Origin of the sequence: Ruminococcus champanellensis 18P13 = JCM 17042 (assembly GCF_000210095.1) — a bacterium.
In the GTDB taxonomy this organism is placed as follows: domain Bacteria; phylum Bacillota; class Clostridia; order Oscillospirales; family Ruminococcaceae; genus Ruminococcus_F; species Ruminococcus_F champanellensis.
Genome location: NC_021039.1, coordinates 1,405,532 through 1,462,145, shown reverse-complemented (window position 1 = coordinate 1,462,145; position 56,614 = coordinate 1,405,532). Strand labels below are relative to the sequence as shown.

Sequence of the window (56,614 nt, the reverse complement as noted above, 5' to 3'; positions counted from 1 at the left end):
CATCTGCAAAATCCCGTACCCGCTTCAGCAGCCGGTTGGCAATACGGGGTGTGCCCCGGGCACGCCGGGCAAGCTCCATAGCGCCGTCGTATTCACAGGGAATCCCCAGCAGCATGCTGCTGCGGCGGATGATGTCGCACAATTGCTCCGGCGGGTACAGCTCCAGCCGCTGGATGATGCCGAACCGATCCCGCAGGGGGGAGGTCAACTGTCCCGCACGGGTGGTAGCCCCCACCAGAGTGAATTTCGGCAGATCCACCCGGATGGAATTGGCGGAGGGCCCCTTGCCGATCACAATATCCAGGGCATTGTCCTCCATGGCCGGATACAGCACCTCCTCCACCGCCCGGGAAAGCCGATGGATCTCGTCAATGAACAGCACGTCATTTTCCGACAGATTCGTCAGCAGTGCCGCCAGATCCCCTGCCTTTTCAATGGCAGGGCCGGAGGTGATCCGCAGGTTGACACCCATCTCCTGGGCAATGATGCCTGCAAGGGTGGTCTTGCCCAGACCGGGGGGACCATACAGCAGCACATGATCCAGAGGCTCCCCTCTGCGGCGTGCTGCTTCAATATAAACCGCCAGGTTTTCCTTGACCTTATCCTGACCGATATATTCATTGAGTGTTTTCGGACGGAGGGAGAACTCCAGTTCCACATCCGGAGGAGTAAACTCCGGAGCGGTCATCCGGCTCTCAAACTCCATTTCACCAGTATCTATCACATGAACCTCCAACAGCTATGCCGGGTATGGCAATCAGCGCTCAAAGAACCGCTTTTTGCGGACATAGAAGGGATCGATGCCCTGAACCGCCTTTTTCGCAGCCTCCTGCTCCATGCTCAAAAAGCACAGGCTGTCCCCGGGATGCACCACCTCTGCCAGATATTTGGACAGGGGGTAGAACAGCTTCCGGGTGCTGCCGATCATATCGAATACAAACAGGATCTGGGGCCTTTCACAGCCCCGCACCATTTCCAGAATATATGCAGCGTCCACATTGGGCTGCTTGGACAGGTATTTGGATGCAGCCTTGGTCAGATAGGGTACCTGACGGGACAGCTTCCGATACTGGATGGTTTCCTCCTCTTTCATGGAGATGGCAGGAATGTTCAGGTTGTGTGCGATCATCAGAATGCTCTGGATCTCCTGGGGGGAGAACTCCTTGCCGTAGGAATTGGGGTTCAGTACGGCGGAAGCAGACTGGATCAGATCAAACAGCCGCAGACAATTGAGCTTGTAGCAGTTCACATACCGCTTCGCAAAGACCTGGAGGGAACGGAAGCTGGTGAAAAAGGGAATGAACACATCCCCATCCGGATTGGTGGTGGTAATCAGTTCCATCTGCACGCTGCCGTCCGGATTGGGCTTCACCGGATTTTTGCAGATGACATACACATCGCTTTTGATCAGGGTCTGCAGGAACAGGGATCGCTTTTCCGGGTGAGCAATGGCCTCCCGCAGCAATTCGTCAAGATTCATAGAAAACTTTCCTTCCCTTCATGTAATATCCAAGGCGGCATGCGGTGCCGCTTCAGGCAATACTGCACAATGCACATACACTGCATAAGCGCTATGCGGTATTGCCTTATTTTTTTCTGTTGCCGATGGTGCGCAGGGTTTGCTTGATCAGTTCAGCTGCCGGCAGCTGATCGTCCAGCGTTGCCAGAATGGGCGTCACCTCGCCCTGGGTATACCCCAGCACCAGCAATGCGGACAGGGCTTCTGCAACGCTGCCCTGTGCGGTCCGGGATACCGGCTCATTGCTGCCGTCCGGCTGGGGCAGCGGCTCCTTGCTGATCTTATCCTTCAGCTCCAGCACAATGCGCTGGGCGGTTTTCGCTCCGATGCCCTTGACCTTCGTCAGCACCTTGCTGTCCCCGGCGGCAACCGTCAGCATAAACCGGGTCGGCTCCAGATCCGAGAGAATGGACAACGCCGCCTTGGGTCCCACCCCGGAGATGCTGATGAGCAGCTGAAAGCAGCGCAGCTCCTGCTGATCGGAAAAGCCGAACAACTCGATATTCTCGTCCCGGACATATAAATATGTATACAGGAACACTTCCCTGCCGGTTTCGCCGATTCCGCCGGATGCGGCATAGGTGGTGCGGCAGGCATAGCCAACGCCCCCGCATTCAATCACCACAAGCCCCGGTTCTTTGTGAATCAATTTGCCTCGCAGGCTGTACAGCACCCTTGTGCCACCTCCCTATAAAACGCAACCCCGCACAAGCTTTGTGCAGTGTTGCCCTAGATTCTTCCCGTGCGTTGGGTCAGAGAACGAGCACCCCGGCTGCAATGACCGTGACAGATGGCAAGCGCCAGTGCATCCGCAGCATCATCCGGCTTGGGAATCTGCTCCAGGTGCAGGATCCGCCGGGTCATTTCCATAACCTGCCGCTTTTCTGCCTTACCGTAACCCACCACCGCCTGCTTGACCTGAGAGGGAGTATACTCGGCAATCGGCACTCCATGCTGCACGGCGGCAAGCAGGATCACCCCTCTTGCCTGTGCCACGTCGATGCCGGTGGTCTTGTTGGAGTAGAAAAACAGCTGCTCGATGGCAAGGGCATCCGGCTTGAATCGCTCCAGAATAAAGCACATATCCTCGTAAATATTCCCCAGGCGCTGGGGAAAGTCCGTATGCGCCTCCGTCAGAATCGCCCCGTATTCCAGAGTGGTAAATTCCACGCCCCGGTAGTCCAGCACGCCAAAGCCTACAATGGCATAACCCGGGTCGATGCCGATGATTCGCATAATGCACACCCTTCACACGATAGTACTATTTATTATAGCATACTTCCGCACAGTATTTCAAGGGCTGGACTGACTTTTTCTCATATTGCCGCCTCCCGGCAAGCGCCTCTACCGCCACATGTTCCGATTTCTGGAAGCGTTTCCGTCATATCACACAGATATTTCCGGCAATGTCCTTGCATTCCCCGGCGATTTCTATGCAATCTGACGAAAAAGCGGCTGTCCTGCGGTCATAAAGGCTTTGCAGGCTGCGCCTTGATTTTTTCTCTGAAATCCGGTATAATGGCATAGAATCAGAAAAACACGGGAGGCTCCCTTATGGACTTACAAGCACTGCGTGCCCAGATCAACCAGCTGGATGAAACCATTCTCAGCGCCTTTGCACAGCGCATGACCATTTGCAGACAGGTGGGGGTTTACAAGAAAGAAAACCATATGCCCGTTTTTCAGAAGGATCGGGAGGATCAGGTCATCCAACGGATCCGGGATATGGCGCCGCCGGATATGTCCCAGAGCGCTGCAGCACTGTTTGCCGCCATTATGGACATCAGCAAATGCTACCAGCAGCAGGTACTGGCGGATGCCTCCTGGATGCCTTCTTTTCAGCAGGTCAAGACGCTGTCCTGTGCCCGGGCAGGCTGTCAGGGCACCCGTGGCTCCAATTCCGAGACCGCCCTGCGGATGCTGTTTCCGGGAGCCGAGGCGAAATTCTACGCCACCTTCGGGGATGTATGCAAAGCAGTTGGCTCCGGAGAGATCGACTTTGGCATCCTGCCCATCCAGAACACCACCACCGGCACGGTGATTCCCACCTATGAGCTGCTGCACCAACAGGTGGGCTACATTGCTGCCACGGTAAATCTGGAGATCCGGCACTGTCTGGCGATCCGGAAGGACATGGATCCGGCAAAGCTGACCACCGTCTGCTCCCATCCCCAGGCCTTGCAGCAATGCAGCGGCTTTCTCCGGGAAAGCGGACTGGAGCAGCTGTCCTACAGCAATACCGCAACGGCAGCCCGGTTTGTTGCCCAGTCCCCCCTGCCCTATGCAGCTGTATGCAGCCCCCGGTGCGCGGAGCAGTACGGACTGAGGATCCTGCGCCCGGACATTGCGGACGCCATGGAAAACGTGACAAAGTTCATCTGCTTTTCAAAGGAATGCCTGATCCCGGAACAGGCAGATACCATCTCCATCATTGCGGAGCTGCCAAACCGGGCGGGAAGCCTGTCCCGGATGCTGAATAAATTTGCGGCAAACGGGCTGGATCTGCAAAAACTGGAAAGCCGCCCGGTGGCGGACGGCAGCTTTGATGTACGATTCTATCTGGACTTCAGCGGCAATGTGCTGGACCCCAGGGTAAATGCGCTGCTGGCTGACCTGGCAGGCTCCCTGAGCGAGTTCCGTTTTCTGGGCAATCATCAGACCCTGGGGTGAGTCCCATGCAGCCGGGTGCACAGCAGCAGACATATCGCCGCACCCACTGTATAGCCCCCAAGATCAATCCATACGTCCTTGATCATACCGGATCTTCCGGCAACAAACAGCTGGATGGTTTCGTCCAGCAGCGCCGTCCCCACACCGCACAGGATAAGCCGCTCCCAATGCTGTTTCCATGCTTGATGCAGCAATGCTGCCAGTTCTATGCCCAGTATGCAAAATTCCGTGCCGTGGGCAAGCTTGCGCAGCACCCCGTCGGAGGCGTTCCCTTCCGGGCTTACAGGCAGGGAAATGATATGGGACAGCAGCTCCGCCGCCTTGCCGCTGATGGCACCGGAAACAGAAGCTGGCATCAGGGAATTGCCCCAGATAAAGCATATCGTCAGAACGATCAGTCCATACAGCACCGTTGGTTTTTTTCGTTTCATTTTCATACTCACCACCTGATTCTCATTATAGCATATCCGTCAAAGTGTTGTCAAAAAAAACGACAACATCTTCTACTGACAAACCTGCTTTCTTGATAGGATATAAAAGGGCAGTGTGAATTGTATAATACAAGCAACGTAAGATATCGTACAATATGACGAATTTTCAGAGAGTCATGTTAATTCAAGCGTATTTATTTGACTTTCCCGCCGAAACACGTTATAATAGACACATGACTATTTATGTGGACGCAGCGCATCGTCCGCATTCGCTTTTGAACAACGGACAAGCATTCGGCATATACTGCTTTGGTCTGCATATGTGAATCGAAACAAACAGATATAGACACTGATATATTATATAGAGAGCAGCCCATTTCCAGAAGGGAACTCGATTCAATATTTGGGGGCGAGAGAATGATAACCAACAGTACCGGTCTGGAACAGACCAGTATGACAGAAAATATGATCACCGAAGTTACCATAGAGGCATTGCAAACCAATCAGGAGGGGATCACCCAGTATCCCATCCTGGAGTTTGACGAAAATGCATTGAATCTGCTTTGCACAGGCATTCAGGAAACGCTGAAGCACAGTACGCTGAAGCCAGCAGGATCCGCTGCATACCGGGCAGTCAAGCGGATTCTTGACGTTGTACTTTCCGCGCTGGGCATTCTGCTCCTTTTGATCCCGGGACTGATCGTTGCCGCTATTATCTACATAGAGGATAAAGGAAAACCCATATTTTCCCAGGTTCGACTGACGGAAAACGGAACGCCCTTCCGCATGTATAAATTCCGTTCCATGTGCATGGACGCTGAAAAGCGCTTTGAAGAAGTCCAGAAGAAAAACGAATGTGACGGCATTGCTTTTAAAAGCAAGCACGATCCCCGGATCACCCGGATCGGTGGTTTTATCCGCAAAACCTCCATTGATGAGCTGCCTCAGCTGTTCAATGTGCTTAAGGGAGATATGTCCCTGATCGGTCCCCGTCCGCCCCTTCCCCGGGAAGTGGTGCTGTATACCCCTGCCCAGATGGAGCGTCTGATGGTCAAGGGCGGTCTGTCCTGCATTTGTCAGTGCGAGGGCAGAAGCGATATGGCATTTGACGAATGGGTGGAATCCGACGTGCGATACATCCGTACCAGAAGCCTTGGTCTGGACTGCAAGTTGTTTTTCTCCACCATTGCTGTGGTACTCAAGCGTAAGGGCGCAAGATAATAGAATATACAAACAAACCGCCGCTGTATTATCTGTACAGCGGCGGTTTCCATGTAGTTTTTTATATGACATCATACATTCTGCTGGGCAGCTTTCTTTGCCTTTTGTAGCCGCACATCCGTTCCCACAAAATGCAGCCCCGTATAGGTGGCAAAGAGCCGGGACACGATCCGGTCCTCATACCGGCGCTGCACCTGCTCATGGGTCAGATTGGTGCTGATGATGGTGGGCAGGCCGCAGTTGAGCCGGGTGTTGATGATGTTGTACACAGTGGACACATAAAAGCTGCTGTCAAATTCTGCACCCAGATCGTCCAGGATCAGCAGATCACAGGTCAGCAGAATCTCCAGGGTATCCGCCCCTACCTCGCCTCTGCCGAAATGCTCCCGCTCCACCCGGCGCAGCAGGTTGATGACCGAATCGTACAGCACCCCATACCCCTTCTGCATCACCTCGCTGGCAATGGCAAGGGACAGATGGGTCTTGCCAAGCCCCGTGTTGCCGGACAGCAGCAGACTGGGGGCATGGGAATCAAACTGGGCTGCATACCGCTTGCAGAAGGCAAGGATCCGTCGCATGGTCTCGTAGCATGCCGGATCGTTCCGGTAATACTCCAGAGAAAAGCTGTCGAAGCTGCACAGCTTCACCTGGGCATGCCGGTTCATCTCCTCGATAGCAAGTCTGCCCAGCTCCCGCTTCAGACAGTCACAGTAGCACCCGTTGGCATAGCCCGTGTCATCGCATTTGGGGCAGGTATAGTGCAGCTCCAGATAATCCTCTGGCAAGCCGTTGGCAAGGAGCATCTGCCGGACGATTCGCTGCCCCTCCAGATTCCGGCGGCGGATCTGCTCGATCTGCTCCTGGGTGTCTCCCCCAGCCTGCAGCACATGAAACAGCTCCATTGCCGTATCCGACAGGCGGCTGTTGATCTCCCGGATCTGGGGAAAGCGTTCGTTCACTTCCCTGGTGCGCGCCTCCGCCAGGGCGTTTGCCGCCGTGCGCCGTGCCTGGATGGTACGCATAGCCTCCTGAAACTGTTCGTATTTATTCATGCCGTCCCGGCTCCTTTCCTTGCTTTGCTTTCTTCACCATCTGCCGCACTGCTGAAAAGGCGGCATCCTCCCCTTCCTGTGCAAGGATGGTCAGCAGCCGCTCCAATTGGTCAGAAGTATCCGGATGGATCATTCTGCCAGGCTTTCCCCGGAGAAAATATGCCAGGGGCGCATCGTTGGAATACTGCTCCCCCAGATAGATCTTGCTGGCTGCCACCCGGTCACAGAACATTTCCGCCACATACCGGGCGGGCATGGGCACCGGCTGCATCCTCCGGGTCGGGGGCACATAGTCCGTCCAGTACTCGAAATGATGGCGGTTCCGCCCCTTGTGGTGCATCCAGGCAAGGGAGTAGCCCTTGTCCTGCCGCTCCCCCTCGTTGGGGCTCCGGGTGCCGATATAATACCGGGCGCCGGGAATGAATTCCGTGGGAGTATACTTGGACAGGTCATGCCGCAGCCCCTGCCAGAGAATACCCGCTTTCCGGCAATGCCGGATTACCTGATGCCGGTGCCGGGTAATGGTACAAAAGTGCTTCCAGGGATGCATGAATCCCCCTCCGTTTCCGTTCTCGAACTTGTTCTGTTTCTATTATATCGGATGGAGCGGAAAAATGCAAGGCATCCCCCACAAAGCATGTGTTGCATTTTCCGCCGGGAAATGCTATAATAAGTGTATCTGCTGCAATGCAGCAAATACAGAGAGTGGAGGCGTGTACATATGCTGACGGATATTGAGATTGCACAGCAGGCGGAGCTGCTGCCCATTCGCAACATCGCAGAGAAGATAGAAATCCAGGAGGATGACCTGGAGTATTACGGAAAATACAAGGCAAAGCTTTCTGAAGCCCTGTTCAAAAAGCTGGAACGGAAGCCAAACGGGAAGCTGATTCTGGTGACGGCAGTCAACCCCACCCCTGCCGGAGAGGGCAAGACCACGGTCAGCGTAGGTCTGGCACAAGCTATGACCCGGTTGGGGAAGAAAACCATGCTGGCACTGCGAGAGCCTTCCCTGGGTCCTGTATTCGGCATCAAGGGCGGCGCAGCCGGCGGCGGCTACTCCCAGGTACTGCCCATGGAGGACATCAACCTGCACTTCACCGGTGACATGCACGCCATCACGGCGGCAAACAACCTGCTGTGCGCCATGATCGACAACCACATGCAGCAGGGCAACCAACTGCAGATCGACCAGCGGCGGATTCTGTTCAAGCGCTGTATGGATATGAATGACCGGGCACTCCGGTATACGGTGGTCGGCATGGGGGGCAAGACAAACGGCGTACCCCGGGAGGATAGTTTCCAGATTACGGTTGCATCCGAGATCATGGCGATTCTTTGCCTGGCATCCGACCTGGCGGATCTCAAGGAGCGCATCGGCAATATTCTGGTGGCATACAACACCAGAAACGAGCCGGTCTTTGCCCGGGATCTGGGTGCCCAGGGAGCCATGACCGCCCTGCTGAAGGATGCCCTGAAGCCCAATCTGGTACAGACCCTGGAGCAGACCCCCGCATTCATTCACGGCGGTCCCTTTGCCAACATCGCCCACGGCTGCAACTCCCTGCGTGCCACCAAGCTGGCGCTGAAGCTGGGGGATTACTGCGTGACAGAGGCAGGCTTTGGCTCCGATCTGGGTGCGGAGAAATTCTTTGACATCAAGTGCCGGTTCGGCAAGCTGAAGCCTGCCTGCGTGGTACTGGTTGCCACCATTCGTGCCATGAAGTACAACGGAGGCGTCAAGAAGGAGGATCTCACCAAGGAGAACCTGTGGGCACTGGAAAAGGGTATGGTCAATTTACAGACCCACATTGAGAACATGCATAAGTTCCACCTGCCGGTGGTGGTTGCCATCAACCGGTTCTACTCCGACACGGAGGAGGAGATCGCTCTGATGCAGAATTTCTGCAAGAAGATGGGCGTAGACTGCGCTCTGTGTGAGGTCTTTGCCAAGGGCGGCAAAGGCGGACTGGAGCTTGCAAAGCGGGTCTGCGAGACCATCGACATGTGCAGCGAGGCGGAGAGCGAATTCCGTCCCCTGTACGATGAAATGCTGCCCATCAAGGAAAAGATCCGTATCATTGCCACCGAGATCTACCGGGCGGATGATGTGGTGTATACGGCACAGGCAGAAAAGGCCATCAAGGAGATCGAAGGGCTGGGCTTTGGAAATATTCCGGTCTGCATCGCCAAGACCCAGTACTCCCTGTCCGACAATCCCGCACTGCTGGGCAAGCCCAAACATTTCAGCATTACCGTCCGGGATCTGCGGCTGTCCTCCGGCGCCGGGTTCGTGGTTGCCCTCACCGGAGATATTATGACCATGCCGGGTCTGCCCAAGGAGCCTGCCGCTCTGCGCATTGACTGCGACAACAACGGCTGCATCACCGGTCTGTTCTGATGATGCGGCAGATTATCACCCACAGCCCGGAGGAAACCATCGCCCTTGCGGAAGCCATCGGCAGGCTGCTGCGTAAGGGGGACGTGATCGCCTATACCGGAGAGCTGGGTGCCGGAAAAACCACCTTTACCCGGGGCATCGCCCGGGGCATGGGACTGCCGGACGAGGTGCATTCCCCCACCTTTGCCCTGGTGAACGAATACCTGGGAAAGCCAGGCACCACACCCCTGTACCACTTTGACATGTACCGGATCACCCTGCCGGAGGCACTGGAATCCACCGGCTTTTATGATTACCCCCTGTCTGACTCGGTATTTGCCATCGAGTGGTCGGAAAACATCCCCTACGCCCTGCCGGAGCAGTGTCTGCGGATCGGCATTGCCTACGGAGCGGGGGACACCCGTATCATTACCATAGAAGGAGATGACCGCTTTGCTGATCCTGGCGATTGACACATCGGGACATACCGCCTCCGCAGCCCTGCTGGAGGACAGCACCCTGCGGGCACAGGTGTCCCTGTACACCCTGCGCACCCATTCCCAGGTCATGCTGCCCCTTTGCCGGCAGCTGCTGGACAATGCAGGGGTGACCCTGGAGGAGATCGACTTGTTTGCGGTTGCGGACGGCCCCGGCTCCTACACAGGTCTGCGAATCGGCATCTCCGCCGTCAAGGGCATGGCGTTTGCCCTGGGCAAGCCCTGCGCCGGCATCTCCACCCTGGAGGGCATGGCGTACAATCTGCTTGGCACCCGGGGCACCCTCTGCTGCGCCATTCACGCCCGGCAGCAGCTTCACTACTGCGGCATTTTTTCCTCGGACGGCAGGGAGATCACCCGGCTGACGGAGGATGCCATCCTACCCCAGGAACATCTGCTGGAACAGCTTCGCACCCTGCCCCAGCCGGTAACTGTATGCGGGGACGGTGCAGCCATGCTGCTGGAAGCAGAGCCTGGGCTGATCCAGGCTCCTCCCCATCTGCTGCTCCAGTCCGCAGCCGGAATCGCCCTTGCCGCCCGACATGCCCAGCCGGTGGATGCAGACGCCCTGTGTGCCCGGTACCTACAGGCTACCCAGGCGGAAAAGCTCAAACACGAATAGGAGCCTATCATGGATTTTCAGCTTCACTGCGGCGCATGGAACCAGATGTTCCCGGTTCCCAATGCGGTTGCAGATCACTTTTTAAAGCTTGCATCTCCGGACGCCCTCCGGGTACTGCTGTACCTGCTGCGGCACGGCAACGAAACCCTGACCGATGAAGCCATCGGGGAGGCACTCTCCATCTCCAGGGAACAGGTGGAGGATGCTTTTTTGTTCTGGGAGCAAGCCAATATTCTGGAGCGATCCGGCACGGCACAGCCCCAGGAGCCAGTCCGGCAAAATGCTCCGGCACCGGCAGCCCCCACACCCCAGCCTGCTACGGAGGTGCCCAAGCCCTTTGCCCAGCGCTCCAGCGCCGGCTTCCTGCCCACCCCCTCAGAGCTTGCTGCCCGGATCCAGGAATCCAGGGAGATCAAGAGCCTGTTCGACATGGCGGAGCAGCAGTTTCACCGGATGCTGACTCCCACGGAGCAGCGCTCCCTGCTGTGGATGCGAGACTATCTGGGACTTGGGCCGGATGTGATCCTGATGCTGATCGGGTACTGCATTTCCATCGAGAAGCCCCATGTACGCTACATTGAAACCGTTGCAGTCAGCTGGCAGGAGCGGGATATTCTCACCTTCCAGCGTGCCCAGCAGGAGGTACAGGCACTGACGGCGCAGCGCACCTTTACTGCGGATATCATACGGGCGTTTGAAATGCAGCGCCGCCCCACCACCAAGCAGCAGGCATTCATCGACCAGTGGCAGAGTAAGGGCTACAAGCTGGAGATGATCACCTACGCCTACGAGCTCTGCGTGGAATCCATTGACAAGCTGAATTTCTCCTACATCGACAAAATTCTTGCCACCTGGGAGAACGAGGGGCTGACCAGCCGGGAGGCGGTGGATGCCGCCCGTGCAAAGCGGAGCAGCAGCCCGGACACCGATACGCACTCCTATTCCCTGGAGGATTACAAACAGTTGATGAATAACTTTTGACAAGGATGCAGGCTTTTTCCCCTGTTTTCCTGTGAAAAGTGATAAAAACACAAAAAGCTCTTGACAAATCCGGCGCATGCTCGTATAATAAAAACATGCTCATAATTTTACAGGAGGAGGAACCACCATGGCACAGTTTTTCGTCGTGAACCTAGCAGTCGTGCGTCTGAAGAATACTGTGCGCCCTCTGTTATGTGCATGATCGGAGCTGCGCTGTTCCGCTGGAATTGCGTCCTGTTCTGATAGAATGGTCAATAACGGTTAAAGGCGTATGCTTTTAACCGTTTTTTTATTTGCCCGCATAAGGGACATCAAAAAGGAGGAACTACTATGCAAAGCGAAATCAGTGAAATCGCAAACCGCATCCGGGAGCTACGGGAGGTGTGCGACTATTCCACCGCACAGCTGGCAAAGGAGCTGGGCATTTCTGAAGAAACCTACATCGGCTACGAAACAGAAGGCAATTTCCCCATCAGCACCATTTACGAAATTTCCAAAATGTTTAAGGTCGATTTTACAGAGCTGGTCACAGGTTCTCCTGCAAGACTGGATACATATCACGTCGTCCGCCGGGGGCATGGCATGAGCTTCAGCCGGTACGAAGGCTACCGCTACAAGGATCTGGCGTTCCGTTATACCGACAAGATCATGCAGCCCCTGCTGGTTACACTGAATCCGACCGATGCGCCTGCTTCCCTGGTAACCCATGCGGGTCAAGAGTTCAATCTGGTGCTCAAGGGCAGTGTTGCCGTTGTGTTTGAAGACAAGGAGATCATCCTGAACGAGGGCGACTCCATCTACTTTAACCCCACCTACCCCCACGGTCAGCGTTGCGTGGGCGACTCCAAGGCAAGATTTTTGACCGTGATCGCTGAATAACCCACATATAAGAGAGGAAGTAATATAATATGTTGCTAGACCGATACCTACCGCGGATCGACTTCGATTCCTATGAGGATTTTAAGGAAAATTTCAAGATCAACGTTCCGGAGGACTTCAACTTCGGCTTTGACATCGTAGATGAATGGGCAAAGCAGGAGCCGGACAAGCTGGCACTGGTTTGGTGCAATGACCACGATGAGGAACGCCGCTTCACCTTTACCGATATCAAGAAGCTGTCCAACCAGGCGGCAAACTACTTTGTAAGCCTGGGCATCCAAAAGGGCGATGTGGTGATGATGATCCTGCGCCGCCGCTGGGAGTACTGGATCTGTGCGGTTGCCCTGCACAAGATCGGCGCAACGCTGATCCCGGGCACCCTGCAGCTGACCACCAAGGACATTGTATACCGGGGCAATGCTGCCGGCGTCAAGGCAATCATCTGCGTCAACGATGACTTTGTAATGAACCAGGTCAATGCAGCATTTCCCCAGATCGACACCCTCCAGTATAAGATCATGGTAGCAGAAAAGCGGGAAGGCTGGGCATACCTGGAGGAGGAAATCGCCAAGTTCCCGGATACCTTTGAGCGCCCCACCGGGGAGGCTGCCACCCGCTGGGATGATATCATGCTGGTATACTTCACCTCCGGCACCACCGGCATGCCCAAGATGGTTCGCCACAACTTTGCGCACCCCCTGGGACACATCATCACCGCGAAGTACTGGCAGCAGGTGCAGGAAAACAAGCTGCATATGAGCGTATCCGACTCCGGCTGGGCAAAGTTCGGCTGGGGCAAGATCTACGGTCAGTGGATCTGCGGTGCAGTCATCTTCTGCTACGATATGGACAAGTTTATCCCCCTGAAGCTGCTGGAGAAGATCAGCAAGTACCGGATCACCACCTTCTGCGCACCGCCCACCATGTACCGATTCATGCTACAGGAGGATATGTCCAAGTTTGACCTGTCCAGCATTGAAAACTTCTGCAATGCTGGAGAGCCTCTGAATCCGGAGGTATTCCGCAAGATCTACGATCTGACCGGTCTGAAGATGCGGGAAGGCTTCGGGCAGACAGAAGGCCCGGTTCTGATTGCAAACTTCAAGTGGATCGACCCCAAGCCCGGCTCCACCGGCAAGCCCTCCCCCCTGTTCAACATTCAGCTGCTGGACAGTGAAGGTAACCTGTGTGACGACGGCGAGGAAGGCACCATTTCCATCTGTGATATCGACAAATCCTTCCCGGTAGGCCTGTTCACCGGCTATTACAAGAACCCGGAGCTGACAGAAAAGGTTCTGGGCGGCAAGAATTACAACACCGGCGACATGGCTTGGCGTGATTCCAACGGCTACTACTGGTTCGTCGGCAGAAACGATGATGTCATCAAGTGCTCCGGCTACCGGATCGGACCCTTTGAGGTTGAAAGTGCGCTGATCGAGCATCCGGCTGTTGTAGAATGCGCCATCACTGCCGCACCGGACCCCATCCGTGGACAGGTAGTAAAGGCAACCATCGTCCTGGCAAAGGGCTATACTGCCAGCCAGGAGCTGACCAAGGAACTGCAGAATCATGTAAAGCATGTAACAGCCCCCTACAAATACCCCCGTATCATTGAATATGTAGATGAACTCCCCAAGACCCTGGGCGGCAAGATCAAGCGTGCCCAGATCCGTCAGAAGGATCATCAAAAATAAGGAGAGACTTTCGTTATGAAGATCAGTTTTTCAACAATCGCCTGTCCGGATTATTCCTGGGTGGATATTTACTCCATGGCAAAGGATCTTGGCTTTGACGGCATCGAGATCCGGGGCATGGGCGATGACTTTGCCGCTTACAAGGCAATGCCCTTTACTGAGGCAAACCGTCCCAAAACCATGGCAAAGCTGAAGGCACTGAACATTGAGATCCCCTGCCTTTCCTCCGGCTGCTGCCTGAAGTTCAAGGAAAAGGAAGCAGAAACCATTGCGGAACTGACCGAATACTGCAAGCTGGCGCAGCAGATCAACGCCCCCTATATCCGGGTTCTGGCGGATCTGGAGGCTGCACCCAACGGAGAAGTGGATGACGCCTATGTAGCAGAGCAGCTCAAGAAGCTGGCGCCCATTGCAGCGCAGTATGATGTGACCCTGTTGGTGGAAACCAACGGTGTTTACAGCGATACCCACCGACTCAGAGCACTGCTGGACAGCGTAAACAGCCACAAGATCGCTGCTTTGTGGGATATGCATCACCCCTATCGGTTTGCCGGTGAATCCCCGGAGCAGACAGTTGCAAACCTTGGAGAACTGATCAAGTACGTCCACATCAAGGACAGTGTGATGGAAAACGGCAAGGTGGTCTACAAGATGATGGGCGAAGGCGATCTGCCCATCCAGAAGATGATCGAAGCCCTCCAGTCCATCCAGTACACCGGCTATGTATCCCTGGAATGGGTCAAGCTGTGGATGCCCAATCTGCTGGATGCCGGCGTGGTATTCCCCCAGTATGCAGAATTTATGCGTCCCTTCCGCAGAAAGCATAAGCACCCGCTCCAGGACAACAACCGGAAAACCGGCAAGTATATCTGGCCCAAGGAGCGGCTCATTGACTACACCTTCCCGGATGTGCTGGATCGTGTGTGCGAGGAATTCCCCACCCAGTATGCGTTCCGCTACACGGAGCTGGATTACACCAGAACCTATCCGGAATTCCGCAGCGATGTGGACACCTTTGCCCGGGCTTTGATCGCCATGGGTGTACGCAAGGGGGATCACGTCGCCATCTGGGCAACCAATGTACCTGCATGGTACATTACCTTCTGGGCAACCACCAAGATCGGCGCCGTACTGGTTACCGTTAATACCGCATATAAGATCCACGAGGCAGAATATCTGCTGCGGCAGTCCGATACCCACACCCTGGTCATGATCGACGGCTACAAGGATTCTGACTACGTGGGCATCATGAAGGAGCTTTGTCCGGAGCTTGCAACCTGTGAGCCAGGCAAGCTGGAATCCAAGAAGTTCCCCTTCCTGAAGAATATCATCACCACCGACTCCAGGCAGCCGGGCTGCTACACCTGGGATGAGGCAATCAAGCTGGCAGAGCAGGTTCCCTATAGCGAGGTGGAGGCACGCCGCCGCACCATCGACAAAAACGATGTGTGCAACATGCAGTATACCTCCGGTACCACCGGCTTCCCCAAGGGCGTTATGCTGACCCACTACAACGTGGTCAACAACGGCAAGGCCATCGGCGACTGCATGGATCTGTCCACCGCAGACCGGATGATGATCCAGGTGCCCATGTTCCACTGCTTCGGCATGGTTCTGGCAATGACCGCATCCGTCACCCACGGCACCACCATGTCTCCCATCACTGCATTCTCACCCAGAAAGGGACTTGCCTGCATCAACAAGGAGAAGATCACCGCATTCCACGGAGTGCCCACCATGTTCATCGCTATGCTGGGGCATCCGGACTTTGAAAAGACCGACTTCTCCCACATGCGTACCGGCATTATGGCAGGTTCCCCCTGCCCCATCAAGACCATGCAGGATGTGATCGAGAAGATGCACATGGACGAGATCTGCATTACCTACGGGCAGACCGAGGCTTCCCCGGCAACTACCATGAGTAAGACCACCGACTCCATTGAGGATCGTGTCAACACCGTGGGCGGCCCCATCTTCGGCGTAGAGTGCAAGATCGTGGATCCGGAAACCAACGAGGATCTTCCGGACGAGGTGGACGGCGAATTCGTTGCCCGGGGCTACAATATCATGAAGGGCTACTACAAGATGCCGGAGGCAACTGCTGCCGCCATCGATGAAAACGGCTGGCTCCACACCGGCGACCTGGCACGGCGCACCAAGAAGGGCTACTACAAGATCACCGGCAGAATCAAGGATATGATCATCCGGGGCGGCGAGAATATCTACCCCAAGGAGATCGAGGACTTTCTCTACACCCATCCGAAGGTAAAGGATGTACAGGTAATCGGCGTACCGGACAAGCAGTACGGCGAGGAAATCATGGCATGCATCATCCTCAATGACGGGGAAACCAGCAGCGAGGAAGAGATCAAGCAGTATGTACTGGATCACATGGCAAAGCACAAGGTACCCCGGTATGTGGACTTCGTTACCGAGTTCCCTATGAATGCAGCCGGCAAGATCCTCAAGTACAAAATGCGTGAAGCAGCGGTAGAAAAGCTGAATTTGCAGCAGGCAAGCAAGATTGTCACTGCGTAAAGAAAATAAGGGGGAAATATGATCAAATCACATCTAAAAAAGCTGGCGGCTCTGTGCCTGACCGGCGTCATGGGCATGAGTCTGCTGGCAGGCTGCGGCAAGAAGGAAGAAGAAAATAAGATCAAGGAAATGCGGGATCTGACCGGCACCCAGTTGGTACAGGAGCTGAAGATCGGCTGGAGTCTGGGCAACACCCTGGATGCCACCGGCGGTACCAAGGATGACCCCCTCAGCGCAGAGACCAGTTGGGGCAATCCCAAGACCACCGAGGATATGATCAAGGCGGTAAAGGAAAAGGGCTTTAATGTGATCCGGGTTCCCGTAACCTGGACAGGGCATCTGGGAGACGCACCGGATTACAAGATCAACGAGGAGTGGCTCAACCGGGTGCAGGAGGTTGTGAATTACGTCATCAACAACGACCTGTACTGTATCATCAACCTGCACCATGAGGACTGGCACTTCCCCTCCTATGACAATCTGGAGCCTGCCAAGGCGGAGCTGGTTGCCATCTGGAAGCAGATTGCTGCCCGGTTTGAGGGCTATGACGAGCATCTGATCTTTGAGGGTATGAACGAACCTCGCATGGTGGATACCCCCAGCGAATGGAGCGGCGGCAACCCGGAGGCACGGGATGTGATCAACCAGCTAAACGCTGCCTTTGTGGATACCATCCGGAACAGCGGCGGCAACAATCCCAAGCGCTGCGTCATGATCCCCACTTATGCGGCTGCAACCACAACGGATGTACTCAGCGAATTTGTGATTCCGGAGGACGATAAGGTCATCGTTTCCATCCACGCATATACCCCCTATAATTTCGCCCTGAACGCCAAGGGCACCTTTGATTACGACCCGGTCGGGGACGCTGCTCAGATCGAAACCCTGATGCAGACGCTGAACCAATACTTCCTGCAAAAGGGACACGCCGTCATCATCGGCGAGTTCGGTGCCCGGAACAAGTACAATACAGAGGATCGCTGTGAGTGGGCAACCGCCTACACCTCCGCAGCATCCAAGGTGGGCATCCCCTGCATCTGGTGGGACAACAACGCCTTCAATTCCGGTGAGGCATTCGGCTTGTATAACCGTACCGCTATGAAGTGGGAGTATCCCGAGATCGTAGACGCTTTGATGAAGGGTCTGGAAAACAAATAAAACAGGCAAAGCAGACGATATTGCATCGTCTGCTTTTTTTATGCCCGGCAATCTTTCAGCTCCGTGCCCGGATAGTAATGGGCAAGGATGTCCGCATAGCTGCTGCCCTCCGCCGCCATGGCGTTGGCGCCGTACTGACTCATCCCTACGCAGTGCCCGTAGCCCTTGGTCACAAAGGTAAAGCTGTCCCCCTCCAGGAACAGGGTAAATGCCGCCGAGCGCAGACCGAATGCCCCACGAAGGGTCTGCCCTCCCAGGGACTGATCCCCCACCTGCATGGTGCAGACTGTGCCGAAATCCGTCCGTTTCGCTTCGCCGAACCAATCCCCGGGCTGGTCGGACAATTTCAGCTCCGGCACCGCCGTCAGCAGCTTTTCCTTTACCACATCCGCCGTCAGCGTCACCTCCTCCCGGTACTTGGGCGCATCACAATCCGCCGGACTGTCCACCGGCACCAGATAGGGTATGGCGCTGCCCCAGACCTGGGCGGCATCCTCCGTGACCCCGGTGGAAAGGGAGTGGAACGCCGCAATGATGGGGGCATCCTGATAACAGAGGATCTCCTCCAGTACCGCATCCACCGCCGCCTCCACCTTGGGGTAGTACACATCAAAGCTGTCTCCGTAAAAACCCTTGATCTGATCCAGGGTATAGAACGCCTGGTAGTGGCGGCTGTCGTTGGAGAAATCCGCCCCGGATAGTTCTGCCGTTGGGGACTGCGCCTCACTCCTGCGCTGCCGTTCCGCATAGGTATGGGCGGCAACCGCCTGGGCCTTCAGCGCCTCCGGCTCAAAGGTGGCAGGCATTTCAGCGCATACAGCGCCGATCACATAGTCCCGGACGGACACGGCTTCCACGGAGCCGGTGGTAATATCCAGCACCCTATAATCCTCCAGAGATGCTGTGGGCTGTATGGGCTCGGTGCCGGATGCTTCAGAGGAATCCGGCTGCCTGGGGGTGGATTCCGCCGACGCTTCCCTGCCCGTCAGCAGCACAGCGGCAGGCAGCAGCGTGAAGCAGGCTGCAAAGGCAGCAACGATCGTAAGAATACGCATGAATGACCCTTCCTTTCTACTTGACAGATGTCGAATCCTGTGCTATAATGAATTTATACCCTTATCAAGAGAGGCTGAGGAACTGGTCCTGTGACGCCCGGCAACCGCTCGTTTTCGAGAAAGGTGCTAATTCCTGCGGATGCACAGCATCCGAGAGATGAGGTTTGTGAATACAGAACTCACAAGCGCTCATGTTGAGCGCTCTTTTTATTGTATGGAGGAATGCAAACATGAAAAAATTTTTTACGTCCGAATCTGTCACTGAGGGACATCCGGACAAGATCTGTGACCAGATCTCCGATGCCATTCTGGATGCGATCCTGGAACAGGATCCGGAGGGCAGAGTGGCTTGTGAAACCTGCTGCACCACCGGTATGGTCTTGTGCATGGGCGAGATCAGCACCAAGGCGGACATTGACATCCCCCGGATCGCCCGGGAGGTGATCGTAGACATTGGCTACGATCGGGCAAAGTACGGCTTTGACGGTCATACCTGCTCCATTCTCACATCCATGGACGAGCAGTCCTGCGACATTGCCATGGGTGTCAACGAGGCGCTGGAGTCCAAGGAGGGTGAGGATGCAGACGCGGGAAACGGTGCCGGCGACCAGGGAATTATGTTTGGCTACGCCTGCAACGAAACCAAGGAGCTGATGCCCATGCCCATTTCCCTGGCCCATCGGCTTGCCATGCAACTGACCGCTGTCCGGAAGGACGGCACCCTCCGGTATCTGCGGCCGGACGGCAAGACCCAGGTGACCGTGGAATACGATGACGGCAAACCGGCTCGGCTGGACGCCATTGTGGTTTCTTCCCAGCATGCCCCGGAGATCCCCCTGGAACAGATCCGGGAGGATATTCTGGAATATGTAATCAAGCCGGTAATCCCGGCGGAACTGATGGACGCTGACACCAAGTTCTACATCAACCCCACTGGTCGGTTCGTCATCGGCGGCCCCCAGGGGGACAGCGGTCTGACCGGCAGAAAAATCATCGTGGACACCTACGGGGGCTATTCCCGGCACGGGGGCGGCGCTTTCAGCGGCAAGGATCCCACAAAGGTTGACCGCTCCGCCGCATACGCAGCACGGTACATTGCCAAGAACATTGTCGCTGCCGGACTGGCAGACAAGTGCGAGGTGCAGCTGGCTTACGCCATCGGCGTGGCAAAGCCGGTTTCCATTCTGGTGGACACCTTCGGCACCGGCAAGGCGGACGAAAGCGCCATTGCAAAGGCTGTGGACAAGGTGTTTGACCTGCGACCCGCTGCTATCATCCGCAAGCTGAAGCTGAAGAAGCCCCAGTACCGTCAACTGGCTGCATATGGCCATATGGGTCGTGAGGACTTACAGGTTGCCTGGGAGCGCACTGACATGGTGGACGCCCTCAAGGCGGCACTTGCGTAAACCTGCATAGCTGTTGTTTCAGCGCCTCCATCTCCGGAGCATCCAGTTCCCGGGTGGAGGCGCTGCTGTATACTGCCACCCCGTTCAGCCCTGCCTCCAGCACTGCAGCAGCCTGCCGTGCCGGGATCTCCTGCTCTGTGACCCATTCCATTCTGCCGGTGCCTGCCCAATCGTCTGCCTGTCCCACCTTATAGGTACAGATGCCGGGGATCAGCCGCACCCCATCGGTTTGCACCATCCCCTGCCAAAGGGCAAGCATCTCCGCAAAACCGCAGGTCTCATTGTCAAAGCCATAGTATAGCTGCGGCAGGATCCAGTCACAGTAGCCCGACAGGCTGCACCAGGTCTCCGGGTCTGCATACAGTAGCTGTGCACTGGCTGCGGGATCTCCCCGGGGGCTGATGCTGAAGATCCTGTCTGCTGCATGGGCTTGGGCATACAGAGCGGCTACAAGCGTGTTTACCTGCTCTGTACGCCATGCTGTCAGATCCTCCGACCGGGATGCAGCAAAGGCAGCGGCGTCCATCTCCGGCTCCGTGGTGGGGTAAAAGTAGTCGTCAATGTGCAGCCCGGCAATGTCATACCCGTCCAGAAGCTCCTGTGCCCCCGTACAGATCAGTGCCTGAGCATGCGCATCTGCCGGGTTCAGATACCATCTGCCGGACACCTGTACAATGGGTTCTGCCTGTTCCTGTGCCCACATACGGGTGGGATATGTATCCGGAATCTTCAGCATCTGCCCGGCGGTCTGACACCGGTAGGGATTGATCCAGGCATGCACCTGCAAGCCCACCTGCCGATTTTCCTCCAGGAACACCTGCAACGGGTCAAAATCCTGGCTCCAGGATGCAGCCCTGGGATACACCCGGGATCGGTAATAGGCGTCTCCATTGCTGCGCACCTGCACGAACACATCCGTAAAACCATTCTCACATAGCCAGGTCAGCTCCTGGTGTACAGCGGCACGATATGCCGCTTCCGTAGCCCCCTTGAGCATGTCCGACAGAGAAACCGCCGTCAGCCATGCCGCAACCACCGGAGATCCGGACTGCTGCACAGGAAGATGCAGCTGCTCTGCCGTCTGCTCCTGAAGCTCCAGACGCATGCCCATGCCGGGAGTGATTCTGCCGGTTCCGGGGGTGCATCCCATCAAAAATACTGCCAACAGGCAAATATACTGTTTCATAAAAAGAACCCCTCCGCCATCAATATATGCGGAGGGGTTCTGGTTTATGTGGTTCAGACAATACCGTGCGAAGCCATCAGTCAAACTATGTGCAACGTTGCCTTAGTGTACAACAATGAATGCCACACAGGTGATCAGCAGGAAGGCTGCCACCAGAATGGAAAATACGCTCACCCGGCGGGAACCAGTGGGCTGTACGCTGGGTTCAGCGAAGTGCAGCATCCGCAGCATGGTCACAAAGGGTTTATACAGCAGCAGGGTCAGCGCACCGTTCAGCCCTGCCTTCGCCAGATTAAAGGGCAGGAACACAGGCAGAAGCATGGACGCCACCACATCTCTGGGTGTGCCCATATACAGGGGGGTCACCAGATAGTTCCATAGGAGCATAACTCCCGTCATCAGCACCGTGCCGCTGAACAGACTCAGGAGCGCCATAGACATGGTGCGATGCCGCCGGTAAATGACAGCAGCGGGGGCAGCAAAAGCTACCGTAGAAATGATGTTCATCAGAAGCCCGATGGGACCGGTGGTGCTTATGGTGACAAATTCCAAAAAGGAAATTACCACGGACATAAACACGGTTGCCATAGGGCCGTAGAGGAAGCCTCCCAGGGTGATGAAAATATCCTTGGGCTCATAGGACAAAAATCCGTATACCGGAATATCCACCAAAAACAGAGAGATAAACGCCATGGCAGAAAGCAGTGCCAATACCACCAACTGCTTGACGTCCAATTTTGCCCTTGTGCGTGTGCTGTGGGTTGTGTGTTCCATATTCAAAACTCCTTTACCAATGAAAAACGCCCATACCATTGCAGTATGGGCGAAAAAACGCATTTTTGCGTTTTGTTTCTCTCATCCGGACTATAACCGTCGGTATCGGATTTGCACCGATTCAGCCTTTCGGCTCGTGGACTTTGCAGCATGCCGCATCACCACCGGTGAGGAATTGCACCTCGCCCTGAAACGTTCTTCTATTCAGTTTTCGGAGCGTTTACTCGTCTGTGTCCTCAGGATCCTCTGCGTCCTCGATCACCAGATCGTCGTAGTCAAACTCCAGTGTTTCGCCGCAGTTGGGACATTCCATGGAGCCTTCCTCCAGAATGCTGTCGTTGAGCAGGATGGTGTCTCCGCAGCTGGGACAGCAAACCTCATACATTTCGTCCTCATCGTCGAAATCGCAGTCGTCATCCTCGCAGCAGCAATCGTCATCCAGATCAAACACTTCTTCTTCCACATCGCCCAGGTCTGCATCCAGAATATCGCACAGCTCAGTGAGTTCATCCACCTGTGCCTGCAGATCCTCTACATACATTACCATTTCCTGCATCACATCGGACATCTGCACCAGTGCCTTGCCCTCCTTGGTGGAAGTGTCCACTTCCAGACCGTCCAACAGGCCCTGCAAATAAGACATTTTCTCGGTCAGCTTCATGTTTAAGACTCCTTTCCCTCGTCAGCGTGAATCGTCGGGTGGATTTATGCGCGCTCCATGTACTCGCCGGTACGGGTATCTACACGGATCATATCGCCTTCGTTGATAAACAGCGGAACCTTGATCTCTGCACCGGTTTCCAGTGTTGCAGGCTTCAGTGCGTTGGTGGCAGTATTGCCCTTGAAGCCCGGATCAGTCTGGGTAACCTGCAACTCTACAAAGTTGGGGGGCTCAATGCCGAATACGTTGCCCTTGTAGGACAGAACCTTTACAGGCATGTTCTCCTTGACAAACTTAAAGGACGCACCCAGCATATCCTTGTTGATGGGCAGCATCTCGTAGGTCTCTGTGTCCATAAAATAATACAAATCCCCATCGCTGTAGCTGAATTCCATATCCTTTCTTTCAATGAACGCAGTGGGATACTTATCGGAAGGGTTGAAGGAACGCTCAACCACACTGCCGGTAATGACATTCTTATACTTGGTACGAACAAAAGCAGCGCCCTTACCAGGCTTTACATGCTGAAATTCGATAACCTGAACCACCTGGCCGTCCAGCTCAAAGGTGATACCGTTTCTAAAATCGCCAGCTGAAATCATACATTAAACCTCCAAAAAAGATGTTACACAAATATAGCCTTATTATACAACATTTCTTCCCGTTTGACAAGGGGTTTTCACAAAGTTTTTTGTCCGGCGCAATGCCGCACCAGCCCCTCCAGCGCCAGCAGGTAGCTGTCGCCCCCAAAGCCGCATACCACACCCAGGCATGCAGGAGCGATCACGGAGGTGTGCCGGAATTCCTCCCGGGCGTGAACGTTGCTGATGTGTACCTCTACACAGGGAATCCGGATGGCAGCAATGGCGTCCCGGATTGCATAGCTGTAGTGGGTATACGCCCCGGCGTTCAGCACCACCCCGTCAAAGGCATGCCGTGCTTCGTGGAGACGAACCAGAATCTCTCCCTCATGGTTGGACTGGAACACTTCGCATTCCACCCCCAGCTCCTTCGCCCGGGTCAAGATGGCGCCGTTCACATGGGCAAGGTCGTTCTTGCCGTAGATGCCCGGCTCCCGCTCCCCAAGCAGGTTCAGATTCGGCCCGTGGATCACCAGAATACGCATATGCTCCTCCTTATACCTTTGGCAAGAACGGCCGTTCCAGCCAGCGCTTCACCCGCAAAAAGCCCTTGTTTTCATACTGAATGGGGCGCACATAAATGGACTTGACTCCGCACAGGTTTGCGCCCAGAATGTCCGTAAAGATCTGATCGCCTACCACTGCCAGTTGGGAAAAAGGCAACTGCATGCGCTTCTGCGCCAGCCGGAAGCCTCTGGGCAGGGGCTTTGCCCCCTCCGCCACAAAGGGCAATCCCAGTGCCGTAGCGAAGGGCTGCACCCGATGGGGCCGGTTGTTGGAGACGATCATCATGGCGATCCCCGCCTGCCGCATCAAACCGATCCAGCTCAATACGCCCTCTGCCGGTGCAGGATTGTCGTGGGTAGTCAGTGTATTGTCCAGATCCAGCATCAGGCCCCGGATCCCATATTGCCGCAGCAGACCCGGTTGGATCTGCAACACGCTGCGCAATGCGACTGTAGCATGAAACATTGATACTCCTCCTGTGGGGTTGGTCATGGTCTTGGAGCAGCACGACACAAGCTCCGTGGGGTGCTGCCTGGAAAAAGAAAGGCGGACTTTGTCAAAAAGTCCGCCTTTACTGATCGCTGTAATTAGAACTTGCGCTTACGAGCTGCTTCGGACTTCTTCTTACGCTTTACCGAAGGCTTTTCGTAGTGTTCTCTTTTACGAACCTCTGCAATCACGCCATCCTTTGCACAGGATCTCTTAAATCTTTTCAGTGCAGTGTCCAAGGATTCATTCTTGCCGACACGAATTTCTGCCACTATACTCCCTCCCTTTGTCCCAAAGACAGAGGCTATCTATCCCAGCTGCCCGGATGGGCGGCTAAGTCAGCATCCCAAGCCATTTATAATACGTATTATATTTTATCACAATCTTTCCTGCTTGTCAAGCAGAAATCTGACCAAAATGCAAATTTGTTATTTTGCTACAAAATTCACGAGCTTATTTTGTACATATATCTCCTTGACGATTTGCTTGCCCTGCAAAGCGTCCTGGATCTTCGGCTCCGCCTTGGCTTTTTCCAGCACATCCGCCTGCGCACTGTCCACCGGAACCTGCAATTTGGAGCGTACCTTCCCGTTGATCTGTACCACCAGCTCTACCATTTCATCCACGCACAGTGCCGGATCAAAGGTGGGCCACTTCTGCTCATTCAGCACACCGCCCAGATTCTGAACCTCATACATTTCCTCAGTCATATGGGGTGCAAAGGGATTCAGCAGCAGCAGCAATGTCCGCAGCTCTGCCCGGTTGATGGAGCCAAGTGCGTAGATCTCGTTGATGAGCGCCATCATGGAGGCAATCGCCGTATTGAACTTCAGATTTTCGATATCCTCAGAAACCTTCTTGATGGTCTTGTGCATCAGGGCACGGGTCTCCGGACGGTATTCCTCTCCGTCGGTGAGCATATCCTGCAATGCCCATACACGATCCAGGAACCGCTTGCAGCCACGAATGCTGGAAGGACTCCAGGGAGCGGTCTTTTCAAAGTCCCCGATGAACATCTCGTACAGGCGCAGGGTATCGGCGCCATACTGTGCAACTACCTCATCCGGGTTGATGACATTGCCCCGGGACTTGGACATCTTCTGTCCGTCCTCCCCCAGGATCATACCGTGGGAGGTGCGGCGCATGTAGGGCTCCTTCTGGCTCACTGCGCCGATATCGTACAGGAACTTGTGCCAGAACCGGGAGTACAGCAGATGCAGGGTGGTATGCTCCATACCGCCGTTGTACCAATCCACCGGCATCCAGTAGTCCAACGCCTCCTTGGATGCCAGGCACTCCTTATTCTTGGGATCGCAGTAACGCAGATAGTACCAGGAGGAACCAGCCCACTGGGGCATGGTGTCCGTTTCCCGCTTTGCTGGGCCGCCGCAGTGGGGGCAGGTCGTGTTGATGAAGCTGTCCAGGGTGGACAGCGGGCTTTCCCCGTTGTCAGTGGGCATATAGCTATCCACCTCCGGCAGAGTCAGCGGCAGCTCAGACTCCGGCAGGGGCACATAACCGCACTTTTCACAGTATACAATCGGGATGGGCTCACCCCAGTATCTCTGCCGGGAGAATACCCAGTCACGGAGCTTGTAGTTGACCTTTTCGTGACCCTTGCCGTTTTCCTTCAGCCATTCCTTGATCTTGACCTTGGCCTCCTCCACAGAAAGCCCATCCAGGAAGCCGCTGTTCACCATTTTGCCGGTGGCACAGTCGGTGAACGCCTCCTTTTCGATATCGCCCCCTGCAACCACTTCAATGATGGGAAGGTGGAACACCTTTGCAAAGTCATAGTCACGGGTATCGTGCGCCGGAACCGCCATAATGGCACCGGTACCATAGGTCATCAGTACATAATCGGAGATAAAGATGGGAATCTCTCTGCCGTTTACCGGATTGATGGCACGGATGCCCTTCAGCTCTACGCCGGTCTTATCCTTTGCCATTTCCGTCCGCTCAAAATCGGACTTTCTTGCCGCCTTTTCCTGGTACGCCCGGATTTCCTCCATATTGGACAGCTTATCCGCCCACTTTTCAATGTAGGGATGCTCCGGAGAAATAACCATATAGGTTGCGCCGAACAGCGTGTCCGGCCGGGTGGTATACACTGTCAGTGTCTCCCCGGTGGTGGTGGTGAAATCCACCTCTGCGCCGGTGGAGCGACCAATCCAGTTGATCTGGGTGGCCTTGATCTTATCCAGGTAGTTGACCTCTGCCAGGTCATCCAGCAGGCGCTGTGCATACTCGGTAATCTTCAGCATCCACTGGGACTTGACCTTGTGAATGACCTCACCGCCGCAGCGCTCACATACACCGCCGACCACTTCCTCGTTGGCCAGCACCACCTTGCAGGAGGTGCACCAGTTTACAGACATTTCCTTCTTGTATGCAAGACCCTTCTTGAACATCTGCAAAAAAATCCACTGGGTCCACTTGAAATACTCCGGATCCGTGGTATTGATCTCCCGATCCCAATCAAAGGACAAACCCAGGGACTGGAGCTGCGCCTTGAAGTGGGCAATGTTGTTCTTGGTGACAATGGCAGGGTGGATCTTGTTCTTGATGGCATAGTTCTCGGTGGGCAAACCGAATGCATCCCAACCCATAGGGAACAGCACGTTGTAGCCCTCCAGCCGCCGCTTTCTGGATACGATATCCATTGCCGTATAGGGACGGGGATGCCCGATGTGCAGACCCTGTCCGGAGGGATACGGGAACTCTACCAGTGCGTAGAACTTGGGCTTGGAATAGTCCGTGCCGGCTGCAAAGGTATGATGCTCCTCCCAGTATTTCTGCCACTTCTTTTCAATCGCCGTAAAATCGTATTTACTCATACTTGCTCCACTCTTTCTGAAAATGATTCTATCATCAGACAGACCTGTTCAGCCGTGCCTGCTATCATATTTTGCTCAATGCCGCATAGTAAACCGCTGCCGCACGCCTCTGTGCCACAGCAGCAGAAACGCAAAGAACAAATCCACCACGCCCTCCAGCAGATACAAAAGCGTTCCGTTGGACAGCCCCTTCAGATTGCCCGGCAGGTAGTAGATTGCCACCGCCGCCAGCCATACGCCAGTCACATAGTTCATATACCGTACCCCGTACAACAGGCACACGGCAAATGCCACCGTCACCACCAGCATGCCTACGTCAAAGCCGCCCAGCAGCCCGTTCAGCACCTGTTTTGCGATCATATAGCAGGCGGCAACAAGGCTAATGGCCTTTCCACTGGTTTGCATAGGAACCCCTCCCGTTGCCTTATTCCTTGGTCAGATAGGATGTGATATCCACTGCTGTACCGTCCGCCCATAGGTTCTCCAGCTGATACAGACTGCGGGCATCCTTCATAAATACATGCACTACAATGTCCCCATAGTCCAGAATGATCCAGGAGGCACTCTGGTAGCCCTCCGTCCGGAGCGGCTCCACGCCTTTTTCGCTGAGCTTGAACTCCGCTTCATCCGCCAGGGTCTTTACATGGGTATTGCTGGTTCCGTTGACGATCACAAAATAATCCGCCAGAATGGTCAGATCCGAGATCTCCAGAACCTGTATATTTTCACCACGCTTCATATCCAGTGCACGCACGATCACTTCCAGCTTTTCTTTTGCTGTCATAGACATCCTCCCTTGTTATTTACCTCCGAAGGTATCCCCGTTGTGAACATCCTCCAGATTGGTATTGTTGTTATCATAAGCCGAGGTCTTGTAGCTGCCTTCCTTGACAAGCTCCGTGATCGGCAGATCGTATTCCTTCTTCAGATAGGGGCGGAAATGCTCATTGAGCAGTTCTTCAGTCACCGACTTGTGGATGGTATAAACGGAATAGGGCTTTTTGTACCCTGGGGGGGTATAGTTGTAGCCCTCTCCCGGCAGCATATACATGCTGATGTTTTCCATGCCCACCGCAATGGCAAAATCGGACAGCTTGCTCATTTCATCGATGCTCAGATCCGTACCGATCCACTGGTTGTCATAGATCTTCTTCATATAGCCCATCATGGTCAGAGTACCGGTCTCGCATACCTTGTTCATCATGGCAGCCATAAAGATCCGCTGCGCCTGCATACGACCGATATCCCCTTCGTTGTAGCCATGCCGATACCGCACCAGCCACTCCGCCTTCTGTCCGCTAAGCACCTGGGGGCCTGCATTGATGATCTTGTCCGCTTCATACTGAATGGTATAGGGCATATCCACTTCCACGCCCCCCATCAGATCCACAATGTCTACAATATCCGAACAGCCGGTGGTCACATAACGATCCACCGGGATCCCGAAGGTTTCCTCCACGCAGTCCACTGTCCGCTGGATCTTGGACTTGGAGCTGTCCCCCATGGAGTACACGCTGTTGAATTTCCCAGCCTTAAAGGAGGTATAATCCGGCACATAGCTGTCCCGGGGAATCTGCAAAATGTTGATGGTATTGGCGGCGATGTCGCACACTGCCAGCATATTCACGTCCGTATTGGATCTGCCCTCGTCAAAGCCGCAGAACAAAATGGTGAACTGTCCTTCTACCAGCTGATCCAGATCCAAGCCGTCGTCCAGGGTGCTGTCCACCTCACTGCGCACTTCATAAGAGGAAGTCTTGGAAGAAAGCTCCCCCTCCATACTCTCCAGAGGCTTGGAATCCTTGAACATCTGCATCAGGGAAATCTGTTCCCCATCTACCTTGATAAAGGGAATATACAGCACCATACAGATGATGATCACCAGAGCGCCGATCACTGCACCCACGGCTCCCAGCTTTTCTCCGATGGTCATTCTTTTGCGTCGGCGGCTTCTGTATTCCATCTTGCCCCCACCGGAGCGCTTCTGTGTCCTTTTTGCCATGTTTCTATTTCAGATCCGCTGCGCAGATCTGCTCTCCTTTCCCTTGCTTTGCAACTGCCCGTCACGTCTTCGTCTTGTGATGCTTCTCCTGCTTCTCACAGAAAATATACTGATTGTAAGCCTCCACTGTAACCGGAGGCAGATATCCGCCCTTTTTCAGTGTGGTTTCAATGGAGAACCGTATCCCCTCCAGCATGGCGGCGTTGATGCTGGTCAGACAAAGTTGCCGCATCTGCTCCACGCCATCATAGGTACGATCCTCGGAGATCAGATCCGCCAGGTACACGATCTCCTCCAGCCGGGTCATGCCGGCTCTGCCCACTGTGTGATACCGGACAGCATTCAGCACATCCGGATCCGTCACTCCCATGCGCACCTGAAGAAAGTACGCACCGGCAATGCCATGCCACACGGGCTTGGTGACAAGCTCCTCCTTGGAAACTGCGAAGCTGCTTGCCCGAACCAGTTCCTCCTGTTCCTCCGCAGGCAGTTCCTTACACACATCATGCATCAGCCCGGCAAAATAGGCTTTTTCCGGATCCTCTCCGTAAAGCTCTGCCAGGCGCTGTGCCTCATGGGCAACGTTCAGCGAATGAGTATACCGTTTTTTAGAAAGGCGTGCCTTCAGGAACGCCCTGTTTTCATCAAAATGATACAAGCGATCACCTCAAACAATGCTCTCACCGTTGCACACACCGTACAGTCCGTGCAACATTATATATTGTACTACGTTTTCCGGCAAATAGCAAGAAAATTTTCGGCAAAGCTCAATTTTGTGACGGATTTGTGACGAAGACATGGGAAGCGGCTTGGCATGCACCACTGTGACCTGTCCATAGGAGGAAAGCTCCGCCGCCTTCTGGCGCAGTACATCCTCCGGTTCCGTGCCCCGGGATACGCAGAGCAATCCTGCAAGGGTCAGGATCTCCTGCCAACAGTACCAGCTGTCGAAGCTCAGCAGCATATCGCTGCCGGTCAGCAGGAACAGGGCATCCTCCGGGAAACGGCTGTGCAAATACCGCAAGGTCTCCACCGTATAGCTTTTGCCCGGTTTGGTCAGCTCATAATCGCTGACCTCCAGCCAGGGATAAGGCTCCGCTGCCAGCCGGCACATGGCAAGCCGGTCGGCAGCAGGGGCATAGGCATCAGAGGATTTATGAGGCGCCGTGCCGGAAGGCATCAGCAGCATCCGATCCAGTCCGCACTGCTGGTGAACCGTCTGTGCCAGATGCAGGTGTCCGTTGTGGATGGGATTGAAGCTGCCGCCAAACAGGGCAATGCGGCTCATTTCAGATCAATGACCGGCTTTTTCGGATTGCGCCGGTACAGCACGAACCGGCTGCCGATGACCTGTACCACATCAGAACCGGTCTGCTCTGCCAGCTGCTCCGCAGCCTCCCGGGCGGTGTAGCCGGAATTTTCCAGCACCCGTAGCTTAATCAGCTCCCGGGCACGAAGGGCATCGTCAGTCTGTGCCACCAGGGTGTCGCTGATGCCCCCCTTGCCCACCTGAAAAATCGTGTCCATACTGTTTGCCATTCCCCGCAGAACGGCACGCTGTTTGCTTGTCAGCATACTGTACCCCTTTCCTGTTCCAAATACCCATACACCTGCCGGAGGGCATCCGCCCGGTGACTGACTGCATTCTTCTCCTCCGCCGTCAGTACCGCAAAGCTCTTGCCCTGGTACCGGAATACCGGGTCATAGCCAAAGCCATTCTCCCCCTCCGGCACCATGCCGATGATACCCTCTACCTTGCCAAGAAAGCTGTGGGCATCGCCCGTTGCGTCAATATAGCACATGGCGCACAGAAACCGGGCAGTGCGCTGCTGCTCCGGCACACCGGAAAGCTCCTGCAACAGCTTTGCACAGCGGTCTGCGTCCGTGGCATGCTCCCCGGCGTACCGATGGGAATACACCCCCGGCGCCCCGTTCAGTGCATCCACCGCCAGACCGCTGTCATCCGCCAGCACCGGCTTCCCGGTCTTTTCATAAAATGCCCGTGCCTTCAGCTCCGCATTCTCTGCAAAGGTGGTGCCGGTCTCCTCCACATCCAGCTGTACTCCTGCCTGGGACTGGGACAGTACCTCAATGCCCAGGGGACGCAGCATCTGGGAGATCTCCCGCAGCTTGTTCTGATTATTCGTCGCCAGTATGATCTGCTTCATTTGCCTGCTCCTCTCCCTTGTCCGTCCGTTCAAACAATGCAGTTACAAAGCTGCGGCTGTCAAAGGGCTGCAAATCGTCGATCTGCTCTCCCACACCGATGAGCTTCACCGGAATGCCCAGCTCATTCTTGATGGAAATCACAATACCACCCTTTGCGGTGCCGTCCAGCTTGGTCAGCACGATGCCGGTAATGTCCGCCACCTCGTTAAACAGCCGTGCCTGGTTGACCGCATTCTGCCCGGTGGTGGCATCCAGCACCAGCAGGGTTTCCACGGCGCAGCCCTCCGCCTGCTGACTGATGATCCGGTTGATCTTCCGCAGCTCCTCCATCAGATTCTTTTTATTGTGCAGCCGACCTGCGGTATCGCAGATCAGTACATCCGTTTTTCTCGCCTTTGCAGCAGTCACAGCGTCAAACACCACTGCCGCCGGGTCGGAGCCCTCCGCATGCTTCACCAGATCCACCCCGGCACGCTGGGTCCAGACCTCCAGCTGATCAATGGCAGCCGCCCGGAAGGTATCCGCTGCTGCCACCAGCACCTTTTTGCCCTGCTGTTTGTACTGATGGCACAGCTTGCCGATGGTGGTGGTTTTGCCGGCGCCATTGACCCCGATCACCAGAATGATGGAGGGCGTGGTAGACAGATCCAGTGCCACATCCTCTCCCATCATTTCGGAAATGATCTCCTGGATCAGCTCCATGATCTTTCCCGGATCCGTCACGCCCCGCTCCTTGACCCGCTTGCGCAGCTTTTCACAAATCTCCACAGAGGTTTCCACCCCCATGTCGCTCATGATCATGGTTTCCTCCAGCTGTTCAAACAGATCCTCATCGATCTTGGTAAAGGAATTGACCACCCGCTGCATGCCGCTGATCATGGATTCCTTGGTTTTCCGCAGTCCCTCTTTGATTTTACTGAATAATCCCATATGTGTACCTCCTTACGCCTGTGTCGTGGTGTCCAGATCCGGCTGTTCCAGCTTCAAGAGCCTGGAAACGCCGTCTGCCTGCATAGTCACGCCGTACAGCACATTGGCTTCCTCCATGGCACTGCGGCGGTGCGTGACCAGAACAAACTGGGTATGCTCCGTGAACCGGTGCAGATACTGCGCATACTTGCGCACATTTGCTTCATCCAGCGCTGCATCAATCTCATCCAGAATACAGAAGGGCGCCGGACGCAGCTTCAAAATCGCAAAATAAATACAGATTGCCACAAAGGACTGCTCGCCGCCGGACAGGGAAATCAGATTCTTGATGACCTTGCCGGGAGGCGCCACGCTGATCTCGATGCCGGATTCCAGTACATGCTCCGGGTCTGTCAGAATCAGCTCCGCATGGCCGCCTCCGAACAGCTCCTTGAAAATAGCCTTGAAATTGTCGTTGATCCGCACAAAGCTTTCCGCAAAGATCCGGCACATGTCCTCCGTCAGGGATTCGATCAGCTTTTCCAGTTCCCGCTTGGAGCCGGTCACATCCGCCACCTGTGCGGACAGGAAGGTGTACCGTTCGGATACCTCCCGGTACTCCTCAATGGCGCCCACGTTCACATTGCCCAGTGCCTTGATCCTTCCCTTGATCTGTGCCAGGGTCTGCTGCGCCTTTTGCAGATCCTCCAAAGGCTCCGCCAGTTGCTCCGCCTCCGAACGGGTCAGCTCATAGGTTTCCAGCAGCTGCATGATGAGACTGTCGTAATCCTTCTGGGCTGTGATCTTCCGCTCATCAATCCGCATCGCCTCTCCGGCACGCTTTTCCTTGGCTTCGTTGATGGCACGCATTCCCTCCCGCAGCTGATTGATGTACTGCTGCTGGCTGTCATGCTGCCCCTGGAGCCGGGTGATCTCCTGTCTGCATGCTTCCGTTTCTGCCTGCATCCGGGACAGGGTTTCCCGGCTGTGGGCAATCGCCTGCTCCTTCTGGACAATCAACTGCTCCGCTTCTTTCAGCATTGCATGCAACTGAGCTGCCCGGCTCTCGGACTGCTCCGCCGACTGCTGCATATTCTCCAGCTCCCGGCGGGCGGACTCCTGATCCTTCACGCATTCCATCTGCCCCAGCTTCAGCTTGGCAAGCTGTGCGGAAAGTGCCTCCCTTGCCTGCTGCAAGCCGCTGCGCAGATCCTGTTGGGCAGAAAGTGCCTGTTCCTGCCGGGCAATGCTCTGATCCACCTGCTCCAATGCCCGGGTGGCTTCCGCCAGCAGCTGTTCCTGTCGAGCAAGACTCTGCTTTGCCTGCTCCACCCGTTCCTGCTGGGTGGCAGCCTGCTGTCGGGCGGATTCCGCCAGTGCCTGCTTGGCAGTACGATCCGCCGTCAGCCGGATAACCTCCGTCTGTGCCTGGGACAGCGCATCCCGGGTGCTGTCCAGATCGAACCGCAGCTTATCGGTTTCCGCCTTCAACCGCTCCCCGGCAGCCCTCTGACCCTCCTGCTCTGCGGTCAGGGCTTCGATCTCCGTCCCCAGGGTATCCAGCTCATTTTTCCGGGTGATCACCCCGCTGGAATGGGCGGCGGAGCCACCGGTAAAGGAGCCTCCTGCATTGATGACCTGTCCGTCCAGGGTCACGATCCGGAACTTATAGCCAAACCGTTTGGCGATGACCGTGGCACAGTCAATGTCTTCCGCAATGGCGATCCGTCCCAGCAGGGAACGGAATATTCCCTCGTATTTTGCGTCACAGGCAGCCAATTCCGCCGCCAGTGCCACAAATCCCTCCATACTGGATAGATTCGGCTCGTGCAGCAGATTTCCCCGGACGGAGGTCAAGGGCAGGAAGGTGGCTCTGCCGGCACGCTGCTCCTTCAGATAGCGGATGCAACGCTTGGCAATGTCCTCGTTTTCCACAATGATATTCTGCATGGCAGCACCCAGTGCGGTTTCGATGGCCACCCCGTATTCCGGCTTCACGCTGACCAGCTGTGCCACACTGCCGTGAATGCCGCTGATCCTGCCGCTTTTCCCGGCACGAAGAATCTCCTTGATGCTCCGTCCAAAGCCCTCCATGCTGTTTTCCAGATCCTGCAACAGCCGTCTGCGCTGCTGCTTTTCCCGCAGCCGCAGGGTAGCAGCCTCCCAATCCTTCCGCTGCTGGGCGAGCTTCTGCATCTTGCTGTCGTACAGCCGCTGATAGCCCCCCAACCGGTTTTCCTGTTCCCGGATCCGGTTCTGCGCCTGCTCCAGTTGCCTGGAAAGCTGCTCCAGGGCGGTTTCATAGGCTGCGGACTGCTCTGCCTGCCGGGCGGCGGTATCCTCGCCCCCCTCCAGAGTCTGCTTCAGCTGGGTGATCTGCTCCCGGGCGGCCTGCTGGGTAAAGCGATGCTGGCTCTGCTCCAGATACAGGGCATTCACCGCACTGCCTGCTTCGTCATATGCCTTGCCGGCGGCAGCTGCCTCCTGCTCCTGGGCTGCAAATGCCTGCTGTGCCTCCTGGATCTGTGCCGCAAAGTCCTTTGCGTCCTGCTCCAGCTGTGCGATCCGCTGCTGCTGTGCCTGGATGCGCTCTGTCAGCTCTGTTCGGGAAAGCTGCTCTGCCGCATGGCTTTCCTCCGCCTGGGCAATCTGCGCCCGGCTGTGCTGAATATCATTTTCGCTGACTGCAATATCCGCCTTTACAGCGGCGCTGTTCTGTTCGATCTCCAGGATCTGTCCCCGGAGCCGTTCCACCCCCATGGCGCTTTCCTGCATCCGGGTGTAGCCCTCTGCAATCTTGGCTTCCTCCCGGTCAATATCGTTTTGCAGATTTTCATATTCCGCCGCTGCCACCAGGGCCTCCTCTGACAAGGCGTCCAGCTTCTCCCGGAGGGTATCCAGCCGGTTCACCCATACGGAGATCTCCAGGCTCTTGCGCTGCTGGGCAAGCTCCAGGAATTTTTCCGCCTTGCCGGACTGGATCCGCAAAGGCTCCACTCTGCCCTCCAGCTCCGACACAATATCCGTCAGCCGCACCAGATTTTCCTGGGCTGCATGAAGCCGCCGCTCCGCCTCCTGCTTTTTATAGCGAAATTTGGAAATACCGGCAGCCTCCTCGAAGATATCCCGGCGCTCATTGCTCTTGGCGCCTACGATCTCCGCAATGCGGCCCTGTCCGATGATGGAGTAACCGTCCCTGCCCAGACCCGTATCCATGAACAGCTCGTTGATGTCCTTGAGCCGTACATTCTTGCCGTTGATCTGGTATTCGCTTTCCCCGCTGCGAAACAGCCGCCGGGTCACGCTGACTTCCCGATCCTCCGACGCCAGCTCCCCCTGTTCATTGTCAATGGTCAGGGTCACCGCCGCAAAACCGACAGGCTTTCGAGCCTCAGTACCGGAAAAAATAACGTCCTCCATCTTGTTGCCCCGGAGGGTCTTGGTGGATTGCTCCCCCAGCACCCAGCGCACGGCGTCGCCGATGTTACTTTTTCCGCTGCCGTTCGGTCCCACTACAGCAGTCAATCCTTTGTCAAAGCTCAGCTTGATTTTATCAGGGAAGGATTTAAACCCCTGAAGCTCAAGTGATTTCAAGTACATGCAAGTGTTTCCTTTCTATGGACAGATGCGCCCGGTTCCCATATGCATTCCTCCATGCCGCATGCCGGATCCTGTATCAGCCGCAGCACTGCCCCCTGCTGTGCAAACCACGCCCGGTTACAGCCCTTATGGCCGATGCTCCGGCTCAGTGCCGCAGGATGCACCCGAAACGCATAAATGCGCCCCGGCTCCGGCGTGCCGATCTGTGCCTGCATCCGGCGCAGCAGTCTGCGGCTTTCGCAAAGCTCCCGGAAGGCTGGGTGGTAATACCCGGCGATCCGGTTTTCCGATACCCCGTCCTGGGCATGGAGCCCACAGCGGATCACCCGGATCCCGGCGGCGGCGCATTCCTCCAGCAGCCTGGCGCACAGGTCGATCATGTCCGAAAGGGGCAGCATGGGATATGCCCCATCCGCATACAACCGGGCAAGTCTGGTGCCGGGCAGCACCACTGTGGGGTAGATCCGCATGGTGTCCGGTTTCATGGCAATGCACCCTCTGCCGGTGGCAAGATCCGTTTCCGGGGTACTGCCATACAGCCCGGTCATCATCTGTAAGCCCAGTTCCATGTCCTGTGCCCGGACGCATGCGGCAGCCCGGTACACATCCCGGGCGGTATGCCCCCGTTCGTTCACTTCCAGTACCGGATCCCACAGGCTCTGTGCTCCAAGCTCCACAGCTGTCACCCCGTAGGACGCCAGCAGCGCCGCCGTTTCCCTGTCCATGTAATCCGGCCGAGTGGAGAGCCGGATACCCCCTGCAAGCCCATCCCGTAAAAAGGGCTGTACCGCTTCCAGCAGTCCCAGCATGTAATCTCTGGGCAAAGCGGTAAAGCTGCCGCCGAAAAAGGCGATTTGGGTATGCGCCGGATCCCCCATGGAAGGCAAGGTATCCCGGCAAAGGGCGGTCACCTCCTCCGGGGAAGGAGCATGGACGCTGCCGCTGATGCAGTGCTGGTCGCAGAAGCTGCACCGATGGGGGCAGCCCAGGTGGGGAATGAAAATCGCCAGGTTTTTATGCTTCATAGCCCATCAGAGCCAGCGCTTCCTTTGCCGCCATCTGTTCGGCTTCCTTTTTGCTCCTGCCGGTGCCGGAGCCGATCACGTTGGAGTTCAGGCATACATTCACCACGAATGCCTTGTTGTGATCCGGGCCGGTCTGCTTGACCAGCATATACTCCACCTTCTCCTCCGGATTCTGCTGGACGATTTCCTGCAGCACTGTCTTGTAATCTGAAAAGGCTGCTGTCCGGCGGCTGTCGATATCCTCCGGGATAAAGCCCAGCACATAGGGAGTTGCCGCCTCCAGTCCGCCATCCAGGAAAATGGCGGCGATGACCGCCTCAAAGGCATCCGCCAGAATGGAGGGACGGGTTCTGCCCCCGGTGTTTTCCTCCCCCTTGCCCAGCAGGATCGCATCCCCCAGCCGGATCTTCTGTGCGAACACATGCAGGGATTTTTCACAAACCAGGCTTGCCCGGATCTTGGTCAGTTCCCCCTCCGGCAGATGGGTAAAATGCTTGAACAGGTACTGGGATACCACAATGGACAGCACACTGTCCCCCAGAAACTCCAGCCGCTCATTGCTGTGGCGCAGCTTCTTCTTTTCGTTGGCGTAGGAAGAATGGGACAGCGCCTCCTGCAGCAGCTGCTTATCGTGGAAGGTGTAGCCGATGATCTGTTCAAATTCTTCCAAACTCAGGGTATTCCCTGCCTCATGCTCTTTCAATTTTCTTCTCCTCCATAGCCTGCAGCGCCGCAACCGATGCGGTAAGTGTCACTATCATTTTCTCATCCACACAAGCCTTTGCCTGCCGGATGGCATTGTAAAACGCCCGGGCATCCGAACTGCCATGGGCTTTGATCACGGGCTTTGCGATCCCCATCAGCACAGCGCCGCCCACCTCGCTGTAATCCATCTGTTTTTTGAACGCCTTGATCCGGGGCAGCACCAATGCTGCGGACAGCTTGCCACTGACTCCGCTGAACACGTCCTTGAGCTTATGTGCAAAAAAGGAACCCATGCCCTCATACAGCTTCAGGATCACGTTTCCCGTAAAGCCGTCGGTAACGATCACATCATACTCGCCTCCGGGGATCTCCCGTGCCTCCAGGTTGCCCCGGAAGTTGACCGGTGCCTCCTGCAGCCGGTGATAGGTCTCGATCTCCAGCTCTCTGCCCTTGGTATCCTCCGAACCGATATTCACAAGACCCACCGCCGGATTCTCCACGCCCATGACGTTCTTCATATAGGCACTGCCCATCAGAGCAAACTGCACCAGCATCTCCGGTCGGCAGTCCGCATTGGCACCGCAGTCGATGAGCATGCTGACTCCCTTTGCAGTGGGGAGCAAAGGTGCCAGTGCCGCACGCTTGATGCCGGGGCTGCGCTTTGCAAGGAAGGTAGCACCTACCACCAGAGCACCGGTACTGCCGGCGGATACGAAAGCATCCCCCTGGTCATCCCGCAATGCCCGCAGTCCCACCGCCATAGAGCAGTTCTTGTGGGCCTTCAGGATGGAGGTAGGCTCCTCGTGCATCTCGAATACCTCGTCGGTGTGCAGGATCCGGATCTGTTCCAGAGATGTGCCCTGCTCCTCAGCCGTTTTCCGGATGATCTGCTCATCCCCCACCAGAGTGATCTCCACCCCCAGCTGCTGCACCGCCATGGCAGCGCCCTGGATCACTGCCTGGGGAGCATGATCTCCGCCGAATGCGTCTACAATGATATTCATCTGGTCAAACACCCCATTCCGTTCCAGTCTGCGCCGCATCCTCCGTCAGCAATGCCTCCAGTGCCTGCATGCCCCGCTGTGCCAGCGCCATGTATTTTGCTTTCTTGTCCCGGATCCGCTCCGGCAGCTCCGGCAGGATCCCCATATTCGCCCCCATGGGCTGGTATTTTTCGTTGTAGCTGTCGCTGACATGTGCCGCCAGCGCCCCCAGCATAGTCTCCCGGGGCAGATGCAGCGGCGGTTTCCCCTGTACAGCCCGAACCATGTTCAGTCCGGCAACCAGTCCGCTGCCGGCAGATTCCATATATCCCTCCACGCCGGTGATCTGTCCGGCAAAGTACAGATCCGGGTTTGTCCGCATGCAATACGTATCCGTCAGCAGCCTGGGACTGTTCAGAAAGGAATTCCGGTGCATGACTCCATAGCGCATAAACTCCGCATGGGCAAGCCCGGGAATCATGGAAAATACCCGTTTCTGCTCTCCGAATTTCAGATTGGTCTGAAATCCCACCAGATTATACAGAGTGCCCTCCCGGTTTTCCTTGCGCAGCTGCACCACTGCATAGGGTCGCCGCCCGGTATGGGGATCCGTCAGTCCCACCGGCTTCAGCGGGCCGAACCGCATCGTATCCGCCCCACGCTTTGCCAGCACTTCAATGGGCATACAGCCCTCGTACACCCGGAATGCCGCCTTGTCGAATTCCTTCAGGGGAGCAGACTCCGCCCCGATCAAGGCTTCATAAAACGCCTCATACTCCGGCTTTTCCATGGGGCAGTTGATGTAATCCGCATCTCCTCTCCCGTACCGGGAGGCGTAAAATATGCGGCTTTCGTCCAGGCTTTCCCGGGTGACAATGGGGGCGGCAGCGTCATAAAAGCTCAGCTGCTCCCCACAAATCAAAGCGATCTCCCTTGCCAGGGTATCCGCCGTCAGAGGGCCGGTGGCAAGAATGACCTTCCCCTCCGGGATCCGCTCCACCTCTTCCTCACAAATCATGATATTCGGGTGTGAGCGGATTTTCTCCGTTACCATTCGGGAAAACGCATGCCGCTCCACCGCAAGAGCGCCCCCTGCCTCCACTGCGGTTGCCTTTGCACAGGGCACCAGCAGGGAGCCCAGCCGTTCCATTTCCGCTTTCAACATGCCAGGGGCAGAATCCAGCCGGGACGCCTTCAGAGAATTAGAGCACACCAGCTCTGCAAAGGTGTCCGCATGGTGGGCAGGAGTATGCTTCTTTGGCTTCATGTCATACAGAGCCACCGACAGACCCGCCTGGGCGATCTGCCAGGCAGCCTCGCAGCCGGCAAGCCCGGCACCGATGACCCGGATCATTCCTTCAGGCTCCGCTCAAAGCCGCAGCCGGGCTTTTCGCATACCAGCTTACCGGAACGCCCACCCTTCTTGAACAGGGTACAGCCACACTTGGGGCAGGTATCCTCCACCGGGGTGCTCCAGGTCATGAAATTGCAGTTGGGGTAGTTGTCGCAGCCGTAAAAGCTTCTGCCCTTCTTGGATTTTTTCAGCACGATCTTCTTGCCGCACAAAGGGCAGGTACCCTTGGTTTCCTGAACGATCTTCTTGGTGTTCCGGCACTCCGGGAATCCGGGGCATGCCAGGAACTTGCCGAATCTGCCGATCTTGATGACCATCTTCTTGCCGCACAGCTCGCATACCACATCGGTCTCCTCGTCCGGCACCTTTACCCGCTTGCCCTCCATGGCAACCTCCGCCTTGGACAGGGTTTTTTCAAAGTCATCGTAGAATCCATGCAGCATGGATACCCAGTCGCAGTCCCCATGCTCCACCCGGTCCAGATCCGTTTCCATCTTCGCCGTGAACTTGGCATCTACAATATGCTTGAAATGCTCCTTCATCAGCTCGGTGATGACCTCACCCAGTGCGGTGGGTCGCAGCTGCTTGCCGTCCCGCTCCACATACAGCCGGGACAGGATGGTAGTGATGGTGGGGGCATAGGTACTCGGTCTGCCGATTCCGTTTTCCTCCAGTGCCTTGATGAGGGTGGCTTCGGAGTATCTTGCCGGAGGCTGGGTAAAATGCTGGTTCCCATCCAGGCTCTTGACCTTCAGCAGATCTCCCTGCTCCAGAGGAGGCAGCACCTTGTTGTCCTCTGCGTCCGCATCCTTGGATTCCTCATACAACACCGTAAAGCCCTCAAACTTCACAGAGTAGCCGGATGCCTTAAAGCCGCAGTTTCCGGCAGTAATATCCGCAGAAACCGTATTCAGCTGGGCGTTTGCCATCTGGCTGGCGATGAACCGCTCCCAGATCAGCTTATACAGCTTGAACTGATCCGTCGTCAGACTGTTCTTCACCCGCTCCGGCGTCAGATCCGGCATGGAGGGACGAATGGCTTCGTGAGCGTCCTGAGCATTCTTCTTGGACTTGAACACCCGGGGCGTGGGGGGCAGATACTGCTTGCCGTAGGTCTGCTCAATGTATGCAGCCGCAGCAGCCTTTGCCTCGTCGGAAATACGCAGGCTGTCCGTTCTCATGTAGGTGATCAGACCCACTGCACCCATGCCCTCGATCTCCACGCCTTCGTACAGCTCCTGGGCAGCCTTCATGGTGCGCTTAGCCTGGAAACCCAGCCGCCGGGAGGCGTCCTGCTGGAGGGTAGAGGTAATGAAGGGGGGCGCAGGCTGCTTGTTGGTGACCCGCTTCTTGACCCCGGCAACCGTAAACTGCGCCTGCTCCAGGGTCTGGAGGATGCCGTCGGTCTGCTCCTTGGTGGCAAGCTCTGCCTTCTGCCCGTCGATGGTTGCAAGCTTTGCCGCAAACACCTTCCGGCTGGAGGGAGCGGTGAGCTTTGCGTCAATGGACCAGTATTCCTGGGTCTTGAATGCCCGGATTTCATTTTCCCGATCCACCACAAGCCGCACGGCTACGGACTGTACCCGACCGGCGGACAATCCCCGCTTCACCTTTTTCCACAGGAAGGGACTCAGCTGATAGCCCACGATCCGATCCAGAATCCGCCGTGCCTGCTGGGCATTCACCAGATCCACATCGATCTTGTGGGGGTGGCTCATACCGTTCCGGACGCCAGCCTGGGTGATTTCGTTGAATGCCACCCGGTTGTTGTCCTCCATATTCAGGTTCAGCATCTGCGCCAGATGCCAGGAAATCGCTTCTCCCTCACGGTCCGGGTCCGTTGCCAGATAGATCTTGTCCGCCTTTTTGGCGTGCTTCTTCAGATCCTTGATCACGTCCTCCTTGCCCTTCATGTCCATGTACTGGGGGGCAAAGTCATGCTCCACATCCACACCAAATTTGGACTTGGGCAAATCCCGTACATGTCCCATAGAGGCAATCACATCATAATCCCCGCCCAGGTATTTCTGAATGGTCTTTGCCTTGGCAGGAGACTCCACAATTACTAAGTTAGACATATATCTGCATTTTCCGCCCCACCGGGCAGAAAACTCCTTTCTAATTTAATTCATACACCTTGCCGAACAGAGAGGTCACGACCCCCATCAACTCCAGCTCCGTCAGGGACATCATCAGATCCTCCATGCTCAGCTCCAGCCGGGTAGCAAGCACATCCGCATGCATCTTGCCCTCCTGTTCCAGGCAATTCACAATGGCTGTCTGCAACAGATCCAGACTGCTTCGATCTCCCTTGGGCTTTGCCGTTGTTTCCGGCTGCTCCGGTTCTGCGGACTGCTCTGGCTGCTTTTTGGGCTTCACCACAGGCGGCGGCAATTCCTCCTCCTGGGACAGCACCGCCGACTGGCTGCGCTTTGCCTCATAGGGGGGATCCACAGGCGTCGATAGTTTATGCGGATAGGTGGTGTAATATTCGTTCAAGATATCGTTCAGTGTGAACACCGGGATCGCCCCGTCCCGCAAGTAGCGGAACACCCCTGCATACCGGCGATCCAGAATATCTGCCGGAGGCACGCAGAACACATCCCTACCCTGATCCGCCGCATGCTCTGCGGTAATCAGGGAACCGCTGCCAATGGCAGCCTCCACCACAACAGTACCCAGGGACAGACCGCTGAGCACCCGGTTCCGCTTGGGGAAATTGCTGCCCATAGGCTGGGTACCCGGCAGGAATTCCGTCAGGATCAGTCCGCTTTCGGTCATCTGCTCCTTCAGCTCCGCATTTTCCTTGGGATAATTCACGTTGATACCGCAACCCAGTACTGCAACTGTAGGCAGATTCCGCCGCAGGGCAGCCCGATGGGCGGCAGAATCCACACCCAGGGCAAAGCCGCTGACGATGGTCATGCCGCATTCCGCAAGCCCTCCTGCCAACGCCTCTGTAACCCGCAGGCTGTAAGGGCTGGGGCGCCGGGTGCCCACCACGGTCATACCGATGTAATCCCGCAGAAGCTCCAGATGCCCCAGGGAAAACAGCACCAGAGGCGGATTGTAAATGCTCCGGAGAATGGCAGGATACTCCGCCTGGTCAAAGGCAGTAATGGTGATCCCATTGCGCTGACAGTATTCGATCACCGCATCCACCTGTTCCAGATGGGCTGTCCGGGCAGCACGCTCCTCCGCAGGCGTCAGCCCGGTGACCTCTCCCTCCCGCAGGGCGAAAAAGGCGTCATGGGCGCTGTCGAAATGATCCAGTAGCTGCCATACCCGGGGATTTCCTGCGCCGAACACCAGGCTCAGCCACAACCAGTACCTTGTCTCGTTCATACCTGTCCCCCCTGTAATTCCCAAAGAATGATTCCCGCTGCCATTGCCGCATTCAGAGAGTTAATATGCCCCTGCATCCGGATGGTCAGCCGGGTATCACAGGCATCCGCCAACTGTGCCGGGATGCCGTTGCCTTCGTTGCCGATCATCACAGCAGCGCTGCCATTGAAGTCACAGCTACGCAGCTCCCGTGCGTCCGGATCGATCACTGCCGCATAGGTATGTACCCCAGCCGCTTGCATTCGGCAAAGGAGCCTGTCCGTATCCGGTTCCTGCCATAATGGCACCCGGAACACAGAACCCATGGTGGCACGGATGACCTTGGGGCTGTACACGTCGCAGCAGCCGCACAGAAACACCCCGTCAATGCCCAGGGCGTCCGCCGTCCGCAGGATCATGCCCAGATTGCCCGGATCCTGTAACTGGTGGAGCATCAGAAAATGTCCGCCCCGGTACAGCACCGGCTGGTAATCCTCCTGCCGGGGCATCCGGCAAAGGGCAAACACGCCCTGGGGCTGCTCAGTCTGGGCGATTTTTGCGCCAAGCTCATTTGAAATAACCAGCAAACGTACTTCCCTCAAATCAGCCTGCGCAAGGAATGCAGGATACTTTTCCAAAGCCGATTCCGTCACCATCAGACACTCCAGCTGTGCCTGCTCCAGCAATGCATCCTGGACGAGCCGTACCCCCTCCAACACAAATAGACCATCGGCGTACCGCTCCTTTTTCGAGGCAGCAAGCTTCTGGTAGCGTTTGATATTCACATTGTCCTTTGAGGACAAAACAGTGTTGTGTTGCAATCGTACACCTCCGTTTCTGAACTGTACCGGACGGAGCCGCATATATAAGGATGCCTTTCCGCACAAACGCACGGAAAGGCACTTGGTTCATGTACTTACTGAAGCGCAGCCTTTGCCTGCTCAGTAATCTTTGTGAAACCGGCAGCGTCGTTGATTGCGATCTCAGACAGCATCTTTCTGTTGAGTGTGATCCCAGCCTTCTTGCAGCCGTTCATGAATGTGGAATAATTCATGCCGTTGAGCTTGCATGCTGCGGAAATTCTGGTGATCCACAGTGCCCGGAAATCTCTCTTCTTCTGCTTACGGCCGATGTAAGCGTAGTTGCCGGACTTCATAACGGCCTGCTTGGCCATCTTGAAGTGCTTGCTCTTATTGCCCCAGTAGCCCTTAGCCAGCTTTAATGTTTTATTTCTTCTCTTGCGAGTTGCCATTGCACCCTTCACTCGTGCCATTGTCTTATACCTCCAAAATATATTTACTCAGAAAATCTGAAACTGCATTCCGCAGACCCGGCAGCCGGATCTTAGAGATAGGGAACGAGCTTCTTGATGGTCGGTGCGTTTGTGCAGTCGCAGATGCCGGCGCCCCGTGCGATTCTCTTCCGCTTGGTGTCCTTCTGGGTCAGTCTGTGTCTCTTGTTGGTGTGCTGATACTTCACCTTACCGGAACCGGTTACCTTGAAGCGCTTCTTTGCTCCGGAATGCGTTTTAACCTTAACCTTTGCCATTGTATAGTCCTCCTTCAATTACTTGGATGCCTTCGGTGACATGAACATCACGATGCTGCGACCCTCCATCTTTGCCGGCTTATCCACGACAGCAATGTCGCCGCATGCTTCACGGAAACGAGCCAGCAGCTCCTCACCCAGGTGGGGATGCGCAATCGCACGCTTGCGGAACCGGACGGAAACCTTCAGCTTGTCGCCGGACTGCAGGAATTTGATAGCCTGGTTGACCTTTGTGTTGAAATCGTGGGTATCAATCGCAGAAAACATACGGATTTCCTTGATCTCCACAACCTTCTGGTTCTTGCGGGCTTCCTTTTCCCGCTTTGCCTGCTCAAAGCAGAACTTGCCGTAGTCCATGATCCGGCACACAGGCGGAGTCGCCTGGGGCGCGATCTTGACCAGATCCAGATTCTTGTCATAGGCGATCTTCTGCGCTTCCTTTGCGGAAAGCACACCCAGCTTTGTTCCCTGATCGTCGATTACCAGCACCTCACGGTCCCGGATCTCTTCGTTGATCTGATGTTCCTGTTTGCTAATTTCCAGCACCTCCAAGTCAGTTTTCAAAACAAAAATGAGTGCAGAAAGCATCCTGCACTCATACGAATTCCATGTAAAATGGGTTCATATTGACCGAACCATGCATGCACGGGCGGTGAGAACAGAAAGTCCTGCTTTGTTTTTACTGTAATAGTATATACCCTTTTGCATCGTTTGTCAAGTACTTTTTTCAAATTCGTCCGCACTTTCTCTGATCCTGTCCCAGAGCCGGGAAAACACCTCTGCGCACTTAAGTCTTGCCCGGTACCGCCGGGGATTGGTCAGCAGATCATACTCCCCCTGGTCGAAATACGCTTCCGCCTGGTCTGCATCGCTCCGCACCGACTCTGCCGCCGGGATGCACAGGGGCGGATACATCACGCACCACCAGTTGTGACCCTCCGCCTCCCCGATGGTGATCCGCAGCGCCTCATACTCCCCGGCCGGCATGGTCAGATCCTCATACACCCGCTCATCAAAGGGCATCTCCACCAGCTCCGCCTCCACGTCATAAGTAAAGCCCTGCTCCTGCACTACCTGCCGGGCAATCTCCCGGATCCGGTCCAGCTTGCTCTGGGCGGCATCATAGGCCTCCTCCAGGGTCTGCGCATCCCCGAACAGCTCCTCCGAACAGGACAGAAGTCTGTCCCGGACTGCCAGCTTCAGCGCCTGATCTTCCTCACTGTCGGAGTTTGCAAGGATGTGCAGCCGCAGCACCTGTGCCTGCAGCTTGTCCACCGTGCGGGATACACTGCTTACATTTGCATAAAGGATCGCACCCAAAAGTCCAGCCAGTAAAATCAGTTCCAGTCGTTTCATGTTACATCGCCTCCGACTGGAATATGCCCAGCCGGCAGCAAAATATACATGCAAAGAAAAAAGGGAGATTCCTCTCCCCTTCTAGCCTTAAGGCAACACCGCACAAAGCCCACCTGTCGGCTATGCGCAGCATCTGCTGACGTATTTTCCGTCATATCACACAGAAACTCCTTGCAATACGCCAGTATTCCTGCGTCGTTTCTATGCAATCTGACGAAAAATCTGTTGGCACATCTACCACACATTCTTTGTGCGGTATTACCTTAAGAAATCGTAATGGGGCGGTTGGTACCGATCAGACCAATGTAGCTTTTGCCTGCATTCACGGACAGTTCCTTACCGCTCTGGTCAAAAAGCCGGATGGGCTGATCTTCTGCGTCCTTTGTCCACTTGATCTCCTGGGCTTCCCCCAAGGAAATGTAGTAGCCCGTGCCCCCCTTCAGTGCCACATCCATCAGATAGCCGTCCGGCCGGGTGTGAATATCCGTCTGCAGCAGGATCACGTTGGTAAAAGCAAGCTGCTTGTCAGCCTTCTGATCCATGTGGGGCTTGCCGGAATGCTGCTTGAGATAGGTCTCGCTGGACGCATCGTAGGTAAAGGTGCTGAAATACTGGTCAGAGAATGCAGCATTCACCGTTTCACAGCTTTCCCCGTCCGGCTTTTCCGGCTTTTCCGGATCCAGGAACCGGAATGCATCTTCGGCGGTGGTATCCGTCCGGAAGCCGAACTGGTCAATGGCATCCGGCACCGCATCCCCCTTCAGATACCCTGTATGCTCCGTGTTGTACTTGCCCACCCGGTCAGGATCCCGGAAGAAGATCACCTTATTGGCAATGCCGCCGCCATCCATCCGGTCAATGCCCAGACGCTCCAGCGTATCCTTGGCGATGGTCTGGTCACAGCCCCAGTGGCAGTAAATGGCATCCATGCCGTATGCCAGGATCGGGTAGTAATACCGGCAACTGCGCACAGAGCAGATATCCGGCAGGTTCGTGTAGTCCGCATACACCGCCATGAGCCGGGTAATCCCCCCCTCCACCGGAATTTCGTAAATGATGTCCGCCGCCGCAATGCCGTACTGAGGCAGGGAGGGTTTTACATTGTTCACCATTACCGCAATGGGTCGTTTCCCCACTGCGTCCTGGTTATAGCCGGTCTCCCCGGTCAGGGGATTGTGCACTGCGGAAACCGCCTCTGTTGCCGGTTCCGCAGGCTCGGTTTCAGCCGCCGTCTGCTGTGTCCCGGCAGTGGTAGCCGGTGTCGATGCCATGCCAGAGGACTCCTCCTGCTTGTTTCCGCATCCTGCTGCGGTCAGCAGTGTGCATGCCAACAGAATTGCCGCAATTCTTCTGATCTTCATTTGAAAGACTCCCTTTCAGCCGAGCGCCCTCAGCGCTCATTCGCAACCTTTGCGATATTCTCATCGTTCTTGGTAACCGGATGTGCCTTTACCAATTCATCGTATGCAGCCTTATAGCCTTCATTGTCCAGCTTGCCGCTGATATCCGCCTCCCACTTGGGCAGACTGTGCTTTACAAAGTACATCACATGGGCGCCGTACTGGGTTTCCACAATGTCCGTGTCCCCATCCTTCCGGCTCTCGTCAAAGCACCACTGATCGAACTCCTCTACCATTTCTCCGGGATATACCATCTCGTACAGACCGCCGCTGCTGGCAGAACCGTCCGCCGAATACTGCTTTGCAAGCTCCGCAAAGCTTGCCTCATTGGCAGCGCCGTTCTTCCATTCCTCCAGCACAGCCTTTGCCCGCTCCAGAGCAGCCTCCGCAGAGCCGCATTTCTCCGTGGACAGGAGAATATGCCGGATGTCCACCGTAAGCTGTTCATCCCGTGCCGGCTTGCTCAGCAGCAGGTACACCTTGCATGCAGTGTCGCTCTGGGCAATGTAGGTGTCCCCCGGCTTTGTAGTATCCGCTTTTGCCCATGCGGTCACCTCATCCCCAAAGCTGGACAGAGCACCGGTGGTCTTGCATTTTTCCACAGTCTGGGCGGCAACATCCTCTGCAACCCCGGTGCCGGTCAGATACTGCTTCACCCAGGTCTCAAAGGCTTCCTTGCTGGTAGTCTGATCCAGAAGCTTCGCCTGCTCCATGGCTTCCTCTGCGGTCATGCCCTCCTCGCTGATGGTAAAGGCGTAGGACATGGCATCCAACTGCAAGTAGTCATCCGCATGCTCTGCGTAATACGCTTCCCAGTCCGACTCCTTGGTCTTGGTATCCGCCAGAATCTTGTTGCTGTACTTGGTGGCGATCAGGGAATACTCCACCGCCTTGCGCACATCCTCCATCCGCACCCCGGTGGCATAATCCTTCAGATTGATCTGGGACAGCTTCTGCTCCAGATCCGCCTTTTCCGTGTCATCCAGGGTCATGCCCTGGGCAGTGGCTTCCTCCAGCAGCACCAGCATCTGCTCGTTGTTGGAGGTAACGGTCTGCATCAGATAATCAAACCAGGTGGTATCCCCCTGGTACTTCTGCTCCTTCAGGGATTTGTTCGGATCCACCCCGATGCGCTTGAGATAATCCGTACCGCTGGCAAAGAAGGATTTCTCCAGCTCGACATAATAATAGTCCATCATGGCGTTGTTGACTTCAAAGTGCTCACTGGACATTGCCACCCGGTTATGTAGCAGAATGCCGCTGCGCTGCACCGCAAAAATAGTCCCCCAGGCAATGCCTCCCACCAGCAGCACCGCCCCTGCGGCAATGCCGATCCGCTTCCAGATCCGGCTCCGCTTTGCCTTTTTGGCAGCCGCACGCTCCTGTTCCCGTTTTTTCTCCACATGGGCAGGCAGTTGCTTGGGCTTGCTTTGTTTTTTCAGCTTTTTTGAATTCGCCATATCTTTTGTTCCTTTCTATCCGCCGCTAATCCAGCAGGGTTTTCCAATGCTCTGCATGCTGCGCCGCAAAGCACATTGCAATCTGTTCCCGGTTGTTCTTCTCCTCTGCCAGAGGCGGCAGAGCATCCAGCGAAAAGTAGTCGCTGGCAACGGTTTCGGTATTTTCCCGGAATGCGCCCCCGATGACGGTGCACCGGACAAAGATCTTACATATTTTATATGCATAAACCGGCTGGTTATGCTTTTCCCGGTCCTGCACGGCGATCACCAGATCCGCCGTCACATCCAGTCCGGCTTCCTCCCGGACTTCCTTGACCACATTTTCCAGCACGGACAGATCCACATCCACCCAACCGCCCGGCAGGGACCAGGTGCCGTTCTTCTCCTGTACCAGCAGGATCCGGTCATCCCGGAAGATGGCTGCCCGGGTATCCAGCTTCGGAGTCTGGTAGCCGGTTTCACAGCAGAACAGACCCTGTACCTTTTCAAAGGGCATCTCCCCCTGGTGGGCAATCATCTGGGCGGCAATGCTGCGAATCTCCGCATACCGTTCCCGGTCAAAGGGATCCTTTCCGTAATAAAGCCCTGCCTGTGCCAGCGCCTGCAGGCGCACAGCCCAGTCAAGCCAGATCAGATTCTGCGCCATACCATCCCTCATTTCGACCAGTTTCGCATATAGCATGTATCATTTTATCACAATTCATCTCATTTGTAAAGCCCCTTTTCGGCATTTAGCACAAAGAGCCTCATATAGGCACAAAAAAAGATCTTCCGAAGCGATTCGGAAGATCCTTTGGAGGCGCCACCCAGATTTGAACTGGGGATGAGGGTGTTGCAGACCCTTGCCTTACCACTTGGCTATAGCGCCGTTTTTGTGCCTGATATATTCTACGCACAAAGACCCGTTTTGATACCAACGGAAGAAAAAATTTGGAGCGGATTACGAGGCTCGAACTCGCTACCTCCACCTTGGCAAGGTGGCGCTCTACCAGATGAGCTAAATCCGCAGTGGCGACCTGGATGAGACTCGAACTCACGACCTCCGCCGTGACAGGGCGGCGTTCTAACCAACTGAACTACCAGGCCAAAGTGGTGGGAGCTATAGGGCTCGAACCTATGACCCTCTGCTTGTAAGGCAGATGCTCTCCCAGCTGAGCTAAGCTCCCACACTCGCTGAAGCGAATCGTTCAGCGACAATAAATATTATACACGCATTACATCCGTTTGTCAAGCGTTTTTAGAAAGTTTTTTATTTTTCTAATTCCCGTACTTCCTGGGGCGTGAAGGAGTACACCTTGTTGCAGAAATGACAGCAAACCTGGATCTCCTCCTGCTTGGACGCAATATCCTCCAAATCCTGCTTCCCCAGGCTTGCCAGCACCCCCTTGGTGCGCTCCCGGCTGCAATCGCACCGGTATGCAACCTCCGCCTCGTCCAACAGATTCGGGTTCAGTCCCTCCAGCAATGCCATAGCAATCTGCTCCGCCATCATGCCACTGGTGAGCATCTGGGTCACGGAAGGCAGCCGGTTCACGTTGTCCTCCAGGGTTTGGATGCATGCTTCATCCGCAAAGGGCAAAAGCTGCACCAGATATCCCCCCGCCGCCTGCACGGTCAGATCCGGGTTCACCAGTACCCCCAGACCGCACACGGTAGGAATCTGCTCGCTGACTGCGTAATAGCTGGTGATGTCCTCTGCGATCTCTCCGGACACCAGGGGCACCATGCCAACATAAGGCTCCTTCAGATTCAGATCCTTCACCACGGACAGGGTGCCGTTTCTGCCCACTGCGCCCCCTACATCCAGCTTACCCTTGGCATTCAGAGGCAGCTCCACCACCGGATGGGAAGCGTAACATTTCACGTTGCCTCCGGCATCTGCCACAGCCACCAGTTGACCGGCAGGACCATCCCCATCCACCCGGATGGTCACGGACTCCTTGTCCCCCTTCAGACTGTAGCCCATCATGGAGGCAGCCACCGAAAGCCTGCCCAATGCCGCAGTGACCACTGCGGATGTTTGATGAAGCTGTTCAATCTGCGCCACCAGATCCGTTGCATCCACTGCTGCCGCTACCACGGATCCATCCGCAGAGATCACTCGTTTCAGCTGTCCCATGTTACTTCCTCATTTCTTTCTGGCTGCAAAAATCAGCCGATCCGTATTCTCTGTGGGGGGATCCAGACTGTCCGCCCCGTATACCGCTTCCACTGCAAAGCCCGCATCCTCCAGCGCCTGTTCCAGTACCTGCCGGGGGTATGCCCGCTCCCGGAACTGCTCCGTCGTGCGGGTATAATGCTCCCCGTCCCCGGATTCAAAAAAGTCCAGGGTGATGGTCACCGTAGCATCCCCGTCAAACCGGTTTTCCCACACACAGTAGACCTCGTCCAGGTCAAACAGGAACACCTGATCCCCCAGAGTCACCCGATGCTTGTGCAGGGTGTTCACGTCAAACAGGAACAGCCCTCCCGGTTCCGTATATTGACTCACCCGGCGGAACACATTCTGAATATCCGGAAGCCCCGGCAGGTGGTTCAGACTGTCCAGCATGCAGATGGTCACGTCCACTGTACCGTACAGTTCCAGACGGCGCATGTCCTGGCACACATACTGAATGGGCAGACCACTTTCGCACTTCTTCTCCACTGCCTCGTTGAGCATGTCTCCGGAGCCGTCCACCCCGATCACGTCATAGCCCCGGCGTGCCATAGCCTCCGACAGAGTGCCGGTGCCGCAGGCAAGATCCAGCAGCACACAGTCCTCCACCGGATGCAGTTGGCGGATCAGCTCGTCCAGATATGCCGCCCGGGCTTCGTAATCTACGTTCTCCGTCAGCAGATCGTAGTACCGGGCAAAGACGCTGTAGCTCCGGTCACTGTTCATGTTCGTGATCCTTCATGCGGCTGAACACAATGCTGTAGCCATCACAACCGTTGATGAGCGAACGGTTCACCCGGCTGATGGTGGCAGTGCTGGCGCCGGTTGCCGCCACGATATCCGTATACACATGATGCTCGTTCAGCATTTTCGCCACCTGCAGCCGCTGGGAAATGGCCTTCAGTTCCTGTACGGTACAGAGATCCTCAAAGAACTTGTAGCATTCCTCCATGGTTTCCAGGGTCAGAACCGCTTCAAACAAAGCATCTACGCCGAATTCCTTTAATTTATTGTTCATAGTCAATCCTCCGTGAACATCTTTCCTTTCCAATTATTTTAGCACACTAAAATGGAAAAGTAAAGAGGGAATTTCAATGGACAATGGGATGCAAGCTCGGATTATGGTAATATTGCACAGAGCCGCCGGACGGGCTTTGGGCATGCTGCCTTATAACCCGAACCACTCCTTGAATGTTCCACTGAGCATCCTCTGGTTGTCCGCAAAGCCGAACCCCAGATTCATAAATCGTGCAAACTCCTCCGTTGGCTCCCACATGGGAAAATCCGTACCAAACATGCAGTTTTCCACGCCGTAGTGCTCTATGAGCTTCCGGGCATATGCAGGATCCAGCATCGGCAGGGAGCTGCTGGTGTCAAAGCGGATATTGGCATTGCCCCGCAGACACTCCCGTGCCTCCTCCCAGCAGCGGTATCCGCCAAGATGGGACGCCATGACCCGCAAAGTGGGAAAATCCTGCATCACCCGTGCCAGCCGCTCCGGCTTGGAATAAGCATACCGGTCATCCCCCATATGGATCAGCACCGGCAGCCTGCCTGCGATCTGCTCATAGATTTTGTATGCGCCGGGACTGTCTATGTCAAAGCGCTGAAAATCCGGGTGCAGCTTGATGCCGTGCAGCCCCAGACGGATAATCCGGTTGGTTTCCCCCTCCAGGTCAGCGTAATCCGGGTGCAGGGTGCCAAAGCCGTAAAATTCCGGATGCTTGCCGCATTCCTCTGCAATAAAATCGTTGATGCTTTCCACCTGATGACTGGTGGTGGCGGTGGAGCAGACCAGGTACCGCTTGGTGCCGATCTTGGCACCGCACTGGAGCAGCCGCTCTGCATTGCCCTCCTCCGCCATGGGAATATCATAAAAATGTCCGATATTCACCGTTGCCTTTTCTGCAATTTTTGGCGGAAAAATATGTGTGTGGGCGTCCATAATCTCAAATTCTTCGCATTGAAACTTTTGCAAGGTGCATTCCTCTTTTCCGGTAATCCGGACGGCAAACCGCCGTCCCGCCGCCCTTTGCGGCTGCTTCTATTGTAACATGCAGCAGCAGATTGCGCAAGTCCGTCTTTAGAATTTGTCACCAACTTGTAAAGGAATTCTTATTGAAATTCACGAAAAAATACGGTATAATCATGGGTGCAGGAATTCGCTGCATACAGAGAGACAAGAAAGGACATGATCACAACAAATGTACTACTGCTGCGGCATTACAAGTCAGGGCGTCATGCCCCACAACGAGGATGCGTTTCTGATCCATAAGACCGTGATCACCGACGGGGCATTGGAAGCAAAGCTGGCGCCCCCTTTTCTGCTTGGGGTCTCCGATGGGGTATCCGGAGAGGCATCCGGTGAAGTCGCCTCCCGGCAATGTCTGAATCTCATCAGCAGCATCCGCTTTTCCAGAAAGACCAATATGGAACGCAAGCTGGAGGATGTGCACAATCTGCTTGCCCAGTACGGCGCCGGCAACAGCGAGACCCGGAACATGCAGGCAACCTTCTGCGGCATCGGTGTAGACGAAAACAATCTGCTGCATTTTTTCAACGTGGGTGATTCCCGGCTATACCGGTACCGGAACGCAAAAATGCGGCAGCTTTCCACGGATCAGTCCCTGGTGCAAATGCTCTACAAGGAAGGCACCATTACCAAAGAGGAGCAGAAAACCCACGCCTACCGGCACATTATTTCCCCGGTGATGGGCAACCTGTCCCACACCCCCACCCCGGATATCCAGCATGCAGGAGAGCGGATGGCATACGGAGATGTGCTGCTGCTGTGCACGGACGGTCTGTCCGATGTGGTATCCCCTTCAGAAATGGAGGAGATCCTGGCACTGCCCCTGCCTCTGCCCCGGCGGCTGGAGCGGCTCATTGCCCTGGCGCTGAAAAAGGGCGGCAAGGACAATGTGACCATTGTGGCAATGGTATTCTTTGAAGCATAGGCTGTACTGAGGTGATGCCCTTGGATGCCTGTACCCTGACCGCTGCAGTCACAGCTGCTGCCAACAGCCTGGCATGCAGGATGGACGATGATGAGCTTGCCGTTATGGCAGCCATGTTCACCCAGTTGGGAGATACCCTGGCGCTGATCGCCGTGCAGCGTGGACTCTGCAATGCAAGGCGGCAGAAGGATTCATCTGAACAAACGAATGCGCAGGCATAACCGCCTGCGCATTTTTTATGCTTACAGCCCAAAGGGTGCAATGCTCCGGGCAAGGATCCCCTTCATATGTGCAATGAGAATCCCGTAATTGGTCATGGGCACCCCCTGGGATCTGGAAAGGGCATACCGGTACCGTACCTCCCGGGTGTTCAGCATGCAGCCGCCGCAATGCACCACCATAGCATACTGCTCCAGCTGCTCCGGAAAATCCGTACCGCTGGTAAAGTCAAATTCCAACTGCCTTCCGCTGTGCTTTTTCAGCCATGCAGGCAGCTTCACGGTGCCGATATCCCCGCACTGCCGATGATGGGTACAGCCCTCGGATACTAAGATCCGATCCCCGTCCTGCAAATGATCCGCCGCCATGGCACCGGCGGCAATGGCGGAAAGATTCCCCTTCGCCCGTGCCATGAGAATGGAGAAGGAGGTCAGAGGAACGGATTCCGGGGTATCCCTGGACACCTGACCGAACGCTTGGCTGTCGGTGATGACGATCCTGGGCGGCGTATTCAAAGTGCTTAGGGTTCTGGGCAGATCCTCTGTCTGACACACCACTGCGCTGGCGTGAGCATCCAGCACGTCCCGCAGCACCTGCTGCTGGGGCAGGATGATCCGACCCTTGGGAGCGGCTTCGTCAATGGGGATCACCAGCACCACCAGATCCCCCGGCGCCAGCAGATCCCCCACCAGCCGGGGGGATTCCTCCCTGGGCACTGCCTGGATCATCGCCTGCTTCAGAGCATCAATGCCCTCTCCGGTGCGGGCACTGACAAAGACCCCTTCCCCATCCCGGCGGTCAGTGAGATCACACTTGTTCCGCACCAGCACATAGGGAATGCTCCGGCTGTTCAGCTGCTCCAGCAACGCAAGCTCAATTACATCCAACGGCTCTGCCCCATTGGTGACCAGTATCGCAAGATCCGTTTTCCGCATGACCTGCATGCTTTTGTGTACCCGCTGGCTGCCCAGCTCTCCTGTATCATCCAGACCGGCGGTGTCGATCATCAGCACCGGCCCCAGGGGCAGCAGCTCCATAGCCTTGCTCACCGGATCGGTGGTGGTGCCCGGAGTGTCGGACACGATAGCCATGGGCTGATTGGTCACAGCATTCATCAGACTGGATTTTCCGGCATTGCGCTTGCCGAAAAAAGCAATGTGCAGCCGGTCAGCGGACGGGGTTTCATTCAGACTCATATGCATACCTCCTATAAAAATGGGCGCACTGCGGGATTCGCAGCACGCCCTTGTGCTTTTTGCTCAGAACCGGAAATCCCGGCTGCCCTGTTTGATCTTGTCCAGATTCTCCCGGACGATCTGCTGTACCTTCTGGCTGGGGATGGTGGGAATCTCCTTCTGGATCAATGCCCTGCCCACCTCTCTGGTGTGGGGGGACGCATAATCCTCCAGGTATTCGTCCAAGGTCATCAGCGCATTGGGGTGGCAGCAGTTCTGGATCTGCTTGCTCTTGCAAAGCTGCATGAACCGGTCACCGGTTCTGCCCTCCCGGTAGCATGCGGTGCAGAAGGAGGGAATATACCCCATGTCCATCAGCCAGCACACCACCTCATCCAGGGTACGCTGGTCGGATACGTCAAACTGCTCCGTATCGTGGGGACGTTCCTCCTCGCAATAGCCTCCCACGGAGGTTCTGGATGCGCCACTGACCTGGGAAATGCCCAGTCGCAGCAGCTTTTCCCGGACATCCTGGCTTTCCCGGGTGGAAATAATCATGCCGGTATAGGGCACTGCGATCCGGATCAGAGCACACAGCTTTGCAAAAATCTCGTCGCTGATGCTGTTATCAAAAGCGTTGGGATCAATGTCATCCGCATGCTTGACCCGAGGCATGCTAATCGTATGGGGGCCCACCCCATGTACCGCCTCCAGATGCTCCGCATGCATCAGCAGTCCGGCAAACTCATACCGATACAGCTCCAGACCAAACAGGACGCCCAGTCCCACATCATCAATACCGCCCTCCATGGCACGATCCATGGCTTCGGTATGGTAGTTGTAGTCATGCTTGGGACCGGTGGGATGCAGCTTCAGATAGCTTTCCTTGTGATAGGTTTCCTGGAACAGGATATAAGTACCGATGCCCGCATCCTTCAGACGGCGGTAGTTTTCCACCGTAGTGGCTGCAATATTTACATTGACCCGGCGGATGGCACCGTTCTTGTGCTTGATCGAATAGATGGTATTGATGCAATCCAGAATATATTCAATGGGGTTGTTCACCGGATCC

58 protein-coding genes, 4 tRNA genes and 2 riboswitches (2 of these 64 cut by a window edge) are annotated in these 56,614 nt (G+C 55.7%); of the genes, 13 read left to right on the top strand and 49 right to left on the bottom strand.

What is annotated here, in order from left to right; genetic code table 11:
- The 4 genes from ruvB to ruvC all read right to left on the bottom strand — a co-directional run.
- Positions 1–688, bottom strand: partial view of a Holliday junction branch migration DNA helicase RuvB gene (gene ruvB / locus RUM_RS06455; RefSeq protein ID WP_015558361.1) — the 5' portion only. The gene continues 323 nt to the left of window position 1, outside the view; 688 of the gene's 1,011 nt are visible here — the first part of the coding sequence; the start codon lies at positions 686–688; its stop codon lies off the left edge, out of view.
- Positions 689–757: 69 nt separating this feature from the next.
- Positions 758–1,480, bottom strand: coding sequence for an enhanced serine sensitivity protein SseB C-terminal domain-containing protein (locus RUM_RS06450; RefSeq protein WP_015558360.1), 723 nt, complete (start codon positions 1,478–1,480; stop codon positions 758–760).
- Between the two features lie 106 nt (positions 1,481–1,586).
- Entirely contained in the window at positions 1,587–2,192 is a 606-nt protein-coding gene (gene ruvA, locus RUM_RS06445; protein WP_041326307.1) for a Holliday junction branch migration protein RuvA, read from the bottom strand.
- 56 nt (positions 2,193–2,248) lie between these two features.
- Entirely contained in the window at positions 2,249–2,755 is a 507-nt protein-coding gene (gene ruvC, locus RUM_RS06440) for a crossover junction endodeoxyribonuclease RuvC (RefSeq protein WP_015558359.1), read from the bottom strand.
- A 318-nt stretch (positions 2,756–3,073) separates the two neighbouring features.
- Here ruvC and RUM_RS06435 point away from each other — a divergent pair, with 318 nt between their 5' ends.
- Positions 3,074–4,189 carry a bifunctional chorismate mutase/prephenate dehydratase gene (locus RUM_RS06435; RefSeq protein ID WP_015558358.1) on the top strand — a complete coding sequence of 372 codons (1,116 nt, stop codon included), beginning with the start codon at positions 3,074–3,076 and terminating at the stop codon, positions 4,187–4,189.
- On the opposite strand, the gene RUM_RS06430 is transcribed toward RUM_RS06435, so the two are convergent.
- Positions 4,174–4,626, bottom strand: coding sequence for a VanZ family protein (locus RUM_RS06430; protein ID WP_015558357.1), 453 nt, complete (start codon positions 4,624–4,626; stop codon positions 4,174–4,176). The genes RUM_RS06435 and RUM_RS06430 overlap by 16 nt on opposite strands.
- Positions 4,627–5,037: 411 nt before the next feature.
- On the opposite strand from RUM_RS06430, the gene RUM_RS06425 reads away from it, so the two are divergent.
- A complete protein-coding gene (locus RUM_RS06425; RefSeq protein WP_015558356.1) occupies positions 5,038–5,841 on the top strand; it encodes a sugar transferase in 804 nt (267 codons plus the stop codon).
- Positions 5,842–5,912: 71 nt separating this feature from the next.
- Here the strand turns inward: RUM_RS06425 and RUM_RS06420 are convergent, their stop codons facing one another.
- Both RUM_RS06420 and RUM_RS06415 read right to left on the bottom strand, forming a co-directional pair.
- On the bottom strand, positions 5,913–6,893 hold the full coding sequence (locus RUM_RS06420; protein ID WP_015558355.1) for an ATP-binding protein: 981 nt from the start codon (positions 6,891–6,893) through the stop codon (positions 5,913–5,915).
- Positions 6,886–7,443 (bottom strand): DUF5662 family protein, encoded by a 558-nt coding sequence (locus RUM_RS06415; protein ID WP_015558354.1) that lies wholly within the window; start codon positions 7,441–7,443, stop codon positions 6,886–6,888. The genes RUM_RS06420 and RUM_RS06415 overlap by 8 nt, the downstream gene beginning before the upstream one ends.
- Before the next feature lie 171 nt (positions 7,444–7,614).
- On the opposite strand from RUM_RS06415, the gene RUM_RS06410 reads away from it, so the two are divergent.
- The 8 genes from RUM_RS06410 (at position 7,615) to RUM_RS06375 (ending at position 17,642) form a co-directional block, all read left to right on the top strand.
- Positions 7,615–9,294: a formate--tetrahydrofolate ligase gene (locus tag RUM_RS06410; protein WP_015558353.1), complete on the top strand. Its 1,680-nt coding sequence runs from the start codon at positions 7,615–7,617 to the stop codon at positions 9,292–9,294.
- Positions 9,294–9,746: a tRNA (adenosine(37)-N6)-threonylcarbamoyltransferase complex ATPase subunit type 1 TsaE gene (gene tsaE / locus RUM_RS06405; RefSeq protein ID WP_015558352.1), complete on the top strand. Its 453-nt coding sequence runs from the start codon at positions 9,294–9,296 to the stop codon at positions 9,744–9,746. The genes RUM_RS06410 and tsaE overlap by 1 nt, the downstream gene beginning before the upstream one ends.
- A complete protein-coding gene (gene tsaB, locus RUM_RS06400) occupies positions 9,727–10,392 on the top strand; it encodes a tRNA (adenosine(37)-N6)-threonylcarbamoyltransferase complex dimerization subunit type 1 TsaB (RefSeq protein ID WP_041326306.1) in 666 nt (221 codons plus the stop codon). The genes tsaE and tsaB overlap by 20 nt, the downstream gene beginning before the upstream one ends.
- A 9-nt stretch (positions 10,393–10,401) precedes the next feature.
- The gene (locus RUM_RS06395; protein WP_015558351.1) at positions 10,402–11,373 is read left to right on the top strand and encodes a DnaD domain-containing protein; all 972 of its coding nucleotides are present in this window, start codon (positions 10,402–10,404) and stop codon (positions 11,371–11,373) included.
- Positions 11,374–11,703: 330 nt separating this feature from the next.
- Positions 11,704–12,252, top strand: a complete 549-nt coding sequence (locus RUM_RS06390) for an XRE family transcriptional regulator (RefSeq protein WP_015558350.1) — start codon at positions 11,704–11,706, stop codon at positions 12,250–12,252.
- A gap of 29 nt (positions 12,253–12,281) precedes the next feature.
- A complete protein-coding gene (locus RUM_RS06385; protein ID WP_015558349.1) occupies positions 12,282–13,946 on the top strand; it encodes an AMP-binding protein in 1,665 nt (554 codons plus the stop codon).
- 15 nt (positions 13,947–13,961) lie between these two features.
- Positions 13,962–16,484, top strand: coding sequence for an AMP-binding protein (locus tag RUM_RS06380; protein ID WP_015558348.1), 2,523 nt, complete (start codon positions 13,962–13,964; stop codon positions 16,482–16,484).
- An 18-nt stretch (positions 16,485–16,502) separates the two neighbouring features.
- Positions 16,503–17,642 carry a glycoside hydrolase family 5 protein gene (locus RUM_RS06375; RefSeq protein ID WP_015558347.1) on the top strand — a complete coding sequence of 380 codons (1,140 nt, stop codon included), beginning with the start codon at positions 16,503–16,505 and terminating at the stop codon, positions 17,640–17,642.
- 38 nt (positions 17,643–17,680) lie between these two features.
- Here the strand turns inward: RUM_RS06375 and spoIID are convergent, their stop codons facing one another.
- Positions 17,681–18,697 carry a stage II sporulation protein D gene (gene spoIID, locus RUM_RS06370; protein WP_015558346.1) on the bottom strand — a complete coding sequence of 339 codons (1,017 nt, stop codon included), beginning with the start codon at positions 18,695–18,697 and terminating at the stop codon, positions 17,681–17,683.
- Between the two features lie 58 nt (positions 18,698–18,755).
- Positions 18,756–18,861, top strand: a riboswitch (SAM riboswitch).
- 66 nt (positions 18,862–18,927) lie between these two features.
- On the opposite strand from spoIID, the gene metK reads away from it, so the two are divergent.
- Positions 18,928–20,103: a methionine adenosyltransferase gene (gene metK / locus RUM_RS06365; protein WP_015558345.1), complete on the top strand. Its 1,176-nt coding sequence runs from the start codon at positions 18,928–18,930 to the stop codon at positions 20,101–20,103.
- Here metK and RUM_RS06360 read toward each other — a convergent pair.
- From RUM_RS06360 to RUM_RS06170, 39 genes are all read right to left on the bottom strand, one after another.
- Positions 20,084–21,289 (bottom strand): glycoside hydrolase family 10-like protein, encoded by a 1,206-nt coding sequence (locus RUM_RS06360; RefSeq protein WP_015558344.1) that lies wholly within the window; start codon positions 21,287–21,289, stop codon positions 20,084–20,086. The two genes, metK and RUM_RS06360, sit on opposite strands and share 20 nt — an antisense overlap.
- A 102-nt stretch (positions 21,290–21,391) precedes the next feature.
- Positions 21,392–22,063 (bottom strand): ECF transporter S component, encoded by a 672-nt coding sequence (locus tag RUM_RS06355; protein WP_015558343.1) that lies wholly within the window; start codon positions 22,061–22,063, stop codon positions 21,392–21,394.
- 69 nt (positions 22,064–22,132) lie between these two features.
- A riboswitch (FMN riboswitch) is annotated at positions 22,133–22,262 on the bottom strand.
- A gap of 21 nt (positions 22,263–22,283) precedes the next feature.
- Positions 22,284–22,724, bottom strand: coding sequence for a CD1247 N-terminal domain-containing protein (locus RUM_RS06350; RefSeq protein WP_015558342.1), 441 nt, complete (start codon positions 22,722–22,724; stop codon positions 22,284–22,286).
- Positions 22,725–22,768: 44 nt separating this feature from the next.
- On the bottom strand, positions 22,769–23,326 hold the full coding sequence (gene efp / locus RUM_RS06345; RefSeq protein WP_015558341.1) for an elongation factor P: 558 nt from the start codon (positions 23,324–23,326) through the stop codon (positions 22,769–22,771).
- 77 nt (positions 23,327–23,403) lie between these two features.
- The gene (gene aroQ, locus RUM_RS06340) at positions 23,404–23,850 is read right to left on the bottom strand and encodes a type II 3-dehydroquinate dehydratase (protein WP_015558340.1); all 447 of its coding nucleotides are present in this window, start codon (positions 23,848–23,850) and stop codon (positions 23,404–23,406) included.
- A 10-nt stretch (positions 23,851–23,860) separates the two neighbouring features.
- A complete protein-coding gene (locus RUM_RS06335) occupies positions 23,861–24,337 on the bottom strand; it encodes a YqeG family HAD IIIA-type phosphatase (protein WP_015558339.1) in 477 nt (158 codons plus the stop codon).
- Positions 24,338–24,459: 122 nt separating this feature from the next.
- Positions 24,460–24,633: a 30S ribosomal protein S21 gene (gene rpsU, locus RUM_RS06330; RefSeq protein ID WP_022357767.1), complete on the bottom strand. Its 174-nt coding sequence runs from the start codon at positions 24,631–24,633 to the stop codon at positions 24,460–24,462.
- 156 nt (positions 24,634–24,789) lie between these two features.
- Positions 24,790–27,198 carry a leucine--tRNA ligase gene (gene leuS, locus RUM_RS06325; protein WP_015558338.1) on the bottom strand — a complete coding sequence of 803 codons (2,409 nt, stop codon included), beginning with the start codon at positions 27,196–27,198 and terminating at the stop codon, positions 24,790–24,792.
- Positions 27,199–27,273: 75 nt separating this feature from the next.
- Complete coding sequence (locus tag RUM_RS06320) at positions 27,274–27,603, bottom strand: hypothetical protein (protein WP_015558337.1); 330 nt, start codon at positions 27,601–27,603, stop codon at positions 27,274–27,276.
- A gap of 19 nt (positions 27,604–27,622) precedes the next feature.
- Entirely contained in the window at positions 27,623–27,982 is a 360-nt protein-coding gene (rsfS, locus tag RUM_RS06315; RefSeq protein WP_015558336.1) for a ribosome silencing factor, read from the bottom strand.
- Positions 27,983–27,997: 15 nt separating this feature from the next.
- Complete coding sequence (locus tag RUM_RS06310) at positions 27,998–29,200, bottom strand: LCP family protein (RefSeq protein ID WP_049775518.1); 1,203 nt, start codon at positions 29,198–29,200, stop codon at positions 27,998–28,000.
- Positions 29,201–29,261: 61 nt separating this feature from the next.
- Positions 29,262–29,858 (bottom strand): bis(5'-nucleosyl)-tetraphosphatase (symmetrical) YqeK, encoded by a 597-nt coding sequence (yqeK, locus tag RUM_RS13110; RefSeq protein WP_041326304.1) that lies wholly within the window; start codon positions 29,856–29,858, stop codon positions 29,262–29,264.
- Positions 29,859–29,867: 9 nt separating this feature from the next.
- On the bottom strand, positions 29,868–30,488 hold the full coding sequence (gene nadD / locus RUM_RS13105) for a nicotinate (nicotinamide) nucleotide adenylyltransferase (protein ID WP_015558334.1): 621 nt from the start codon (positions 30,486–30,488) through the stop codon (positions 29,868–29,870).
- Positions 30,485–30,775, bottom strand: coding sequence for a ribosome assembly RNA-binding protein YhbY (gene yhbY, locus RUM_RS06295; RefSeq protein WP_015558333.1), 291 nt, complete (start codon positions 30,773–30,775; stop codon positions 30,485–30,487). The genes nadD and yhbY overlap by 4 nt, the downstream gene beginning before the upstream one ends.
- Positions 30,769–31,368 carry an XTP/dITP diphosphatase gene (locus RUM_RS06290; protein ID WP_015558332.1) on the bottom strand — a complete coding sequence of 200 codons (600 nt, stop codon included), beginning with the start codon at positions 31,366–31,368 and terminating at the stop codon, positions 30,769–30,771. Before RUM_RS06290 ends, yhbY begins: the two co-directional genes overlap by 7 nt.
- The gene (gene ftsY, locus RUM_RS06285) at positions 31,340–32,299 is read right to left on the bottom strand and encodes a signal recognition particle-docking protein FtsY (RefSeq protein WP_015558331.1); all 960 of its coding nucleotides are present in this window, start codon (positions 32,297–32,299) and stop codon (positions 31,340–31,342) included. The genes RUM_RS06290 and ftsY overlap by 29 nt, the downstream gene beginning before the upstream one ends.
- 12 nt (positions 32,300–32,311) lie before the next feature.
- Complete coding sequence (gene smc / locus RUM_RS06280) at positions 32,312–35,878, bottom strand: chromosome segregation protein SMC (RefSeq protein ID WP_015558330.1); 3,567 nt, start codon at positions 35,876–35,878, stop codon at positions 32,312–32,314.
- Positions 35,869–36,903 carry an elongator complex protein 3 gene (locus RUM_RS06275; RefSeq protein WP_015558329.1) on the bottom strand — a complete coding sequence of 345 codons (1,035 nt, stop codon included), beginning with the start codon at positions 36,901–36,903 and terminating at the stop codon, positions 35,869–35,871. Before RUM_RS06275 ends, smc begins: the two co-directional genes overlap by 10 nt.
- Positions 36,893–37,573 (bottom strand): ribonuclease III, encoded by a 681-nt coding sequence (gene rnc / locus RUM_RS06270; protein ID WP_041326651.1) that lies wholly within the window; start codon positions 37,571–37,573, stop codon positions 36,893–36,895. Before rnc ends, RUM_RS06275 begins: the two co-directional genes overlap by 11 nt.
- A gap of 19 nt (positions 37,574–37,592) precedes the next feature.
- Positions 37,593–38,651 (bottom strand): phosphate acyltransferase PlsX, encoded by a 1,059-nt coding sequence (gene plsX / locus RUM_RS06265; protein WP_015558328.1) that lies wholly within the window; start codon positions 38,649–38,651, stop codon positions 37,593–37,595.
- Positions 38,617–39,945 (bottom strand): methylenetetrahydrofolate--tRNA-(uracil(54)-C(5))-methyltransferase (FADH(2)-oxidizing) TrmFO, encoded by a 1,329-nt coding sequence (gene trmFO, locus RUM_RS06260; protein WP_015558327.1) that lies wholly within the window; start codon positions 39,943–39,945, stop codon positions 38,617–38,619. Before trmFO ends, plsX begins: the two co-directional genes overlap by 35 nt.
- Positions 39,942–42,023: a type I DNA topoisomerase gene (gene topA, locus RUM_RS06255; RefSeq protein WP_015558326.1), complete on the bottom strand. Its 2,082-nt coding sequence runs from the start codon at positions 42,021–42,023 to the stop codon at positions 39,942–39,944. Before topA ends, trmFO begins: the two co-directional genes overlap by 4 nt.
- A 40-nt stretch (positions 42,024–42,063) precedes the next feature.
- Positions 42,064–43,290 (bottom strand): DNA-processing protein DprA, encoded by a 1,227-nt coding sequence (gene dprA / locus RUM_RS06250; protein ID WP_015558325.1) that lies wholly within the window; start codon positions 43,288–43,290, stop codon positions 42,064–42,066.
- Positions 43,287–44,090, bottom strand: coding sequence for a TrmH family RNA methyltransferase (locus tag RUM_RS06245; RefSeq protein ID WP_162094099.1), 804 nt, complete (start codon positions 44,088–44,090; stop codon positions 43,287–43,289). The genes dprA and RUM_RS06245 overlap by 4 nt, the downstream gene beginning before the upstream one ends.
- A 95-nt stretch (positions 44,091–44,185) precedes the next feature.
- A complete protein-coding gene (gene rplT / locus RUM_RS06240; RefSeq protein WP_015558324.1) occupies positions 44,186–44,542 on the bottom strand; it encodes a 50S ribosomal protein L20 in 357 nt (118 codons plus the stop codon).
- Between the two features lie 71 nt (positions 44,543–44,613).
- Entirely contained in the window at positions 44,614–44,817 is a 204-nt protein-coding gene (rpmI, locus tag RUM_RS06235) for a 50S ribosomal protein L35 (protein ID WP_015558323.1), read from the bottom strand.
- A gap of 18 nt (positions 44,818–44,835) precedes the next feature.
- Complete coding sequence (gene infC, locus RUM_RS06230; protein ID WP_041326647.1) at positions 44,836–45,360, bottom strand: translation initiation factor IF-3; 525 nt, start codon at positions 45,358–45,360, stop codon at positions 44,836–44,838.
- A 171-nt stretch (positions 45,361–45,531) separates the two neighbouring features.
- Positions 45,532–46,173, bottom strand: a complete 642-nt coding sequence (gene spoIIR, locus RUM_RS06225; protein ID WP_015558321.1) for a stage II sporulation protein R — start codon at positions 46,171–46,173, stop codon at positions 45,532–45,534.
- A 263-nt stretch (positions 46,174–46,436) separates the two neighbouring features.
- Complete coding sequence (locus tag RUM_RS06220; RefSeq protein ID WP_015558320.1) at positions 46,437–47,534, bottom strand: DUF3048 domain-containing protein; 1,098 nt, start codon at positions 47,532–47,534, stop codon at positions 46,437–46,439.
- Between the two features lie 29 nt (positions 47,535–47,563).
- The gene (locus RUM_RS06215) at positions 47,564–49,033 is read right to left on the bottom strand and encodes a peptidylprolyl isomerase (protein ID WP_015558319.1); all 1,470 of its coding nucleotides are present in this window, start codon (positions 49,031–49,033) and stop codon (positions 47,564–47,566) included.
- Positions 49,034–49,058: 25 nt separating this feature from the next.
- Positions 49,059–49,679 (bottom strand): NUDIX hydrolase N-terminal domain-containing protein, encoded by a 621-nt coding sequence (locus tag RUM_RS06210; protein ID WP_015558318.1) that lies wholly within the window; start codon positions 49,677–49,679, stop codon positions 49,059–49,061.
- Positions 49,680–49,827: 148 nt separating this feature from the next.
- Positions 49,828–49,901, bottom strand: a tRNA-Cys gene (locus RUM_RS06205).
- A gap of 63 nt (positions 49,902–49,964) precedes the next feature.
- A tRNA-Gly gene (locus tag RUM_RS06200) sits at positions 49,965–50,040 on the bottom strand.
- Positions 50,041–50,042: 2 nt separating this feature from the next.
- Positions 50,043–50,119, bottom strand: a tRNA-Asp gene (locus RUM_RS06195).
- Positions 50,120–50,123: 4 nt separating this feature from the next.
- A tRNA-Val gene (locus tag RUM_RS06190) sits at positions 50,124–50,199 on the bottom strand.
- 83 nt (positions 50,200–50,282) lie between these two features.
- Positions 50,283–51,152, bottom strand: coding sequence for an Hsp33 family molecular chaperone HslO (gene hslO, locus RUM_RS06185; RefSeq protein ID WP_015558317.1), 870 nt, complete (start codon positions 51,150–51,152; stop codon positions 50,283–50,285).
- Positions 51,153–51,161: 9 nt separating this feature from the next.
- On the bottom strand, positions 51,162–51,917 hold the full coding sequence (locus RUM_RS06180; RefSeq protein WP_015558316.1) for a class I SAM-dependent DNA methyltransferase: 756 nt from the start codon (positions 51,915–51,917) through the stop codon (positions 51,162–51,164).
- A complete protein-coding gene (locus RUM_RS06175; RefSeq protein WP_015558315.1) occupies positions 51,907–52,209 on the bottom strand; it encodes a YerC/YecD family TrpR-related protein in 303 nt (100 codons plus the stop codon). The genes RUM_RS06180 and RUM_RS06175 overlap by 11 nt, the downstream gene beginning before the upstream one ends.
- A 150-nt stretch (positions 52,210–52,359) precedes the next feature.
- Complete coding sequence (locus tag RUM_RS06170) at positions 52,360–53,169, bottom strand: amidohydrolase family protein (protein WP_242821758.1); 810 nt, start codon at positions 53,167–53,169, stop codon at positions 52,360–52,362.
- A 226-nt stretch (positions 53,170–53,395) separates the two neighbouring features.
- On the opposite strand from RUM_RS06170, the gene RUM_RS06165 reads away from it, so the two are divergent.
- Together RUM_RS06165 and RUM_RS06160 are read left to right on the top strand one after the other, a co-directional pair.
- A complete protein-coding gene (locus tag RUM_RS06165; RefSeq protein ID WP_015558314.1) occupies positions 53,396–54,148 on the top strand; it encodes a PP2C family protein-serine/threonine phosphatase in 753 nt (250 codons plus the stop codon).
- 14 nt (positions 54,149–54,162) lie between these two features.
- Positions 54,163–54,369, top strand: a complete 207-nt coding sequence (locus tag RUM_RS06160) for a DUF6774 domain-containing protein (RefSeq protein WP_015558313.1) — start codon at positions 54,163–54,165, stop codon at positions 54,367–54,369.
- A gap of 21 nt (positions 54,370–54,390) precedes the next feature.
- Here the strand turns inward: RUM_RS06160 and hydF are convergent, their stop codons facing one another.
- On the bottom strand, positions 54,391–55,563 hold the full coding sequence (gene hydF / locus RUM_RS06155) for a [FeFe] hydrogenase H-cluster maturation GTPase HydF (protein ID WP_015558312.1): 1,173 nt from the start codon (positions 55,561–55,563) through the stop codon (positions 54,391–54,393).
- Positions 55,564–55,626: 63 nt separating this feature from the next.
- Positions 55,627–56,614, bottom strand: the 3' portion of a protein-coding gene (gene hydG / locus RUM_RS06150) for a [FeFe] hydrogenase H-cluster radical SAM maturase HydG (protein ID WP_015558311.1). The gene runs 428 nt beyond the window's last position; only the last 988 of its 1,416 coding nucleotides appear in the window; its start codon lies off the right edge, out of view; it ends in the stop codon at positions 55,627–55,629.

What these genes read in the sequence shown, in the direction of transcription:
- RUM_RS06450 (WP_015558360.1), bottom strand. Translation starts at nt 1,480, where the DNA reads ATGAATCTTGACGAATTGCTGCGGGAGGCCATTGCTCACCCGGAAAAG.
- ruvC (WP_015558359.1), bottom strand. Translation starts at nt 2,755, where the DNA reads ATGCGAATCATCGGCATCGACCCGGGTTATGCCATTGTAGGCTTTGGC.
- RUM_RS06435 (WP_015558358.1), top strand. Translation starts at nt 3,074, where the DNA reads ATGGACTTACAAGCACTGCGTGCCCAGATCAACCAGCTGGATGAAACC.
- RUM_RS06430 (WP_015558357.1), bottom strand. Translation starts at nt 4,626, where the DNA reads ATGAAAATGAAACGAAAAAAACCAACGGTGCTGTATGGACTGATCGTT.
- RUM_RS06425 (WP_015558356.1), top strand. Translation starts at nt 5,038, where the DNA reads ATGATAACCAACAGTACCGGTCTGGAACAGACCAGTATGACAGAAAAT.
- RUM_RS06420 (WP_015558355.1), bottom strand. Translation starts at nt 6,893, where the DNA reads ATGAATAAATACGAACAGTTTCAGGAGGCTATGCGTACCATCCAGGCA.
- RUM_RS06415 (WP_015558354.1), bottom strand. Translation starts at nt 7,443, where the DNA reads ATGCATCCCTGGAAGCACTTTTGTACCATTACCCGGCACCGGCATCAG.
- RUM_RS06410 (WP_015558353.1), top strand. Translation starts at nt 7,615, where the DNA reads ATGCTGACGGATATTGAGATTGCACAGCAGGCGGAGCTGCTGCCCATT.
- tsaE (WP_015558352.1), top strand. Translation starts at nt 9,294, where the DNA reads ATGATGCGGCAGATTATCACCCACAGCCCGGAGGAAACCATCGCCCTT.
- RUM_RS06395 (WP_015558351.1), top strand. Translation starts at nt 10,402, where the DNA reads ATGGATTTTCAGCTTCACTGCGGCGCATGGAACCAGATGTTCCCGGTT.
- RUM_RS06390 (WP_015558350.1), top strand. Translation starts at nt 11,704, where the DNA reads ATGCAAAGCGAAATCAGTGAAATCGCAAACCGCATCCGGGAGCTACGG.
- RUM_RS06385 (WP_015558349.1), top strand. Translation starts at nt 12,282, where the DNA reads ATGTTGCTAGACCGATACCTACCGCGGATCGACTTCGATTCCTATGAG.
- RUM_RS06380 (WP_015558348.1), top strand. Translation starts at nt 13,962, where the DNA reads ATGAAGATCAGTTTTTCAACAATCGCCTGTCCGGATTATTCCTGGGTG.
- RUM_RS06375 (WP_015558347.1), top strand. Translation starts at nt 16,503, where the DNA reads ATGATCAAATCACATCTAAAAAAGCTGGCGGCTCTGTGCCTGACCGGC.
- spoIID (WP_015558346.1), bottom strand. Translation starts at nt 18,697, where the DNA reads ATGCGTATTCTTACGATCGTTGCTGCCTTTGCAGCCTGCTTCACGCTG.
- metK (WP_015558345.1), top strand. Translation starts at nt 18,928, where the DNA reads ATGAAAAAATTTTTTACGTCCGAATCTGTCACTGAGGGACATCCGGAC.
- RUM_RS06360 (WP_015558344.1), bottom strand. Translation starts at nt 21,289, where the DNA reads ATGAAACAGTATATTTGCCTGTTGGCAGTATTTTTGATGGGATGCACC.
- RUM_RS06355 (WP_015558343.1), bottom strand. Translation starts at nt 22,063, where the DNA reads ATGGAACACACAACCCACAGCACACGCACAAGGGCAAAATTGGACGTC.
- RUM_RS06350 (WP_015558342.1), bottom strand. Translation starts at nt 22,724, where the DNA reads ATGAAGCTGACCGAGAAAATGTCTTATTTGCAGGGCCTGTTGGACGGT.
- efp (WP_015558341.1), bottom strand. Translation starts at nt 23,326, where the DNA reads ATGATTTCAGCTGGCGATTTTAGAAACGGTATCACCTTTGAGCTGGAC.
- aroQ (WP_015558340.1), bottom strand. Translation starts at nt 23,850, where the DNA reads ATGCGTATTCTGGTGATCCACGGGCCGAATCTGAACCTGCTTGGGGAG.
- RUM_RS06335 (WP_015558339.1), bottom strand. Translation starts at nt 24,337, where the DNA reads ATGTTTCATGCTACAGTCGCATTGCGCAGCGTGTTGCAGATCCAACCG.
- leuS (WP_015558338.1), bottom strand. Translation starts at nt 27,198, where the DNA reads ATGAGTAAATACGATTTTACGGCGATTGAAAAGAAGTGGCAGAAATAC.
- RUM_RS06320 (WP_015558337.1), bottom strand. Translation starts at nt 27,603, where the DNA reads ATGCAAACCAGTGGAAAGGCCATTAGCCTTGTTGCCGCCTGCTATATG.
- rsfS (WP_015558336.1), bottom strand. Translation starts at nt 27,982, where the DNA reads ATGACAGCAAAAGAAAAGCTGGAAGTGATCGTGCGTGCACTGGATATG.
- RUM_RS06310 (WP_049775518.1), bottom strand. Translation starts at nt 29,200, where the DNA reads ATGGCAAAAAGGACACAGAAGCGCTCCGGTGGGGGCAAGATGGAATAC.
- nadD (WP_015558334.1), bottom strand. Translation starts at nt 30,488, where the DNA reads ATGAGCCGCATTGCCCTGTTTGGCGGCAGCTTCAATCCCATCCACAAC.
- yhbY (WP_015558333.1), bottom strand. Translation starts at nt 30,775, where the DNA reads ATGCTGACAAGCAAACAGCGTGCCGTTCTGCGGGGAATGGCAAACAGT.
- RUM_RS06290 (WP_015558332.1), bottom strand. Translation starts at nt 31,368, where the DNA reads ATGAAGCAGATCATACTGGCGACGAATAATCAGAACAAGCTGCGGGAG.
- ftsY (WP_015558331.1), bottom strand. Translation starts at nt 32,299, where the DNA reads ATGGGATTATTCAGTAAAATCAAAGAGGGACTGCGGAAAACCAAGGAA.
- smc (WP_015558330.1), bottom strand. Translation starts at nt 35,878, where the DNA reads ATGTACTTGAAATCACTTGAGCTTCAGGGGTTTAAATCCTTCCCTGAT.
- RUM_RS06275 (WP_015558329.1), bottom strand. Translation starts at nt 36,903, where the DNA reads ATGAAGCATAAAAACCTGGCGATTTTCATTCCCCACCTGGGCTGCCCC.
- plsX (WP_015558328.1), bottom strand. Translation starts at nt 38,651, where the DNA reads ATGCGGCGCAGACTGGAACGGAATGGGGTGTTTGACCAGATGAATATC.
- trmFO (WP_015558327.1), bottom strand. Translation starts at nt 39,945, where the DNA reads ATGATCCGGGTCATCGGTGCCGGGCTTGCCGGCTGCGAGGCTGCCTGG.
- topA (WP_015558326.1), bottom strand. Translation starts at nt 42,023, where the DNA reads ATGTCTAACTTAGTAATTGTGGAGTCTCCTGCCAAGGCAAAGACCATT.
- dprA (WP_015558325.1), bottom strand. Translation starts at nt 43,290, where the DNA reads ATGAACGAGACAAGGTACTGGTTGTGGCTGAGCCTGGTGTTCGGCGCA.
- rplT (WP_015558324.1), bottom strand. Translation starts at nt 44,542, where the DNA reads ATGGCACGAGTGAAGGGTGCAATGGCAACTCGCAAGAGAAGAAATAAA.
- rpmI (WP_015558323.1), bottom strand. Translation starts at nt 44,817, where the DNA reads ATGGCAAAGGTTAAGGTTAAAACGCATTCCGGAGCAAAGAAGCGCTTC.
- spoIIR (WP_015558321.1), bottom strand. Translation starts at nt 46,173, where the DNA reads ATGAAACGACTGGAACTGATTTTACTGGCTGGACTTTTGGGTGCGATC.
- RUM_RS06220 (WP_015558320.1), bottom strand. Translation starts at nt 47,534, where the DNA reads ATGAAGATCAGAAGAATTGCGGCAATTCTGTTGGCATGCACACTGCTG.
- RUM_RS06215 (WP_015558319.1), bottom strand. Translation starts at nt 49,033, where the DNA reads ATGGCGAATTCAAAAAAGCTGAAAAAACAAAGCAAGCCCAAGCAACTG.
- RUM_RS06210 (WP_015558318.1), bottom strand. Translation starts at nt 49,679, where the DNA reads ATGGCGCAGAATCTGATCTGGCTTGACTGGGCTGTGCGCCTGCAGGCG.
- hslO (WP_015558317.1), bottom strand. Translation starts at nt 51,152, where the DNA reads ATGGGACAGCTGAAACGAGTGATCTCTGCGGATGGATCCGTGGTAGCG.
- RUM_RS06180 (WP_015558316.1), bottom strand. Translation starts at nt 51,917, where the DNA reads ATGAACAGTGACCGGAGCTACAGCGTCTTTGCCCGGTACTACGATCTG.
- RUM_RS06175 (WP_015558315.1), bottom strand. Translation starts at nt 52,209, where the DNA reads ATGAACAATAAATTAAAGGAATTCGGCGTAGATGCTTTGTTTGAAGCG.
- RUM_RS06165 (WP_015558314.1), top strand. Translation starts at nt 53,396, where the DNA reads ATGTACTACTGCTGCGGCATTACAAGTCAGGGCGTCATGCCCCACAAC.
- RUM_RS06160 (WP_015558313.1), top strand. Translation starts at nt 54,163, where the DNA reads ATGCCCTTGGATGCCTGTACCCTGACCGCTGCAGTCACAGCTGCTGCC.
- hydF (WP_015558312.1), bottom strand. Translation starts at nt 55,563, where the DNA reads ATGAGTCTGAATGAAACCCCGTCCGCTGACCGGCTGCACATTGCTTTT.